This window comes from Methyloceanibacter methanicus, from assembly GCF_001723285.1.
In the GTDB taxonomy this organism is placed as follows: domain Bacteria; phylum Pseudomonadota; class Alphaproteobacteria; order Rhizobiales; family Methyloligellaceae; genus Methyloceanibacter; species Methyloceanibacter methanicus.
In genome coordinates this window covers 113402-171072 of sequence record NZ_LPWG01000003.1, presented here as the reverse complement: position 1 = coordinate 171072, position 57671 = coordinate 113402, and the positions used below count along the sequence as shown (strand labels likewise).

Annotated in this window: 47 protein-coding genes and 5 pseudogenes (1 of these 52 cut by a window edge); 18 read left to right on the top strand and 34 right to left on the bottom strand. The window is 63.7% G+C overall.

What is annotated here, in order from left to right; genetic code table 11:
- Positions 1-93 precede the first annotated feature (93 nt).
- The 4 genes from AUC68_RS02730 to AUC68_RS02715 form a co-directional block, all read right to left on the bottom strand.
- Positions 94-1713 carry a hypothetical protein gene (locus tag AUC68_RS02730; RefSeq protein WP_141701052.1) on the bottom strand — a complete coding sequence of 540 codons (1620 nt, stop codon included), beginning with the start codon at positions 1711-1713 and terminating at the stop codon, positions 94-96.
- A 125-nt stretch (positions 1714-1838) separates the two neighbouring features.
- Positions 1839-2987 carry a FecR family protein gene (locus tag AUC68_RS02725; RefSeq protein WP_158008210.1) on the bottom strand — a complete coding sequence of 383 codons (1149 nt, stop codon included), beginning with the start codon at positions 2985-2987 and terminating at the stop codon, positions 1839-1841.
- A 143-nt stretch (positions 2988-3130) separates the two neighbouring features.
- Entirely contained in the window at positions 3131-4888 is a 1758-nt protein-coding gene (locus tag AUC68_RS02720) for a FecR family protein (protein WP_069436238.1), read from the bottom strand.
- A 1-nt stretch (position 4889) separates the two neighbouring features.
- A complete protein-coding gene (locus tag AUC68_RS02715; protein WP_158008209.1) occupies positions 4890-6143 on the bottom strand; it encodes a tetratricopeptide repeat protein in 1254 nt (417 codons plus the stop codon).
- Between the two features lie 487 nt (positions 6144-6630).
- On the opposite strand from AUC68_RS02715, the gene AUC68_RS18055 reads away from it, so the two are divergent.
- The 5 genes from AUC68_RS18055 (at position 6631) to metG (ending at position 12634) form a co-directional block, all read left to right on the top strand.
- On the top strand, positions 6631-7776 hold the full coding sequence (locus tag AUC68_RS18055; protein WP_083240332.1) for a septal ring lytic transglycosylase RlpA family protein: 1146 nt from the start codon (positions 6631-6633) through the stop codon (positions 7774-7776).
- Positions 7777-7944: 168 nt separating this feature from the next.
- Positions 7945-9081: a D-alanyl-D-alanine carboxypeptidase family protein gene (locus AUC68_RS02705; RefSeq protein ID WP_244500349.1), complete on the top strand. Its 1137-nt coding sequence runs from the start codon at positions 7945-7947 to the stop codon at positions 9079-9081.
- Between the two features lie 25 nt (positions 9082-9106).
- Positions 9107-9751 carry a dTMP kinase gene (tmk, locus tag AUC68_RS02700; RefSeq protein WP_069436234.1) on the top strand — a complete coding sequence of 215 codons (645 nt, stop codon included), beginning with the start codon at positions 9107-9109 and terminating at the stop codon, positions 9749-9751.
- Between the two features lie 35 nt (positions 9752-9786).
- Positions 9787-10920 (top strand): DNA polymerase III subunit delta', encoded by a 1134-nt coding sequence (locus AUC68_RS02695; RefSeq protein ID WP_069436233.1) that lies wholly within the window; start codon positions 9787-9789, stop codon positions 10918-10920.
- Between the two features lie 154 nt (positions 10921-11074).
- The gene (metG, locus tag AUC68_RS02690; RefSeq protein WP_069436232.1) at positions 11075-12634 is read left to right on the top strand and encodes a methionine--tRNA ligase; all 1560 of its coding nucleotides are present in this window, start codon (positions 11075-11077) and stop codon (positions 12632-12634) included.
- Positions 12635-12718: 84 nt separating this feature from the next.
- On the opposite strand, the gene AUC68_RS02685 is transcribed toward metG, so the two are convergent.
- The 3 genes from AUC68_RS02685 to AUC68_RS02680 form a co-directional block, all read right to left on the bottom strand.
- Positions 12719-15160 (bottom strand): VWA domain-containing protein, encoded by a 2442-nt coding sequence (locus AUC68_RS02685; protein ID WP_158008208.1) that lies wholly within the window; start codon positions 15158-15160, stop codon positions 12719-12721.
- A gap of 320 nt (positions 15161-15480) precedes the next feature.
- Positions 15481-15603, bottom strand: a complete 123-nt coding sequence (locus AUC68_RS18050; protein WP_280138500.1) for a hypothetical protein — start codon at positions 15601-15603, stop codon at positions 15481-15483.
- A gap of 12 nt (positions 15604-15615) precedes the next feature.
- Positions 15616-15948, bottom strand: a complete 333-nt coding sequence (locus AUC68_RS02680; RefSeq protein ID WP_083240330.1) for a glutaredoxin family protein — start codon at positions 15946-15948, stop codon at positions 15616-15618.
- Positions 15949-16073: 125 nt separating this feature from the next.
- Between AUC68_RS02680 and AUC68_RS02675 the strand changes: the two genes are divergently transcribed.
- Both AUC68_RS02675 and AUC68_RS02670 read left to right on the top strand, forming a co-directional pair.
- Complete coding sequence (locus tag AUC68_RS02675) at positions 16074-16880, top strand: TatD family hydrolase (RefSeq protein ID WP_069436229.1); 807 nt, start codon at positions 16074-16076, stop codon at positions 16878-16880.
- Positions 16877-17674, top strand: coding sequence for an MBL fold metallo-hydrolase (locus AUC68_RS02670; RefSeq protein WP_069436228.1), 798 nt, complete (start codon positions 16877-16879; stop codon positions 17672-17674). The genes AUC68_RS02675 and AUC68_RS02670 overlap by 4 nt, the downstream gene beginning before the upstream one ends.
- 24 nt (positions 17675-17698) lie before the next feature.
- Here the strand turns inward: AUC68_RS02670 and AUC68_RS02665 are convergent.
- From AUC68_RS02665 to rpsF, 12 genes and pseudogenes are all read right to left on the bottom strand, one after another.
- A pseudogene (locus AUC68_RS02665) lies at positions 17699-18411 on the bottom strand (SDR family NAD(P)-dependent oxidoreductase).
- Positions 18412-18589: 178 nt separating this feature from the next.
- A complete protein-coding gene (gene purF / locus AUC68_RS02660) occupies positions 18590-20065 on the bottom strand; it encodes an amidophosphoribosyltransferase (RefSeq protein WP_244500348.1) in 1476 nt (491 codons plus the stop codon).
- A gap of 88 nt (positions 20066-20153) precedes the next feature.
- Positions 20154-20714, bottom strand: a complete 561-nt coding sequence (locus AUC68_RS02655) for a CvpA family protein (RefSeq protein WP_069436226.1) — start codon at positions 20712-20714, stop codon at positions 20154-20156.
- A 120-nt stretch (positions 20715-20834) separates the two neighbouring features.
- Positions 20835-22217, bottom strand: a complete 1383-nt coding sequence (gene radA / locus AUC68_RS02650) for a DNA repair protein RadA (protein ID WP_069436225.1) — start codon at positions 22215-22217, stop codon at positions 20835-20837.
- A gap of 27 nt (positions 22218-22244) precedes the next feature.
- Positions 22245-23393, bottom strand: a complete 1149-nt coding sequence (alr, locus tag AUC68_RS02645; RefSeq protein ID WP_244500347.1) for an alanine racemase — start codon at positions 23391-23393, stop codon at positions 22245-22247.
- The gene (locus AUC68_RS02640; protein WP_069436224.1) at positions 23390-24880 is read right to left on the bottom strand and encodes a replicative DNA helicase; all 1491 of its coding nucleotides are present in this window, start codon (positions 24878-24880) and stop codon (positions 23390-23392) included. The genes alr and AUC68_RS02640 overlap by 4 nt, the downstream gene beginning before the upstream one ends.
- Positions 24881-24976: 96 nt before the next feature.
- Complete coding sequence (locus tag AUC68_RS02635; protein WP_069436223.1) at positions 24977-26233, bottom strand: cyclopropane fatty acid synthase; 1257 nt, start codon at positions 26231-26233, stop codon at positions 24977-24979.
- 266 nt (positions 26234-26499) lie between these two features.
- Positions 26500-27008 (bottom strand): annotated as a pseudogene (gene rplI, locus AUC68_RS17365) (50S ribosomal protein L9); the annotation flags it as partial.
- A gap of 32 nt (positions 27009-27040) precedes the next feature.
- Positions 27041-27580 (bottom strand): DUF2232 domain-containing protein, encoded by a 540-nt coding sequence (locus tag AUC68_RS02625; protein ID WP_069436221.1) that lies wholly within the window; start codon positions 27578-27580, stop codon positions 27041-27043.
- Positions 27568-27861: a hypothetical protein gene (locus AUC68_RS02620; protein WP_069436220.1), complete on the bottom strand. Its 294-nt coding sequence runs from the start codon at positions 27859-27861 to the stop codon at positions 27568-27570. The genes AUC68_RS02625 and AUC68_RS02620 overlap by 13 nt, the downstream gene beginning before the upstream one ends.
- A 281-nt stretch (positions 27862-28142) precedes the next feature.
- The gene (gene rpsR / locus AUC68_RS02615) at positions 28143-28388 is read right to left on the bottom strand and encodes a 30S ribosomal protein S18 (protein ID WP_069436219.1); all 246 of its coding nucleotides are present in this window, start codon (positions 28386-28388) and stop codon (positions 28143-28145) included.
- A pseudogene (gene rpsF / locus AUC68_RS02610) lies at positions 28388-28842 on the bottom strand (30S ribosomal protein S6). The gene rpsR and the pseudogene rpsF overlap by 1 nt, the downstream one beginning before the upstream one ends.
- Positions 28843-29186: 344 nt before the next feature.
- On the opposite strand from rpsF, the gene fabD reads away from it, so the two are divergent.
- The 7 genes and pseudogenes from fabD to gmk all read left to right on the top strand — a co-directional run bounded on the left by fabD (position 29187) and on the right by gmk (position 35974).
- Positions 29187-30128, top strand: a complete 942-nt coding sequence (gene fabD, locus AUC68_RS02605; protein ID WP_069436218.1) for an ACP S-malonyltransferase — start codon at positions 29187-29189, stop codon at positions 30126-30128.
- Between the two features lie 31 nt (positions 30129-30159).
- Positions 30160-30897 carry a 3-oxoacyl-[acyl-carrier-protein] reductase gene (fabG, locus tag AUC68_RS02600; protein ID WP_069436217.1) on the top strand — a complete coding sequence of 246 codons (738 nt, stop codon included), beginning with the start codon at positions 30160-30162 and terminating at the stop codon, positions 30895-30897.
- Between the two features lie 255 nt (positions 30898-31152).
- Positions 31153-31389, top strand: coding sequence for an acyl carrier protein (locus AUC68_RS02595; protein ID WP_069436216.1), 237 nt, complete (start codon positions 31153-31155; stop codon positions 31387-31389).
- A gap of 111 nt (positions 31390-31500) precedes the next feature.
- The gene (gene fabF, locus AUC68_RS02590) at positions 31501-32766 is read left to right on the top strand and encodes a beta-ketoacyl-ACP synthase II (RefSeq protein ID WP_069436215.1); all 1266 of its coding nucleotides are present in this window, start codon (positions 31501-31503) and stop codon (positions 32764-32766) included.
- A gap of 446 nt (positions 32767-33212) precedes the next feature.
- Complete coding sequence (mltG, locus tag AUC68_RS02585; protein ID WP_069436214.1) at positions 33213-34295, top strand: endolytic transglycosylase MltG; 1083 nt, start codon at positions 33213-33215, stop codon at positions 34293-34295.
- A 138-nt stretch (positions 34296-34433) separates the two neighbouring features.
- Positions 34434-35321, top strand: coding sequence for a YicC/YloC family endoribonuclease (locus tag AUC68_RS02580; RefSeq protein WP_069436213.1), 888 nt, complete (start codon positions 34434-34436; stop codon positions 35319-35321).
- Between the two features lie 9 nt (positions 35322-35330).
- Positions 35331-35974, top strand: a pseudogene (gmk, locus tag AUC68_RS02575) (guanylate kinase).
- Positions 35975-35995: 21 nt separating this feature from the next.
- Here gmk and rsmA read toward each other — a convergent pair.
- The 7 genes from rsmA to lptF all read right to left on the bottom strand — a co-directional run bounded on the left by rsmA (position 35996) and on the right by lptF (position 43553).
- Entirely contained in the window at positions 35996-36841 is an 846-nt protein-coding gene (gene rsmA, locus AUC68_RS02570; protein ID WP_069436212.1) for a 16S rRNA (adenine(1518)-N(6)/adenine(1519)-N(6))-dimethyltransferase RsmA, read from the bottom strand.
- Complete coding sequence (gene pdxA, locus AUC68_RS02565; protein ID WP_069436254.1) at positions 36838-37866, bottom strand: 4-hydroxythreonine-4-phosphate dehydrogenase PdxA; 1029 nt, start codon at positions 37864-37866, stop codon at positions 36838-36840. Before pdxA ends, rsmA begins: the two co-directional genes overlap by 4 nt.
- 42 nt (positions 37867-37908) lie before the next feature.
- A complete protein-coding gene (locus tag AUC68_RS02560) occupies positions 37909-38388 on the bottom strand; it encodes a hypothetical protein (protein WP_141701050.1) in 480 nt (159 codons plus the stop codon).
- Between the two features lie 29 nt (positions 38389-38417).
- Positions 38418-38846, bottom strand: a complete 429-nt coding sequence (locus AUC68_RS02555) for a SurA N-terminal domain-containing protein (protein WP_083240328.1) — start codon at positions 38844-38846, stop codon at positions 38418-38420.
- Positions 38843-41131, bottom strand: coding sequence for an LPS-assembly protein LptD (locus AUC68_RS02550; protein ID WP_158008207.1), 2289 nt, complete (start codon positions 41129-41131; stop codon positions 38843-38845). The genes AUC68_RS02555 and AUC68_RS02550 overlap by 4 nt, the downstream gene beginning before the upstream one ends.
- A gap of 122 nt (positions 41132-41253) precedes the next feature.
- Positions 41254-42363, bottom strand: coding sequence for an LPS export ABC transporter permease LptG (gene lptG, locus AUC68_RS02545; protein ID WP_069436253.1), 1110 nt, complete (start codon positions 42361-42363; stop codon positions 41254-41256).
- Between the two features lie 8 nt (positions 42364-42371).
- Positions 42372-43553, bottom strand: a complete 1182-nt coding sequence (gene lptF, locus AUC68_RS02540; protein ID WP_069436208.1) for an LPS export ABC transporter permease LptF — start codon at positions 43551-43553, stop codon at positions 42372-42374.
- A gap of 290 nt (positions 43554-43843) precedes the next feature.
- Between lptF and AUC68_RS02535 the strand changes: the two are divergent.
- Together AUC68_RS02535 and mazG are read left to right on the top strand one after the other, a co-directional pair.
- A pseudogene (locus AUC68_RS02535) lies at positions 43844-45353 on the top strand (leucyl aminopeptidase).
- A 180-nt stretch (positions 45354-45533) separates the two neighbouring features.
- The gene (mazG, locus tag AUC68_RS02530) at positions 45534-46397 is read left to right on the top strand and encodes a nucleoside triphosphate pyrophosphohydrolase (protein WP_069436252.1); all 864 of its coding nucleotides are present in this window, start codon (positions 45534-45536) and stop codon (positions 46395-46397) included.
- A 10-nt stretch (positions 46398-46407) separates the two neighbouring features.
- On the opposite strand, the gene hflX is transcribed toward mazG, so the two are convergent.
- The 6 genes from hflX to AUC68_RS02500 all read right to left on the bottom strand — a co-directional run bounded on the left by hflX (position 46408) and on the right by AUC68_RS02500 (position 54826).
- The gene (gene hflX, locus AUC68_RS02525) at positions 46408-47820 is read right to left on the bottom strand and encodes a GTPase HflX (protein ID WP_069436207.1); all 1413 of its coding nucleotides are present in this window, start codon (positions 47818-47820) and stop codon (positions 46408-46410) included.
- The gene (hfq, locus tag AUC68_RS02520) at positions 47821-48075 is read right to left on the bottom strand and encodes an RNA chaperone Hfq (RefSeq protein WP_069436206.1); all 255 of its coding nucleotides are present in this window, start codon (positions 48073-48075) and stop codon (positions 47821-47823) included.
- A gap of 170 nt (positions 48076-48245) precedes the next feature.
- Positions 48246-49643 carry a nitrogen assimilation response regulator NtrX gene (ntrX, locus tag AUC68_RS02515; protein WP_069436205.1) on the bottom strand — a complete coding sequence of 466 codons (1398 nt, stop codon included), beginning with the start codon at positions 49641-49643 and terminating at the stop codon, positions 48246-48248.
- A complete protein-coding gene (locus tag AUC68_RS02510; protein WP_069436204.1) occupies positions 49633-51927 on the bottom strand; it encodes a sensor histidine kinase NtrY-like in 2295 nt (764 codons plus the stop codon). The genes ntrX and AUC68_RS02510 overlap by 11 nt, the downstream gene beginning before the upstream one ends.
- A gap of 271 nt (positions 51928-52198) precedes the next feature.
- Positions 52199-53644: a nitrogen regulation protein NR(I) gene (gene ntrC / locus AUC68_RS02505; RefSeq protein WP_069436203.1), complete on the bottom strand. Its 1446-nt coding sequence runs from the start codon at positions 53642-53644 to the stop codon at positions 52199-52201.
- 15 nt (positions 53645-53659) lie between these two features.
- Complete coding sequence (locus AUC68_RS02500) at positions 53660-54826, bottom strand: two-component system sensor histidine kinase NtrB (RefSeq protein WP_083240326.1); 1167 nt, start codon at positions 54824-54826, stop codon at positions 53660-53662.
- A 207-nt stretch (positions 54827-55033) separates the two neighbouring features.
- On the opposite strand from AUC68_RS02500, the gene AUC68_RS02495 reads away from it, so the two are divergent.
- Together AUC68_RS02495 and AUC68_RS02490 are read left to right on the top strand one after the other, a co-directional pair.
- Positions 55034-56212, top strand: coding sequence for a bifunctional 2-C-methyl-D-erythritol 4-phosphate cytidylyltransferase/2-C-methyl-D-erythritol 2,4-cyclodiphosphate synthase (locus AUC68_RS02495; RefSeq protein ID WP_083240325.1), 1179 nt, complete (start codon positions 55034-55036; stop codon positions 56210-56212).
- Entirely contained in the window at positions 56209-56712 is a 504-nt protein-coding gene (locus tag AUC68_RS02490; protein ID WP_069436201.1) for a CinA family protein, read from the top strand. The genes AUC68_RS02495 and AUC68_RS02490 overlap by 4 nt, the downstream gene beginning before the upstream one ends.
- An 18-nt stretch (positions 56713-56730) precedes the next feature.
- Here the strand turns inward: AUC68_RS02490 and AUC68_RS02485 are convergent, their stop codons facing one another.
- Both AUC68_RS02485 and lipA read right to left on the bottom strand, forming a co-directional pair.
- Positions 56731-57201 carry a type II toxin-antitoxin system RatA family toxin gene (locus tag AUC68_RS02485; protein ID WP_069436200.1) on the bottom strand — a complete coding sequence of 157 codons (471 nt, stop codon included), beginning with the start codon at positions 57199-57201 and terminating at the stop codon, positions 56731-56733.
- 9 nt (positions 57202-57210) lie between these two features.
- Positions 57211-57671, bottom strand: the 3' portion of a protein-coding gene (lipA, locus tag AUC68_RS02480) for a lipoyl synthase (protein WP_069436199.1). 508 nt of this gene lie beyond the right edge of the window; the window shows 461 of its 969 coding nt (coding positions 509-969); the start codon falls outside the window, past its right edge; its stop codon occupies positions 57211-57213.

The following is a 57671-nucleotide window of genomic DNA, read 5'->3' as shown; positions in this document are numbered from 1 at the left end:
AAGCGCGGTACGCGCTTTGAGGCGTGTCAAGCCGGGGGTTGGCGATGCGGCCCTGTACGGCGCAAAACGGATTGGATCGCAGGGGAGGCGGGGCTAGCGCTGGGTGCCGCCGAAGATGCCGTTGGCTTTCCAAGTCGCATTCGTGTCGAGGACGCTATTACGTGCATTGAAATTGCCGACCACGCCACGGGGCGTCTGGCCTTTCCCAGGCGAGCCGACGAAAGAGCCAGCGGCTGAGCCCTGGATGCCGCCATTGCCGGTAAGCGCTCCGGCAAAGCTGGCTTTGCCTGGTGCAAACATGCGTCCGGAGAACGTTTTTCCATCAAAGTTGCTGATTGTAAGCTTGTCCTTTGGACTGAGCCCGCGCGTCGCAAAGTTCCAGTCCATGTTCATGGTGCCCGTCGCAACGGACTGGTTCCAGGTCTGGCCGTTGAACTTTGCGACGGTTCCGACAACATCACCCGCATAATGCGCCGTACCGCGCGTCGGCATGTCCGAGGCGGACACGACATTGCCGGTAATCCACCAGCCGAGATGCGTGTCCTCGGTAACCTGCTCGCCATTGTGGTTCGTGTAGTTGGACCGCATGCCCCAGGCGCCCCATTTGATGTAATCGCAATCTTGGCAGAAGGCCTGTTTCTGAACCAAGCCGTTCGGGGTCTGAACCGTCTGGCCCGCGAACAGGACCTTGTTGGCGCCCATGGCATCGGCACTGATGAGGTACCCCGTCGTATCGGGTGTTGTCGAATGGTCATACTTGCGAAACACAGGGCTGTCGTATGCTACTTTGACCAATTTCCAATTCTGAAGTTTCCAGCGGTACTTCGTTTCGTACCCTGCGAATTCGTAGCCAGTTTCGCGCACATTCGAAGACCCCGATGTCTCGAACGCGCCAAAGATATTGCCGTCAATCATCGACGACTTGCCACTGCCACCAAACTCATACTGGGTCGTTTTTGTCGAAAGGAGGTTCTGGTCAGAGTCGACCAGCCAGGACCGCGAAAATCTCATCGAGGCGGTCAGATTGTTGGTATTCCCGCTGAGCCGCAGGACCACTTCGCTCGCTGAACCGTTTACGAGCGACTGGACGTTGCTCGCGTCGCCCGCCTGCTGCGAGAAACCGGCCGCATAGCCATGGAACGTGCCGGACGTCGTCCCGACATCGTCAAAGGTCTGGGTTCCCACCGCGATGTGGTGGGTCGAACCGATCTGGTTCTGGTAGCTCGTGTCCCCGTTGAGGGGATTGTCGCGGCCGGGATTCGTCGTACCGGAGGTGCCAAGGCCGAGGACGGCGTTGGGTTGACCGTTGCTGGCGCCGAGGAAGTGCCCGCCATCGGGGCCTGCGACGCTTCTGACGTCGCCGCTGAAGCTGTAATTGTCACTCGCCGTGTCGGAGCTGCCCCGCCGTGAGCCGGTCAGGCCATTGTCGGACGACCACTCGCCCAGTGCGACATTGACGAAGGACTGGCCCGAGGACTCGCCGGTGCCCAAGGCAAAGCTGGCTTGCAGCCAAACCGGCCGGCTTCCGTCCTCCGCATCGCCCGTGTTCTGCTCCTTAGCGAACAGCGGCGAGGCAAAGCCATTTCCCTCGTTCGGCATCGAGTTGGCGGAAGCGAATGGGATGCCGCTTTGCTGCACCACGTCGCTGGTCAGCGCGAAGACATAGACCTTGCCGCTCGTCTCCCCGAAATTGTACTTCTTGCCGCCGAACACGAGCACGGGATTCCGAAGGACGGTCTGTTCGTCCTCGCCGAGTCCTTCCTCGGCCACGTGATAGGCGAAGAAGTCCTTTTTCAGAACCGCGTGGCCCGAGAAGTTCAAGGTTTCCCCATTGACGGTCACTTTGGCGCCGTTGACGGCGCAGAGGCCAAGCCCGTCGCACAGGTCACCTTTGCCGGGAAATCGAACTCAAGAGTCTGTGTGTTGCTCGAAACCGTCGTGATCTGGATACAGTCCGAGCTCTCGCAGCCTTCGTCGGTGTTTACCGCAGGTACGTCCGCAACGAGGCGGTTGTTCTTGATCTCGAACGTCCATTCGAAGTCGTCCGTGACTAAGCCTTGCGGTCCGACTCGGATGACGCGCGCATCGACCTTCGGCGTCGTCGGCGGGTTGTCGTTCGGGGTCGTCGTCGGCGGCGTGGTCGACGAGTCCTCCTGCTTCTTCAACTCTTCGTCGATCTGCGTTGCCGTCGCGTCCGCGATGAGGTTCTGCAGGCTGACCGTCTGCGTCATTTGGCTTGTGCCGCTGTCGGCCTGTTGTTGGCCCCCTTGTGATCCGCCGGACCCGTCGCCGTCGCCATTGCCATTGCCGGAGGAGCTCGAACCGCCGCTGTTGGACAGCGCCTTGGAGAAGACCGCCGTATCTTCCGCCGTGGTTGGACGGACCGTTCCGCCGCCCTGTGACAGATCGAGCGTGTAGCCGGGCTGGTAGACGACATGGGTCTTGCCGTTCCGGCCCTGGAGCGTCATCGAGTGGCCGTACAGGAACGAATAGATCTTCTTCTGCGTGTTGCCTTGGAACATGCCGCCGCGAATGGCCAGCGCGCCGGACGGCGTGTTCACCTTCACGCCCCCGGCGTTCTTCGACAGCTTGCCGCCGATGAAGCGCATCGAACCTTTCGAGAACGTGGCGACCACTTCGCCCGTCTTCTTCTTCGGGTCGTAGACGAACTTGTCGATGACGAGGTTCGAGTTGGGGCCGACCGTGAAGGTCGAGCCGTCGACCAGAAGCACTTGGACAAGGCCGCTTGTGGTGGTCTCGATGCGCTCGTTGTAGAAGATGGATTTGCCGATATTGAGCTGCTTGTTCGGAACGCCCGAGAGCGACGAAAACGCGTCCGGATTGACGGCGGCCGCGACACCGACTTTGCCGGCATAGGCCGGAGGGGAAACGGCGGGAACGGACACGGCAAAAGCCAGCCCCGCGCCAATCAGCAGCGCGATCGCCCAGGCGCCGCGGCGCGGCGTCGTGTGACCGTTTTGAGCCATCCCTCCAAGCCTCTTCTGCGAGTCGGTTGAGAAGAGCAAATCCAGGTTGCCAAAATATAGCATACCCCAGCCGATTTGCATTGGCGGAATGCGCCAGTGCCACCGTCGCATCGGCATATGGCGATGAGGTTAAGCCAAGTTAACTAGGGCTTTGAAACGCCCCCGAAAATGCCCGTGGCGCGGTAGCCGTTCGCACCCGAGACGCCCCAATTGCCGATCACGCCGGCGGCAGGACGTCTTCCGTCGGTCACGAAGGAGCCGTGGGCGCCGCCCGAAACTGCTGTCTGCCCGGCCGCGCCGTTGATGGCTCCGGAGAACTGGTTGACGTTGCCCGGCATGGTCATCGTGCCTCCGACATTCAGGTCGGGGAGGCCATGGGCCGAGTTCGCATTGAAGTTGGTGACGGCGAACGCACCCGAGCGCTGGGCGAAATTCCAGGTCATACCCAGATTGCCCGTGCCCACAACTGGGCCGTCCAACTGATAATTGGTGATGCTGCCGATGGCCGTGCCCGCATAGCTTGCCGTTCCGGTGACGGGCAGGTCCTGGAAGGCCGTCACTTGACCGCCGACCCACCAGCCAAGGTCGACCCCCTCGGTGACGGGATACTCAGACACACTGTATTGGTTGTACGTGAACTCGGTCCCGAACGTGCCCCATTTGATGAACTCGCAGTTGCTGCAGAGGGAGCCCGTCTGCTGCTCGATGAAGCCTGAAGAACTCGTCGTCGGGATGGCATCCCCGCTGTTGTTATAAAGACTGAGCGCCGAAAGGCTCCAATTGTAGGCGCTTGTCGGGGTGAACGTCAGCATCGCGCGCTGAACGTAGCTGCCGCCCTCAATGTCGTGCAGCGTCAATGTGATGACCCGCGTGTCTTCATTGTAGGAAAAATCGCTCGGCGAGATGCTGGTTGCAAAGCCGTAGTCGTTGAGGTTCGTGGATTGGATGAGCCCGCTGCCATAGGCGCCGATCGTGTACTTGATGTCTGTCACGTCGGTCGTCGACGGGGCCGTCGTGGGGGTCGTCGTCGTGCTTGTCGTCGACGGGCTTGTCGTCGACGGGGTCGTGGTCGAAGGAGGGGTGGTCGTATTCGTGATCGTCTCGTCGGTCACGACCGTCACGACGGGGATGCGCCGTGCGAGCACCTGCCTCAAGATCTCGTCGGTGATTTGTGTTGACGTCGCATCGGAGACGAGTTGCTGCAGGTTGAGGAGCGTGAAAACGTATTGCGGCGCCGGCGGCTGCCCCTCCGTGTTCGCGCTTGTGGGGTTGACGGCGCTGTTGGTCAGGCTCGTCATGATGGTCTGGATGTCGGCCGGCGTCGTCGGCCTGATCGCCGGCGTACCGTTGCCCAGAACGAGCGAATAGCCCGGTTGATAGACCGAATAAACCTTGCCGCTCAGTCCCCGGAACGTCATCTCCCTGCCATAGAGGAAGGAAAAGATCGAACCTCCCGGCAGGAGCGTTCCCTGGAACATCCCGCCGCGAATCGCGAGACTGCCCTCAGGCGTGTTCACGGTCACGCCGCCGGGGTTCTTGGAGATCTTGCCGCCGATAAAGCGCATCGAGCCCTTCGAGAACGTGGCGACCACTTCGCCGGTCTTCTTGTTCGGGTCGTAGACGAAACGATCAATCACGACGTCGGAGTTCCGTCCCACCGTGAAGGTCGAGCCGTCGACGAGCAGAACTTGCACCACGCCGTTGGCGTCGGTGCTGATGCGCTCGTTGTAGAAGATGGACTTGCCGATCCGGAGTTCTTTTCGCGCGCCGCCTGCGCCGAAAAACGCATCCGGATTGACGGCGGCGGCAACGCCAACCTTGTTGGCCGCGCCGTCCTGCGGCGCCGACACGATGGCTGCGCACACTACGAGGAACGCACCGATTGCGCGTGCGACGCCCACCTTAGAACCTCTTCTGGATGCCGAGGATCGCGGTCAAATTGTCGAATGTCCGCAGATCGTAGTTGGACTGCTGATCCCGGTACTCGACTTGGGGGACGAGCGCCCAGGTCTCGGCGACCGGCACCACGACCGCCGTGCGGGCCCACCACGTGTCGTCCCGCTCCGGCGCGACGGGGTTGATCGTCGGGTCCGGATCGTCATAGTCCCGGCGGATGATGCCGCCGCCGAGCTGCCAGGTCAGAGGAAATTGTGCGGCCCAGAAGGGGTTCGTGAAGGTCCAGGCAAGACCCGCCGAAAGAGCAACCTCGGTGTTGGAATAGAAGCTGGCGTCGGCGGCCTCACGCTGAGCATAGCCGGCCGTGGTGAGCACCACGCCGGGCGTAAAATAATAGGTGTAGTTGAGGCCCAGCCGGGTCTGGAAACCGGTGCGCAACGAGTTTGTCGGGAGATCGCTGTTATCCTGGAAGTCGCGGTAACGGGTCTCGAGACGGACATCGAGCACGCTTTGGGTCGCCGAGAAGCTCAAGAGCCTCATGCCGGCGCCGGGCGCGTAGAAGTACGAATCGTACCCGAGATAGGACAGGTCGCCGATGGCGTAGACGAACAGGCGCGTCTGGTCCCAGTCGAAGCGCTTCATGTTGAAGCTCGGACCCAAGGTAAACTCGAAAAAGTCGAGATCGATGTCCGACAGCTGGCTGTCGAAATAGACCGTCGAATAGGCCAGAAAGTCGAACTCGAGGCGATCGCCCTGCTTCTCCAGATCGTAGGAGTAGTGCAGCGTTCCGATGTTCAGCCAGCTCCAGCCGTCGCGGCCGACGGACTGACTGCCGAGGGTGAAGTCGAGGCCGTTCAGCGTGACGGTGTTGGTGCTCGGGCCGAAATTCGCATTGCTCTCCCAGCGGATGGCGCTGAAGATCGAGGCGGAGAAGGGCGGGGGATCCGCGGCAATGGCAAGCTGTTGAATGTACAGCCGGACCTGATCGGCGACCTCATTCGGTACGCTGGGATTGAGAAGGACCTGCTCGAAATAGCTCCGGGCGACTTCATACGCGCCGAGCTTGTAGTACAGAACGCCGAGCTCGAACTGGATGCGGGGCGTGTTGGGCGCGTAGATGAGCATGCGTTCGAGGGCCGAGATGGCGCCCTCGTAATCGCCTGCGTCGGCGGAGGCTTGGGCGTATTCGAAGGCGAGATCGAGATCGCTCGGATTGGCGATCATCCGTTGCAGCATCGCCTCGCGCTGGGGTTCGGACACCTCAGCCGCAGACGTGGCCTTGGGGGAACCCAAGGCCAGACAGACCGCCACCGCGATCGCCGCCAACTTCGCCAACGAACCCATCAACACGTCCGTCCGGTTAGTGTCTTTGGTGAGATGTCAGACCAAGCCGACAGCAGCACCCGCCCATCACCCGGGACGTTAGCCAGTTAACCTTTGGCCGACAAGGCTTGGCGCGGGTTTTGCGAGTGTTTTCAAAGACTCTGTGGCCGTTTGGGCACGGCGTTCTCGTGCTATGGTTAACAATTGCCAGCGATGACGACGGCGCAAGCTTTACCGGGCTGATTCTGTGGCATATTTCGAGTGTCGAAGAGATTCGGTCTTGTGACCTGCGGGGTTTCGGGCCGCATTTAGTCTTTGCTAACCGAGTTGGGTTCAAATCGACTCTGCGCCGGAAGAGCCGACTTGGTTCTGCGTTCGCGGCTCTTTCGGCGCAACTTGCTTGAGCCCTTTGGGGGGCGGCACTTTGGACGGGCTGACATCAGAGGGACCCGGGCCCGGCTCCGGTTACGTTAAGTCGCTGAGCGGGCTTGTTATTGACGCGCGCCTTTGGTTCGTCCTTCTTCTCCTGACAGTGGCAGGTCTTTGGCTTTGGCCGGGCGCCATCCCGGAGGACCCGGAATCGGCCGGTCTTGGGAAGCGCCTGGTTCCGGTCGGCCAGCCGGCGCCCAAAGGCGGCGGCCATTTCAAGATCGGCCAGCCTTACGAGATCAATGGCGAGCGCTACACTCCCCGAGAAGACCCCGGCTATGTCCGCGAAGGCGTCGCCTCGTGGTATGGCGCCCTGTTCCATGGCCGCAAGACCTCGAACGGCGAGGTGTTCGACATGGAGCGCCTGTCGGCGGCCCATCCCACGCTCCCGCTGCCGGCCTATGCGGAGGTGACGAATCTGGGCAATGGCCGCAGCGCCGTGGTGCGGGTCAACGACCGGGGTCCCTTTCGAAAAGGGCGCCTGATCGACTTGTCCGAGCGTACGGCAGAGGTCCTCGGTTTCAAGCGGTCCGGCACCGCCAAGGTGAAGGTCCGTTACCTGCGCAAGGCCTCGCTCGATGGCGACGACACGTTCGAGCGGGATTACCTTTCGACCCGGGGCTATTCGCAATACGCGGGAACCACCGACCCCGACGGGTGGCCGGAAGTTGCGATCGCGGTCGGGCCGGCAGGTCCGCCGCCGCCGCCGCCGCTTCCGGATCGTCCCGACAGAGAGGCCCTCACAGTGTCTTTGCCCACGCCAAAGCCCGTGATCGTTCGCGGGCCCGGGCCGCGCGATGAGGCCGATGCGGCGGTGGCGGGTCTGCAGGACGCCTCGGGCGAGGACGACTCGGGCGAGGGCGAGACGACCGGCTCGATCGGGCCTGCCGCACCCGCGGCGCCGGCCTCCGGCGGGCCGATGATTCAGGCCGGCTTTTTCAAGGACCAGGCGAATGCGCAGCGGGCGTGGAGCGCGCTTTCCGGTGTCGGGCCGGTGGAAATCGCCCCGATCGTCGATCATGGCGAGACCTATTACCGGGTCCGCGTGGGGCCGTTCGCGGACGGGATATCGGCCGCGGCGGCGCTGTCGGACGTCGCCGATGCGGGCTACCGGGGCGCTAAAATCGTCTTGCAAAACTAAGCGTTGGTCCGTGCCCGGTTGATTTTTTGCCTTAACAGTTCGATAGTGACGCCGCTTGGGCCGCAGCCTTTGGCGGCGTTTCGATCCACCATTCCTCTAGTAGAACGACGTGACCGCGTGCGCGCTTTGCGTAGATTGACGAAAATTGCCGTTGCCTGCGGGCTTAGCGTGGCCTTCGCTGCGGGACCGGTCTGTGCGGCGTCGAAGAAGACGAGCGAATTCGAGACCAAGGCCCAGAACGCCATCCTGATGGATTCCGGCGCCGATCTCGTCCTTTACGAAAAGGGTGCCGATATCCGCATTCCCCCGGCCAGCATGAGCAAGCTCATGACGCTGGCGGTGGTGTTTCGTGAGCTCAAGTCCGGCCGCATCAAACTCGACGATACCTTCACGGTCAGCGAGCACGCCTGGCGCACGGGCGGCGCTCCGTCCGGCACCGCCGCCATGTTCGCGCCGCTCGGCAGCCCCATCACCGTGAGCGATCTGATCCAGGGCGTGACGGTGCAGTCTGCCAACGACGGAGCCTCATCCTCGCCGAGGGGATCGGCGGGACCGAAGAGGGCTTCGGTCAAAATGATGAACGACTACGCGAGGCAGATCGGTCTTACGGGCTCGAACTTCGTCAATCCGACCGGCCTGCCGGCGGAAGGTCACTTGATGACCGCGCGGGATCTCGCAACGCTGTCCAAGCATCTCATCGAGACCTATCCGGAGTACTATCCCTATTTCGCGCAGAAGGAGTTCCGCTATCGGGACAAGTTCACCTTCCGGAACCGCAATCCGCTGGTTTGGTCCGACATCGGCGTCGACGGTTTGAAGACCGGCTACACCAATGAGTCGGGTTACGGCCTCGTGTCGAGCGCCAAGCGCGGCGATCAGCGCCTGGTCCTTGTCGTGACGGGGCTCGAGAACAAGAACGACCGGGAAACGGAATCCCGCAGGATGCTGGAATGGGGCTTCAAGAGCTTCCGGCCGTTCCGGTTGTTCGACGACGGGCAGCAAGTGAGCGAAGCGCTCGTTTGGGGCGGGGAGAAGCACTACGTGCCGCTGGTCGGCGACGGCGCGATCGATCTTCTCCTGCCGGCCAGCGCGACTGGCGCGGTCTCCGGCGAGATCGTCTATGAGGGACCGATCAAGGCGCCCATCAAGAAGGGCGATCAGATCGCCACGCTGAAAGTCCAGTCGGCCGATTTGGCGGCGGTCAACGAGATCCCGCTCTATGCCGGCGAGGACATCAACAGCAGCGGCTTCGCCAAGCGGGGAATCGATTCCCTGCTCGTACTGGCATTTGGCTGGCTTCTCTAGCGCCGGGAAGGCGAGCCTTTCGACCATGCAGCAAGCCATCGAAATCGGACGGTTCATCACGCTCGAGGGCGGCGAAGGGTCGGGCAAATCGACCCAAGCCAACATTCTCGCGGAGCGGCTCGCCCGGTCGGGACGTCCGGTCTTTGCCACGCGCGAACCCGGTGGATCGCCTCGCGCCGAGGAGATCCGCGAGGTCCTTCTGTCCGGACAGGCGGCCTCGTTCGGACCCCTGGCGGAGGCCGTTCTCTTCTCCGTGGCCGGCGACCATATCGACAACGCCATTCAGGGCGCGTTGCAGCAGGGCCAATGGGTCGTGTGCGACCGGTTCGTCGATTCCACGCGCGCCTATCAGGGCGCGACGGCCGGCGTGCCACGCCCGCTCATCAACGCGTTGGAGAAACTGACCGTGGGCGCGCTCATGCCCGACATTACGTTTATCCTCGACATTCCCGCCGAGGAGGGGCTCGCGCGGGTGGAGACACGGGCGGAAGGGACCGAACTCGACCGTTTCGAGAGCCAGGAGCTGATGACCCATGAGCGCATTCGCCGTGCATTTCTGGACATCGCCGAGGAAGAGCCGGGCCGCTGCGTCGTGGTCGATGCAAGCCAGCCCGAAGCCATGGTCGCCGAGGACGTTTGGGAAACGGTCTTGCAGCGCCTCAATCCATGAACCGGCCGCCTGCGGTGTAGGGTCGTGAGCAGAACATGATGAGCGCCGCCGCCAGCAGATCCGCCCCCGCTGCCGCCGAGCCCGATCGGTTGGAGCCGTTCTCCAGCCCGCGGGATGTGGACCGCGTGTTCGGGCACGACGAAGCGGCTCAAGAATTCGAAGAGGCGCTTCGGAGCGGACGGCTGCACCATGCCTGGCTGCTGGTCGGCCCCGAGGGCATCGGCAAGGCGACGCTGGCCTATCGTTTGGCCCGAACGATCCTTGCCCATGCGGAAGCAGGCGACCTTCTTCCGGGCGCGGCTGCGGACGTTTCGATCGACCACCCCATCTTCCGCAAGGTCGCGGGGCTCGCCCATCCCAACCTGCTCCTCATTCGCCGGTCCTGGATGGAAAAGACCAAGCGCTATTCGCAAGTGATCGGCGTCGACGAAGTCCGCCGCTTGCGCGCGTTCCTCGGCAGCACGGCGGGCGACGGCAGCTGGCGCGTGGTCATCGTGGATCGCGCCGACCAGCTCAATCAGAACGCGGCGAATGCGTTGCTGAAAGCGCTCGAGGAGCCGCCGCCGAACACGCTGTTTCTCCTGGTCTCCAACGCGGAGGGCCTTCTGCCGGTCACGATCCGGTCGCGCACAAGGGTGCTGCGCCTCGCGCCGCTCGAGGATGCGCCGCTCGCCGAGGCCGTCACGGCCGCGCTCGCACGCGACGAGATCGAGGCCGACGAGAAGACCTTGGGTCTTGCCATGGCCCTGTCGCAAGGGAGCGTGCGGCGGGCCTTGGAACTCGTGACCGGAGAGGGCATCGCGCTGTACGACCAGATCGTCGCGACGTTCGAGGCGCTGCCTGAACTCGACGGCGCGAAAGTGCAGCGCCAGGCCGAGACGCTGGCAAGCACCGCCGAGACCGAGCAGTTCGAACTCTATCTCGCGCTGCTGCTCGGCCTGATCGAGCGGCTGGTCCGCTACGGGGCCACGGGAGAGGGGCTCGTGGGAACGGAAGAAAAGCTCGCGAAGGGCTTGGTGTCGTTGGACAATTTGCCCGGCTGGGCGGATGCCTGGGAGGGGATTTCCGCCGCGCGCGCCGAAACCTTCGCCCTCAACCTGGACCGGAGCCTTCTGGTCCTGAACAGCTGGTTCGACCTTCAGAAGCTCGCCGCAAGCCGAATGTCCTGACGCGTTCGCTGTGTATGCTTGGCAGGGAGGGGAGGCAAGGCTATGTCTCCACCAGACTCATGCGTTGCTAGTGGTTCTCTCGACTTGGGCATTTGCTCGGGCAGGTGCAGCTAAGGGCGGGCAATTGCCCGAGTCGAACCACTAGGGAGACATTATGGCCGACAGACAAACCTACTACATCACGACCGCGATCTCGTATCCGAACGACGCGCCGCATATTGGCCATGCCTACGAGGCAGTGGCGACCGACGCCCTTGCGCGCTTCCGGCGGCTGCAAGGGAAGGACGTGTTCTTCCTCACCGGCACCGACGAGCACGGCATCAAAATGCTGCAGACCGCGCGCAAGCAGGGCATCACCGCCACCGAACTCGCCGACCGCAACACGCCGAAATTCCGCGAGATGGTCGAGGTGCTGGATTGCTCCAACGACGACTTCATCTCGACGCGCGAAGAGCGGCACAAGCGGGCGAGCCAAGAGCTGTGGCGGCGCATGCAGGCGGCCGGCGACATCTATCTCGACAAATATGCGGGCTGGTACTCGGTGCGCGACGAGGCCTATTACGACGAGAGCGAGCTGACGGACGGCCCCGACGGCGCCAAACTCTCGCCGCAAGGCACGCCCGTGGAATGGGTCGAGGAGGAAAGCTATTTCTTCCGCCTATCCGCGTTCCAGGACCGGCTGCTCGCCCATTACGAAGCCAATCCCGGTTTCATCGGCCCCGAGACGCGCGCCAACGAGGTGAAGAGCTTCGTGCGCGGCGGTCTGCGGGACCTGTCGGTCTCGCGCACCACGTTCGATTGGGGCGTGCCGGTTCCGGACGATCCGAAGCACGTCATGTATGTCTGGGTGGATGCGCTCACGAATTACATCACCGGCGTCGGCTTTCCGGACGAGGAGTCCGAGAGCTTCAAGAAATACTGGCCGGCGGACGCCCATATCATCGGCAAGGACATCATCCGGTTTCACGCGATCTATTGGCCGGCCTTTCTGATGTCGGCGGGCGTGGCGCTGCCGCGCCAGGTGTTCGGTCACGGCTTCCTCTACAACCGGGGGGAGAAGATGTCGAAGTCGGTCGGCAACGTGGTCGATCCGATAGCGCTCGTCCGCGAATACGGCGTCGACCAGATCCGCTATTTCCTCCTGCGCGAAGTGCCGTTCGGCCAGGACGGCAATTACAGCCATGACGGCATCGTTCAGCGCATCAATGCGGACCTCGCCAACGATCTGGGCAATCTGGCGCAGCGCTCGCTGTCCATGATCGCCAAGAACTGCGGCGGTGTTCTTCCCGAACCCGGTGCGCTGACGGAGGCCGACGAGGCGATCCTGGCCGCCGCCGACGGACTTCTACCGCGCGTGGAGGCCGAGATCGACGCCTTCGCCATCCATCGGGCCCTGGAGCTCGTCTGGGGACTGATCGCCGACGCCAACCGCTATTTCGCGGGCGAGGAGCCTTGGGCGCACAAGAAGACCAACCCCGAGCGCATGGGTACGATCCTCTACGTCACGGCCGAGGTGGTGCGTCAGGCGGCCGTTCTGGCGCAAGCGGCGATGCCGCAAAGCGGCGGCAAGCTGCTGGATCTCCTAAGCGTGCCGGACGATGCGCGGGGGTTCGAGCAACTCGGCGCGGCAGGACGTCTCAAGCCCAGCACCGAACTGCCTAAACCCGAAGCCGTCTTCCCGCGCTACGTGGAGCCGGAACGCGAGGCGAGCTGACGCGCGCGACGTCAAACCGGCGATGAAGAGTCAGCGGTGTCATGAGCTCAAGCAATCGAAACCGCCGCAGCCGGAGCCCCGTCGCTAGTTCTGCTTCCGCGGCTCGACCGGCTTCAGCTTGAGCTTGCGAGGCTTCACGGGGAACGGAACCTTTCCGCTGGCCTTCTGATCCTTGTCGACCGGTTTTCTGCGCACGCCTGCATCGAAAAAGAGCGGGATGCGCCGCGTGAAGACCGGGGCCGCGGAAGAGATGTCGATGACCTGGGGTTTGTCCTTATCCGGCGCGGGTCCGTGCATTGCGCGATGGATGCCGCCTGCGAGAATGGCGCGGCCGCGATTGGCAATGGTGATCTCGACCGCGTGCCGCCCCGGCATCGTGGGCACGAATGTTCCCAAGTAAGAGCCGCTATTGGGCTCGATATACTGCTCGTCGGACAAGGACACCATATGAATGCCGCCCTGAGGGTCGACAATGCGCGCGGTGACATCGAGATCAGACAAAAGGTCCTGCCAATTGCCGGAGGCGCGGATCGTCGCCGTACCGCCAATCGGAACCAACGGGTCGACATCGCCGCGCACGGCGATGCGCTCGTTGTCGATCTCCACCGCGTAAAACAGTGAGAAGGGCTCTCCCGGCGTTTTCCGCGCAAGAACTGCTTTCCAAAGGCCCGGCTTGGGTTCCTTGACGATGGCAACCTTCAAAGGCGACTGGGGCGATTGGCTGAGGATGTTCTGGACACCATCGTACTCCACGGCGTTCCCGTCCGGATCGACAAGCGTCACCTCAACATCCTGCTTTTCACGATAGAGGATCGTGAACGCCGTGTAGTTGGCACCTTCTTCGACGAGGAATCGCACCGTCGCCGCGCCTGGCACCGTTCGCCGGCCCAAGAGTGCGCTTGTCTCGCGTAGGCCCAGCATCTCGGCAAGAGATTTGAGCTTCTCGCCTTGCGCGCCCTCCTTGGACATTGCCGCGGCCACGCTGTCCTCGGACCCGATTTGCAATTCGCCGAAGAGAGCGGCCCCGTCGCGCAACAGGGCATGGGCCAGCGCAATCAGCACGCCGACAGATCCCCGCACGGAAAAGTCGTCGGACGCATCGTAGTTCACCGCCGCGAACGCTGCCTGTAGCGCACCGCCGGTTTCCCGGCTGAGCGTTTCGAGCGTTTCCATGTCCACGTCGTTCTGGTCGCCCACGGCAATCGCCAGAATTGGAATCTGGTCCGCTTGGAACGTTGGAATGACCTCAAGCGCCGAGGTGTCGATTGGCCGATTGTGGATTCCGTCCGTCAGCAGCACGACTCCTTGGAGCGCCGCCTGGCCCTCGCGGGAGGTAATCTGCTGATGCGCCTCGTACAGCGCGTCGCGAATGTTCGTGAATCCCTGAGGCACGACATTGTTGGCCTCGGCAACGAGGCCTTGCAGGTTGGCCGTGTCGGCGATCACTTCGAGACCGAGGGCCACGTCCACATTTTCGTTGTACCAAACCACGGACAGGAAATCCCCGACCTCCGCCATGTATGTGAGCCAGAGTTCCACGCCGTATTTCGCGCCGACGATCTTGCCCGCATCGGCCATGGAACCGGAGCGGTCCATGACAAGGACAAACCGGCCTTCGCTCAAGAGATCGTGGCGCAGCGGGTCCTCGTGTTCGTAACCGCCGAACGCGCCGGGCTGCGCTTCCGGAGAGGGTACGATGAGCGGGAAGTCCCAACGCTCCAGCATCTTGTCGCGCATGACCTCCCAACACGACAGGCCGCCATATTCGTCCGTGTGGCGATTGGCATACTCCGCATTCTCAAGTCCCGAAAGATCGTGATTTGCGGCCGTACAGAACTCGGTGACAGCCAAGTCGTTGGACTGATCCATGATTGAGTAGATTGCGCCAGCGGCATCGGCACAGCCAATGCCGTCGGTCTTGTGATAGAAGACCCGGCCGCCGCCTTGAGTCATCGGATCGGCGCCGAAGCTGTTGAACGTGGTCAAGAGCTCCGGCGTGTGGGCTTCCACGAATTGCTCGATGAGCTGATTGCCAAATCGAATAAGTGCCCGGTTCCCTTGCAGATCTTGAGGAGGCAGCTCCGATGTGATCAGGGGGACTTGGTCGTAGAAGGGCGGATCGAGCGCGTAGCCGTCAGGTGGCGTGGCGTCCCGATCGATCGAATCGACGCCAAGCACCTTCAGATATTCGTCGTGAAGCGCGAATGCGTGGTGGGCAAACTCGTGCACGATCGTATTCGGAGTCGAATTCGAGAACAGGTGGAACCGGTGACCAGGCTGACCGAACCCGCCAATTGTCGCGAAAGCCCGCCCGTTTATATCGTGCAAGACGGCCTCGGCCGCGCCGAGACCAAAGCTGTTGTCGCCGATATAGATGTTGCCGAACGATATTTGCCCTTCCGTCGCATCGAACAGCCGCCGCGACGCCTCGACGAACTTGTCCATCCACTGCTGTCTTGCGGTCTCACCCAACACGTGATCGGCAACGACGATGAAGTCGAATTTTCCGTCTGAGAACCGCCCCATGCCCATGATGTCAGCCCTTCCAACCGGTTTACTTGCGTATGCCTCTGCCGAAAGGGTGACGGTTCTCCAGTCGCGGAGAAGCCACCTCCGTCCGACTCGATGTACGCCGTAACGTGAAACTTGGCGATCCGTTCCCCACTCGAAAGGCTAAGTCCCGATTATTGCAATCGTTCGACTTTGAGTTTTCTTTGGGGGGACGGTTGGGGCGATCGGCAAGACCATGCGCGCACGGACGGCGTGCGAACGCGATGTCAGTCCGTCCACGGACAGGCGCGCGCTCTTGCGAACGTCGCTGTGCCGCTGATTGAGAGTCAGCGTTTCTAGGAGCCGAGGCTGTCGCAGAAGCCCGCCACCAGAAAGGCGGCGACCAGCGTGCCGGCAAATGCGAGTGCGATCATCATAAGCGGCAAACGCGCATCGACGAATTCGGTTCCATTCTTCATGGGAAATTCCTTTTAGCGGCAGAACTGCTGGATCTTCGCCGTGTCGAGGCCGCGGACGACGTGCCGCCCGATCAGCATATGCGGCACGGCCACGCTGCGGAACCGCGCCCGCATATCCGCTCTGACGCGGGGGTCGTCCGCGTCCAACAGGGCGTAGCGGATGCCGCTTTGATCGAGATAGGCCCGCAAGCGGCGGCAGGTCCCGCACCACGAGGCGCTGTAGACATAGACGCTCTTGCTGCACCCGGCCGCCGCCGTGGCCGGGGACAGCATCGACGGAGCCGCGGCGGCGATCGCGGCGGCCAGGGCAACGGCCAATCGTGTCTTGGTTGAGCGTGCTGCCATTGTGGTGCGCTGCCGGGCGTTGTCCTATTGTTTCGTCCGCGAAACTGCTGCACAAAGGCGCGAATCGCGTCCCTGTACGTGTGAGCCTAGCAGACTGAACCTTAAAGACATTTCATCTTTGCGTGATGCTGATCGATAGCCACTGCCATCTCGATTTCCCCGAACTCAAGTCGGACCTGCCGGCGCTGCTCGCGCGCGCCGGGGAGGCCGGCGTCGGGCTCATGGTCACGATCTCGACCCGCGTTGGGAACTTCGACGAGTTGAAGGATCTCGTCGCGCCCCACGACAATGTGTTCTGCTCCATCGGCACCCATCCGAACAATGCGGCCGAGGAGCCGGACGTGACCGCCGAAGAGCTGATCGCGATCGCGCGCCATCCCAAGGTCGTCGCCATCGGCGAGGCGGGGCTCGACTACCATTACGACTACGCGCCGCCGGACGTGCAGGCGAAAAGCTTCCGTGCCCACATCGCCGCCGCGCGGCAGACCGGCTTGCCGCTTGTCATTCATGCGCGCGAAGCCGACGAGGACATGGCCGCCATCCTGGAAGAGGAGAGCGCGAAAGGCGCCTTTCCCTTCATCCTGCATTGCTTCACGAGCGGTGCTGAGCTTGCCCGGCGCGGCCTTGCGCTCGGCGGGTACATCTCCTTTTCGGGCGTGGTGACCTTCAAGAAGGCGCAGGAGCTGCGCGAGATCGCGGCCTCGGTTCCGGCGGACCGGCTGCTCGTGGAGACCGATGCGCCATATCTCGCGCCCGAGCCGTTTCGCGGCAAGACCAACGAGCCGGCCTATGTGGCCAAGACGGCCGCGCGGATCGCCGACGTTCGCGGCGTGAGCGCGGACGCGCTGGCTGCCCTCACGACGGATAATTTCTTCAGGCTCTTCAAGAAGGTGCCGCGCGCCGCTCTGAAAGAGCGTTCAGACGCCGCATGAGCCTCAAAGCCACCATTCTTGGCTGCGGCACGTCGGGCGGCGTGCCCCGGATCGGCAATGAGTGGGGCGCCTGCGATCCGGGCAACCCCAAGAACCGCCGCCGGCGCTGCGCGCTGCTGGTCGAGCGGGAAGGGGAGACGGGCACGACGCGCGTGCTGGTCGATACGCCGCCGGATCTGCGCGAGCAGTTGAACGACGCCGATGTGGGCCTGCTGGACGGGGTGTTCTACACCCACGACCATGCCGATCATGTCCATGGCATCGATGACCTGCGCATGGTGGCCTATAACGGGCACCGGCGGGTGGACGTGTACCATCTGAAAGAGGTTGGCGACGTCTTGCGCCAGCGGTTCGACTATTGCTTCCAGTCACCGAAAGGGAGCGAATATCCGCCGGTGCTGAATGGACACGACATCCGGCCCGGGGAACGCGTCTCCATCGATGGCCCGGGCGGTCCGATCGAGGTCGTCCCGTATCTCCAGACGCACGGTTCCATCGACTCCCTCGGCTACCGCTTCGACGGCCTCGCCTATTCGCCGGACGTGAGCGACTTTCCGGAAGAGTCCTGGCCGATCCTCGAAGGGCTCGACGTCTGGATCCTCGATGCGCTGCGTTATACGGGTCATCCCAGCCATATGACCGTGGACCAGGCGCTGAGCTGGGTTAGCCGCATGGAGCCCAAGCGGGCGATCTTGACCCATATGCATGTGGATCTGGACTACGAGACCTTGAAGGCCCAGCTCCCGGAGGGGGTCGAGCCCGCCTATGACGGCATGGTCATCAGCACCGGTTAGAGTTTGTTCCGGGTGTGTTTTCCGTCAGCCGGCCTCGACGATCCGCCCGGTTTCCGCGACGCTTGGCAGACACAGCGCGACGACGGTCTCCGCGATCTGTTCGGGGGTCTTGATCGTGGCCGGATCCTCGCCCGGGTAGGCCTCGGCCCGCATGGCCGTCGCGGTCGCGCGCGGGTCGACCAAGTTCACCTTGATCGCGCTGGCCCCCGTCTCGTTGGCATAGGTCTTCGCCAGCGTCTCCAGCGCCGCCTTCGAAACCGAGTAGGGTGCCCAATAGGCGCGCCCGGTCTTTGCCACACGCGATGAGGTGACGAACACCACGCGGCCGGCATCGGAGAGGCGCAGCAGCGGATCGAGGGTGCGGATCAGACGCCAATTCGCAGTGAGATTGACGGCCAGCACCTTGTCCCAGATGTCCGAGGGAATATGGGTGAGGGGCCGCAAGCCGCCCAAGATGCCGGCGTTGCCGACGAAAATGTCGAGCTTCCCGAAACGCTCATAGAGCGAGGGGCCGAGCGGGTCGATCGCGGCGCCGTCTTGCAGGTCCAGGGGGATGAGCGTGGCCTTGCCGCCCGCCGCCTTGATCTCGTCGTCGACGCTCTCGAGCGTCTTCTGATGGCGGCCGAGCAGGAGCACATGGCTCCCTCGGCCGCGAGCAGCTTGGCCGTGGCGCGCCCGATGCCCCGGGAGGCGCCGGTGATCAAGGCGATCCGGTCTTTGAGGCGTTGTTGCGTCACGTCAGCATTTCACTCGTCATGGCCGGGCCTGTCCCGGCCATCCACGTCTTGCCTGTAGCACACCCAAGTTTGTTGATGCCCGGCGCGTGGGCTGGGCGTGACAGGAAGATGGTAGCGGAGGAGGGACTCGAACCCCCGGCGACGGGAATTGGTTGCGGGGGCTGGATTTGAACCTGCGTCAACCGACCTCGGCGAGGAAGGACAGCTGCTTCTGCTGGGGCGGCCCTTCGCGGTCGCGCAGACGGGTCGGATATTCGCCGGTGAAGCAGTGATCCGTAAACTGAGGATTGTCATCGTCGCGGCCCTCGAAGCCCATGGCGCGATAGATGCCGTCGACGGAGATGAAGGCCAGGGAGTCCGCGCCCATGAACGCGCGCATTTCTTCAAGCGTGCGGTTCGCGGCAAGCAGCTTGTCCTGGTTCGGCGTGTCGATGCCGTAAAAGTCCGGATGGGTGATGGGCGGGCTGGAAATGCGCATATGGACTTCCTTGGCCCCGGCATCGCGCATCATCTGCACGATCTTGAGCGACGTAGTGCCGCGCACCACGCTGTCGTCGATCAGCACGATGCGTTTGCCCTTGACCTGCAGCTCGTTGGCGCTGTGCTTCAACTTGACGCCGAGCTGCCGGATCTGCTGCTCCGGCTCGATGAAGGTCCGGCCCACATAGTGATTGCGGATAATGCCGTATTCGAACGGGAGCCCGGATTCCTGTGCGTAGCCGATGGCCGCGGGCACGCCGCTATCGGGAATTGGCACCACCATGTCCGCGTCCGCGGGCGCCTCCAGCGCGAGCTGCCGGCCCATGGCCTTGCGGACGTCGTAGACGGAGCGGCCGTCGATGATGGAATCGGGGCGCGCGAAGTAGATGTACTCGAAGATGCACAGCCGGGCCGGATTCTTGGGCATGAAGCGGTGACTTTCGAGGCCGTCCTTGGTGGCGATGATCACTTCGCCGTTCTCGACCTCGCGGACGAACTCGGCGCCGATAATGTCGAGCGCGCAGGATTCGGAGGCCAGCACCCACGCATCGCCGAGGCGGCCGAGCACGAGCGGGCGAATGCCGAACGGATCGCGCGCGCCGATCAGCTTCTTGTTGGTCATGCCCACGAAGGCGTAGGCACCTTCGACCTGCAGGAGCGCCTCGATGAAGCGCTCCACGAAGTTCCGTTTCTCGCTACGGGCGACGAGGTGAAGAATGACTTCGGTGTCGGTGGTCGACTGGCAAATGGCGCCCTTGCTGATCAGCGCCTCGCGCAAGGTCAGCGCATTGGTCAGGTTGCCGTTGTGGCAAAGCGTGAAGCCGCCGGATTCGAGGTCGACGAAAAGAGGCTGGACGTTGCGCATGACCGCATCGCCCGTGGTGGAATAGCGCACATGGCCCACGGCCATGTCGCCCTTCAAGCGATCGATGACCGGACGCGAGGTGAAGTGATCGCCGACAAGGCCCATGCGGCGTTCGGTGTGGAAGTGTTCGCCGTCGAAGCTGACGATGCCCGCCGCTTCCTGGCCGCGATGTTGCAGCGCGTGCAGACCCAGCGCCGTCAGCGCGGCGGCGTCGGGATGGTTAAAGATTCCGAAAACCCCACATTCCTCGTGGAGCCGGTCCTCTTCGAGCCAGCGGAGTTGCGTGGTCTGATCGTGTCGGTCTGTCACGGGCACGGGCCTTTCCCTAGCAATTAAATAGTCGCCCCGTCCGGGGCTTCAATGCCACGCAACTGGATACATTGACGCAAGCGCGGGCCTAAAGCGGCGCGCCCTGTTGCTGCGCCGGCGCGCCCTCGGTTTCCGAAGCGCCGCCTTCCTCTTCCTTCTGGGGGATGTACTCCTCGGGATTGGTGGGCAGCAGCGACTCAATGGCGACCTGGGTCCGCTGCAGAACGGGGTAGGAGCGCGCATTGCGGACCCATTCTGGCTGGTCTCTGGCAAGCGCGGTGAAGAGGATGAAGACGATGGCCACCAGGAGGAAGCCACGGGCGAGGCCGAAGACGAATCCGAGCGACCGGTCGAGGGCGCCCACACGGCTGTCCAGCACCTTGTCGGAGATGCGGAAGGTGATGAGGCTTACGACGATCAGCGTGACGATGAACACGGCCGCCGCGAAGGCGATCTGGGCGACGCTCGGATTGTCGATATAGGGCGAAAGCACTTCGTAATAGCGCGGGGTGAAGTACAGCGCGGCGACCGCCGCCATGGCCCAGGAGAAGATCGACAGGACCTCCCGGGTGAATCCGCGCACCATCGCGAGGAAGCCCGAGATGAGCATGATGACGATCAAAATGATATCGAGCCAGGAGATTGGCATGCCGCGGCGCTCCCTCGGACGAGTGTTATCAGACTATCACGATTCTCGCGGATGAAGCACGAATGGGCCCCTCCGCGCAATGACTTGGGGGTCACACTCGGTCGTAATCGACGGGGAGGCTTAACTCTCGGGCAGGGCGAACCAGGCCACGAGTTCGTCCAGTTGAGAAACGGGGTTGAGGGCGATGCCGGCGGCTTCGCGTTCGCCCGGACCTTTGCTTGCCGGGGCCACCGCCTGCACGAATCCGAGCTTGGCCGCTTCCTTCAGCCGCTGGTCCGTGTGGCCCACCGCGCGGACCGCGCCGGTCAGGCTGACCTCGCCGAAATACACGGTGTCTTCGGGCGCGGCGCGGCCCGTGAAGGACGAGAGCAGGGCCGCGGCCGCGGCGAGGTCGGCAGCAGGTTCGGTCAGCCTTAGGCCACCGGCGACGTTGAGATAGACGTCGTGGCCGCCGAGCCGCACGCCGCAGCGCGCCTCGAGCACCGCAAGCAGCATCGAGAGGCGGTTCTGGTCCCAGCCGACCACCGCGCGCCGGGGCGTGCCCAGCACGCTTTGGGCCACGAGGCCCTGAATCTCGACGAGAATCGGCCGCGTGCCCTCCATCCCGGCGAACACGGCGGTCCCGGGCGAGCCCCGGTCCGCATCGTTGAGGAAGAGCGCCGAGGGATTGTCCACCTGGGCCAAGCCCTCGAGGCGCATCTCGAAGACGCCGATCTCGTCGGTGGGGCCGAAGCGGTTCTTGACCGACCGCAGGACCCGGAACTGGTGGCCGCTGAGGCCTTCGAAATACAGGACCGTATCGACCATGTGCTCGATCACCTTCGGGCCCGCGATCTGACCGTCCTTGGTCACATGGCCCACGAGGATCACGGTGGTGCCGCTGGCCTTGGCATAGCTGATCAGGGCGGCCGAACAGCCCCGGAGCTGCGAGATCGTCCCAGGCGCGGACTCGATGCCTTCGGACCAGAGCGTCTGCACGGAATCGATGATGACGAGAGCCGGGGGCGGGCCGCTGCTCAACGTCGCGATGATGTTGGCCACGTTGGTTTCGGTCCCGAGTGCCACGGGCGCCTCGGCGATGCCGAGCCGCGCCGCCCGCATCCGCACCTGGGCCGTGGCCTCTTCGCCGGACAGGTAGATGACCGGGGCCCCGTCTTGCGCGAGCTCGGCCGCGGTCTGCAGCAGGAGCGTGGACTTGCCGACGCCCGGATCGCCGCCGACGAGGACGGCCGCGCCCGGGACCAGACCACCCCCCAGCACGCGGTCCAGCTCGGCGATGCCGGTCTTGAGCCTGGGGGCGTCCTCGGTCTTGGCGTTCAAGGTCTCGAAGCGGGTCTGGCGGCCCTTGCCCCCCTTGATGGCCACGAGGGCGGGGCTCTGCGTGGGGGTGGCCGCTTCCTCGATCAGCGAGTTCCACTCACCGCAGGCGGCGCATTTGCCGGACCAGCGCGCGGCGACGGCGCCGCAGGACTGGCAGACATAGGCCTTTGATGGTTTTGCCATTCTTATCAGTGTGTTTCGCGTTTCTACTCAGCCACCGATATAGCGGCGCGTTGCGCGGGTTCCGAGGCTTGTCAGCACTTCGTAGTCGATGGTCCCGGCCTGGGCGGCCATCGTGTGGGCGCTGACATTGGGACCGAGGAGTTCGACCCAGGCGCCGCGCTGGCAAAACGCCTCCGGAACTTCGGTGACGTCCACGCTGATGAGGTCCATGGAGACCCGCCCGAGGATGGGCGCTGCGTATGGGCCCAGATAGGCCGTCAGCCCGGTCTCGCCGTCGCCGGCAGACAGCGCGCGGAACAGGCCGTCCGCATAGCCGGCGGAGACCACGGCGATGCGGGTCGGCCGCTGCAGGGTCCGGGTGGCGCCATAGCCGACGGTCTCGCCTTGGGTGGCATGACGGATTTGCAGAATGCGGCCCATCAGATGCACCACCGCGCGGAACGGGTTCTCGCCCTGGCGCTGGGGATGGCCGCCGTAGAGGGCCACGCCCGGCCGCACCAGGTCGTAGTGATAATCGGGGCCCAGCAGGATCCCGGCGGAGTTGGCAAGGCTCGTGAGCGTTTCGGGAAGCAGCGCCCTGAGGGCCTCGAAGCGCGCGCGCTGCTGCGCGTTCTTGGCATGGGCGCGGTCGTCCGCGCAGGCGAGATGGCTCATGACCAAGGAGAGCGCGAGCGCCTCCCAGAGCTCGTCCGCGTCGCGGATTTCGTCGACGTCCAGCGCCGACAGGCCGAGCCGGTTCATGCCGGTGTCGAGGTGGACGGCACAAGGAAGGGCCTTGCGGTTACGGGCGCAATAGCCGGCCCAGTCACGGACTTCGGCCGCGCTGTTGAGCACCGGACGGAGGCCGTGCTCTTGGAACGTCATCGCCGTCCCCGCCATGAGACCGTTCAGGACGTAGATTACGGCGTCCGGCAGCAACGTCCGCAGGTCGATGCCCTCGGCGATCGTGGCCACGAAGAATGTCCGGCAGCCGGCGCGCCACAAAGCGGACGCGGCTTGCGCCATGCCAAGGCCGTAGGCGTCGGCCTTGACCACGGCTGCGCATTCCGCAGGCCGGGCGCGGGCGCACAAGTCCCGGTAATTGTCGGCGAGGGCGGCCAGGTCGATCGTCAGAATCGCCGTCTCGTGCGTGTCGCTCGTGTCGGAGCTGTCCGGGCGCGGGGCCGGAGCCCTCACTCCATGCGCTCCGGCAGTCGCTCCGAGGCCGCGAGGTTGGAGAAGCGGGTGTACTCCGGCGTGAACTGGAGCGTCACCGTTCCCGTCGGGCCGTGGCGCTGCTTGCCCACGATGACCTCGGCCTTGCCCACGACCGCTTCCATGTCCTGTTGCCACTGTCTGTGCTCTTCGGTGTTCTCGCGAGGCTGGCTGCGCTCAAGGTAATATTCCTCGCGGAACACGAACATTACCACATCGGCATCTTGTTCGATCGACCCCGATTCACGCAAATCGGCCAGCTGCGGCCGCTTGTCATCCCTTTGCTCCACCTGACGCGAGAGCTGGGACAGCGCCAGAATGGGTACGTGAAGCTCTTTGGCGAGCGCCTTCAGGCCGGTGGTGATTTCCGAGACCTCCTGGACGCGGCCCTCATGGGCCCGGCGCGACGATCCCGTTAAGAGCTGGAGATAATCCACGATGATAAACCCAAGTCCCCGTTGCCGTTTCAGGCGCCGGGCGCGGGCGGCAAGCTGGGCCACGGAGATGCCGCCGGTCTGGTCGATGAAGAGGGGCAGGTTCTGGAGTTCCTGGGAGGCTTCGACGATGCGGTCGAAATCTCTGGAATCGATGCGGCCGCGGCGGATCTTCTCCGAGGAGATCTGGGACTGCTCGGAGATGATACGTGTCGCGAGCTGCTCGGCCGACATTTCCAGGGAGAAGAAGCCGACCACGGCGCCGTCCGTCGCGTCGCCCGAATGAGGATCGGCCGAGTAGGCCTTGGCCACGTGGTAGGCGATGTTCGTCGCGAGCGCCGTCTTGCCCATGGAGGGACGCCCGGCAAGGATGATGAGGTCGGAGGCCTGCAGTCCGCCCATGCGTTGGTCCAGATCGGCGAAACCGGTTGCCAGACCGGACAGCCCGCCGTCGCGCTGATAGGCGTTCGCGGCCATGTCGATCGCGTCGGTGAGGGCGGAGGAAAACGGCTCGAAGCCGGCGCCGTATTTGCCCGTCTCGGCAAGCTCGTAGAGCCTCTGCTCGGCCTCCTCGATCTGCGCCGCCGGCTCCGCGTCGATCGGGGAGTCGTAGGCCGTGTTGACCATGGTCTCGCCGATCTCGATCAGGTTCCGCCGCAGCGCCAGGTCGTAGACCGTGCGGCCATAGTCTTCGGCGTTGATGATGGTCGTGGCGTTGGCGGCGAGGCGTCCCAGATATTGCGGGACCGCGAGATCGCCCACGGGCGGGTCCGACTGGAAGAAGGTCTTGAGCGTGATGGGCGTCGCGCGCTTGCCGCCCATGATGAGTTTCGCCGCAGCTTCGAAGATGCGCGCATGGAGCGGGTCGAAGAAGTGGTCCGGCTTCAGGAAGCTGGAGACCCGGTCGAGCGCCTCGTTGTTCACGAGGATGGCCCCGAGCAGGTCCTGCTCGGCCTCCAGATTGTTGGGGGCTTCCCGAAAATCCGGGGTCTCGGGGTGGGGCTCTTGGGTCGTCTGGCGAATCAGTGCGGTCATGTCCAAGAGTAGCCAATTGCCAGGGCCCGGCCAGACGTCAGTCCTGTGAACAGCGGGGAGATCGTTCCCAAACTCACAACCTGGCCAGCTCGGGGATCAGGTCGATCCTTGCGAGCGCGTGGGCCGCGTCCGGTGCGCGCGGGCCCGCAAGTCCCGCTCGCGGTCCGTGATGTAGTCGCGGGTCACGGGCAGGGCGTCGATATCCTTGGCGAGCTGGAGCTGAAAGACCATGAGCTTTTGATAACGGAAGGCCGCTTCCGAGGAGGCCAAGTACATCTCCCACATCCGGCAGAATCGCTCGCCGAACCTCTCCGATGCCGTGTGCCAGGCGGCACGGAAGCGCTGCCGCCAGTGGCGCAAGGTCATCGCATAGTGCAACCGCAAGATCTCCAGATCCGTGGTGAGCAGCCCTTCGCGCTCGAGCGCAGGCAGGACCTCGCTCAAGGCCGGAACGTAACCGCCCGGGAAGATGTATTTGGCGATAAACGGATTGGTCGGGGTCGGGGCATCGAATTGGCCGATCGAATGCAGGAGTGCCACGCCCCGGTCGGCCAATAGCCGGTCCAATTGCCGGAAGAAGTGCCGGTAATGAGCCGTGCCGACATGTTCGAACATGCCCACCGAGACGATGCGGTCGAACTGGCCCTCGAGGTTGCGATAGTCGCACAGTTCGAACCGGACCGCCTTGGAAAGCCCCTCGGCCGCCGCGCGGTCGCGGGCGGTCTTGAGTTGCGCTTCGCTCAGCGTGATCCCCGTCACGTCCACGTGGGCGGTCTTGGCGAGATGGAGCGCAAGGCCGCCCCAGCCCGAACCGATATCGAGCACCCGCATTCCGTCGGACAGGTTGAGCTTGGCGGCGATGTGGCGCTTCTTGGCTTCCTGCGCCTCTTCGAGCGTCTGGCCGTCCTCCTCAAAATAGGCGCAGGAGTACTGACGGTCCGAGTCGAGGAACAGATCGTAGAGCGAGCCGTCGATATCGTAGTGGTGAGCGACGTTCCGGCGCGATCGGCCGGTGAGGTTGTAGTGCTGCAATCGTAGGGCGACGCTGCGAATGTCATCGAGCGCCTGGATCCAGCCGGGCCGTCGTTGCCACGACGTGTTGATCAGCAAGACTTCGAGGAGGTCGTAGATCGTGCCTTGCTCGAGGACGAGGCGCCGATCCATGTAGGCTTCGCCGATCGCGAGGGACGCATTGAAGAACAGCCGCCGCTCGGTGCGTTTGTCTTGGATGCGGGCGAGGACCGGGCTGCCGGTGCCATCGCCGAAAACGTGCGTCTGACCCTCGGCATCAACCAGCCGCAGGTGTCCGGTCTTTATCGTCCGCCCAAGAATGAATTTGAGCGGGCCAAACATGTCAGGTCACGCGAGCAGCCATGTCGTCGGCACCGTTGTCGCCGAAGTTGCGCCTCGCAATATCCTAGGCAGAGGAGACAGGAGAGACAACAACCTGTCTCCTCGATTGCCTGGTGTTCCGTGTCGCCTATTGTCGCGCTATGCGGACTCTCCGCTGTCTTCCTTCGTCTCGTCCTCGGGCGCTTCTTCAGTGGCCTCTTCGGACACGGCCTCAGTCTCGGCGCCCTCCTCGAAGAGGCTTCGCCGGCCGCCAGCGCTTCGGCGGCTTCCTCTTCCTCCTCGGTGAGTTCTTGAGTCACGTCCTCGCCGCGCGCCTGACGCTCGGCTTCGTCCACGGTGCGGGCGACGTTGACGATCACCGTCGGGACCACTTCGCCGTGCAGGGCAACGCGCACCTCGTGCAGTCCGAGGGTCTTAATGGGCTTATCGAGCAGCACCTGACGGCGCTCGATGGAGAAGCCGCCGTCGGTCACCGCGGCGGCGATGTCGCGGGTCGAAACCGAACCGTAAAGCTGACCGGTGTCACCGGCCTGACGGATGACGACGAAGCTCTCGCCCGCCAGTTTCCCGGATACGGCCTCGGCCTCGGTCTTGCGCTCCAGGTCGCGCGCCTCGAGCTGGGCACGCTCGTTTTCGAAACGGGCGCGATTGGCTTCGGTGGCGCGGAGCGCCTTGCTCGCGGCAGCAGAAAGTTTCGGGCGTAGCCGTCCTTGACGGTGACCACATCGCCGATTTGTCCGAGGCGTCCAATGCGCTCCAGCAGAATGATGTCCATGATTCAGTACTCCTAAGTTCAGGTCGTCAGTGTCAGTCGTGTTTGTCGTTGTCGGGAATGTCTTGGCTTGGGGGTGCGTTGCCGCGCGCCCGCAAGCCAAACACGGGTTCGCCCAGGCCGAGAATGGCGACGATGATCGCCACCCAGCCCAGAAACAGCACGGCGAAATAGAGGACAGCCAGCATCGCCGTGCGGAACGGCATGCCAAGCGTGTAGAAGTGGATGACCGCGAGGCCCTGGAGCAGATAGGCGATCAGGAATGCGCCCGCGAAGCCCGTGGCGACCAGGCCGACGATGCCCGGGAGGAAGGACAGCGCCAGCGAGAGCGCAAAGGCGATCACCATCACGTTGGGGATTTCGAGCGTGTGAAAGTCCGGCCAGGGGCGTAGAGCGTGGCCCGATCCTTTGGCGATCGTTCCGGCCAGCCACATGTTGAACAGGGCGATCGTGATCCAGACGATGGCGATGACGGCCGGAAGGGCGCGCGTCAGAAGCATCCTCAGGTTTTCGGTTGCCTCCTCCGTCCACACACCTTCGTTCGCGCCGAGCGTGTCGTGGATCAGCGGCAGCATCTTGTCGATGGAGGCTGGTAGCCCGCCATGTCGGGGCCGAGAGACAACACCATCAACCCGGCGATCAGACCCGCCATGACGGCCGCGGCCGCCACGAGCCGGCCGATGGGATACCAGGCAACGATCTGTTTGGCCTTGTTGGCCGGATCGGGGACCGTTCGCGATTGCAGGATCAAATGGACGAGCACCGCGGCCGGGATCGCAACCACGACCGCGTAGACGAGCCCTTGACCGGCGCCGAGCGCGATGAGTGCGAGGACGGTGCCCACGAAGCCGGCCACGGCGATGGCCCGGCGCCCCCAGACAAGCCCCGCAAGGCAGAGCGGCAGCGGACAGACATAGAGGATCAGGCCGGCAAGCGCGCCGATACGACGGCGGACGCGAACAGGGCCGCTGAAACCAGGCCTGCGCCTGCGCCTATGACGTAGTGGACCGGCATTGATGTCGCTGTCCCGCCTCTCTGTTGGTGCGGTTAGGGGTGGATTTCACACCCACCCCAACTTTCGTTCGATCTGTGGTTGGGCCCGAAGGCCCGATTTCCAAGTTCTGTAAGCGTGCGGGCCTACTGGATCAGATAGGGCAGCAGACCGAGGAAGCGCGCCCGCTTGATCGCGCGCGCAAGCTCGCGCTGCTTCTTGGCGGATACGGCCGTGATGCGGCTCGGCACCATCTTGCCGCGTTCGGAGACGTAACGCTGCAGCAGCTTCACGTCCTTGTAGTCGATCTTCGGCGCTTTATCGCCGGAAAAGGGGCAGGTCTTGCGCCGGCGGTAGAACGGGCGGCGCGCTTGCATCGTGGTCGAGCTCATTAGGAATCATCCTCGTCGTCGGATCTGGCGCTGTGGGGGGTGTCGGAACCGCCGTCGCGGCCGCCGTCACGGGGGCCGCGGTCATGGTCGCGATCGCGGCGCGGGCCGCGGCGCCGTCGCGCTCGTCGCGGTCGGAACGGCGCATCATCGCGGACGGACCGTCCTCGTGCTCGTCGACCCGAATGGTCAGGAAGCGGATCACGTCCGTGGACAGACCCATCTGGCGCTCCATCTCGGCCACGGCCTCATGGGGCGCGTCGATGTTCATGAGCGTATAGTGCGCCTTCCGGTTCTTCTTCACCCGGTAGGCGAGGGGCCTCAAACCCCAATATTCGGTCTTGCCGACCGATCCGCCATTCTCCTCGATGAGGCTGCGGAAGGTCTGCTGCAGGCCCTCGACCTGCTGCGTCGAAACGTCCTGGCGTGCCAGGAACACGTGCTCGTAGAGAGGCATGATGTGCCTTTCCTTCTTCTTCGTTGCTCCGGCGCGAAGCCTCGTCGTGGGCGCTATGAAGGAAAGGCCCAAGAAGTGCTCTTTAGAGCGCAAGCCCAGAAGAGCGGAGACACGGGAGGGCGGATTACTCCTGCCGCCTGGCCCAAGTTAAAGGGGCCAAATGCGGTCCTCCGTTCAGCCTCCGACCGGAGCGGTTACTGGAAGCTGGGCTTTATAGTGGTTTGTCGCGGGTTGCAAGGCAAATGGGCGGGACGGCGGGCCGGATTTCATGCCTCCTTGACAGGCAAGATTGAAACAGTGTCTTTGGCGACCTTCCGATAAACAACGCGCCGTTCCTTCACGACATGAGCATAGCCTTCGTTTTTCCCGGCCAGGGGAGCCAAGCCGTCGGTATGGGCGCCGGACTGGCCGAGGCCTTTCCGGCCGCGAAAGCGGTTTTCGACGAGGTGGACGAGGCCTTGGGCCAGAAGCTGTCCACGTTGATGTGGGACGGCCCGGAGGCCGATCTGACCCTGACGGAAAACGCGCAGCCCGCCCTGATGGCCGTCTCGCTCGCGGCCATGCGGGCTCTTGAGAGCACGGGCTTCTCGCTGCCCGAGAAGGTCGCCTACGTGGCGGGACATTCGCTCGGCGAATACTCCGCGCTGGCGGCGGCCGGCGCCCTGACCCTCGGCGACACCGCGCGCCTCCTGAAGACGCGCGGGCGTGCGATGCAGGATGCGGTTCCCGTGGGCGAAGGAGCCATGGCGGCTCTGCTCGGTGCGGATTTGGCCCAGGCCCAGGAGCTTGCGGAAGCTGCGAGCGATGGCGAATGCTGCCAGGCCGCGAACGACAACGCGCCGGGCCAGGTGGTGATCTCCGGCACAAAGACGGCGATCGAGCGGGCCGTTGAACTCGCGCCGAAATATGGTGCGCGCCGCGCGGTTCTGCTGCCCGTGAGCGCACCGTTCCATTGCGCGCTGATGCAGCCGGCCGCCGATGCGATGGCCGAGGCCCTGTCCGGCGTGACCATTTCGGCGCCAGCCGTACCGGTTGTCGCCAACGTGCTCGCCGAACCCATCACCGACCCGGAGGCCATTCGCAGCCGCCTCGTCGAGCAGGTCACCGGCATGGTGCGTTGGCGCGAGACGATGGAGTTCCTCGCCGGGAACGGTGTGGACACGGTTTACGAGGTCGGCGCCGGCCGCGTGCTGACAGGGATGGCCCGGCGCCTCGACGGGGTCGAGGCGCGCAGCGTGGGGACGCCGGAAGAATTGGAGAGCGCCGCAGCCGCACTGAACGGCTAGGCGGGCGCCGAACGTAGGGAGAGATTCGAAGATGTTCGACCTCAGTGGGAAGAGCGCTCTGGTCACCGGCGCGACAGGCGGGATCGGCGGCGCCATCGCCAAGGCCCTGCACCATCAGGGTGCGACCGTGGCGATCTCCGGCACCAATGCGGCGAAGCTCGAGAAGCTCGCCGGCGAGCTCGGCGATCGGGTCTTCGTGCTGCCTTGCGATCTCCGGGACCGGCCCGCCGTTGCGGCGCTTGCCGAGGATGCCGAAAAGGCGCTCGGCCAAATCGATATCCTGGTGAACAACGCCGGCATCACCAAGGACAATCTCTTTATGCGCATGAAGGACGAAGAGTGGGACGACGTGTTGTCGGTCAACCTCACATCGGTCTTCACGCTCACGCGCGGCGTGCTGCGCGGCATGATGCGCCGCCGGGGCGGGCGTATCGTCAACATCGCCTCGATTTCGGGCGTCCTCGGCAATCCGGGCCAAGGCAATTACGCGGCCTCCAAGGCCGGTCTCGTGGGGATGACCAAGTCGCTCGCCCGCGAGGTCGCAGCCCGCGGCATTACGGCCAACTGCATCGCGCCGGGCTTTATCGCAACGCCCATGACGGATGCCTTGACCGAGAAGCAAACGGAGGCTATTGCCGCCGCCATTCCGGCGCAGTGCTTCGGCAAGCCGGAAGATGTGGCAGCCGCAGTGGTCTTTTTCGCAAGCGACGAAGCATCTTACATCACCGGCGAAACGATGCACGTGAACGGCGGTATGATCATGGTCTAGGGGGTCGAGGCGGTGGCGTCCCGCGCGGGCGCGATCGGGAATTTCTGTAAACCAGACTACGGGTTAGGGGCTTCTGGCAAAGTTATATAGAGTATGCTACGCAATCGGCCGTTTGCGGGGGCTTGACAAAGAACAATCCCGCCGCGATCAACCCTCCTGACTAGCCATTAGAGGGTGTCTTGGGCCGGGGGCTTTCTGCTCTGGGGTACGCGAGGCCATAAGGATTTTGAGAGTTGAAGGGACGGTGAGGAGGACATGAGCGATATCTCTGAGCGCGTAAAAAAGATCGTTGTCGAGCATCTCGGTGTTGAGGCCGATAAGGTGAGCGACAATGCGAGCTTCATCGACGACCTGGGGGCGGACAGCCTGGATACGGTCGAACTGGTGATGGCATTCGAAGAAGAGTTCGGCTGCGAGATTCCGGACGATGCCGCCGAGACCATTCTCACGGTCGGCGACGCCATCAAGTTTCTTGAAAAGAACTCCGCCTAACACACCCTTCGGGTCGGCCTGATCGGCTGCCCGTGAGGTTCAGAACAAGAGCGATCGGCCCGCCAGGGCTCGATCCTCAGTCTCTTAAGCAAAGGATCTGGCAAAGTCGCGATGCGTCGTGTCGTCATCACAGGTCTCGGTCTCGTTTCCCCCCTCGGCTCTGGCTATGAGACGGGGTGGAAGCGGCTGACTTCGGGCGAGAACGCCGCAAAGCGCATCGACAATTTCGACGTGTCCGATTTGTCGTGCCAGGTCGCCTGCCAAGTGCCCCGGGCGACGGCAGCGGACGGCTCGTTCAATCCGAACGACTGGATGGAGCACAAAGAGCAGCGCAAGGTCGACGACTTTATTATCTACGCCATGGGTGCTGCGACCCAGGCTCTTCAGGACGCGGGCTGGAAGCCCACCTCGTACGAGGATCAAACCCGGACCGGCGTTCTGATCGGATCGGGGATTGGCGGCCTGCAGGGCATCGAGAAGACTTCGCTCCTGTTCAACGACAAGGGGCCGCGCCGGGTGAGTCCGTTCTTTATTCCCGGACGCTTGATCAACCTGGCCTCTGGTTACGTCTCCATCGAGCACGGGCTCAAGGGTCCGAATCATTCGGTGGTGACGGCCTGTTCCACGGGTGCGCATGCGATCGGGGATGCATCGCGCCTGGTGGCCTTCGGCGATGCGGACGTCATGCTCGCCGGCGGCACGGAATCGCCCGTCTGCCGACTGTCCCTTGCCGGGTTCGCCGCCTGCCGGGCGCTTTCGACGAACTTCAACGACGCGCCGCAAAAAGCCTCGCGTCCCTACGACCGGGACCGCGACGGTTTCGTCATGGGCGAGGGGGCCGGTGTCGTGGTGGTCGAGGAGCTCGAGCATGCCAAGGCACGGGGCGCGAAGATCTACGCGGAGATCATTGGCTACGGCCTTTCGGGCGATGCCTTCCACATCACGGCGCCGGCCGAGGACGGCGACGGGGCCTTCCGTTGCATGACCGCCGCCGTGAAGCGCGCCGGGATCGATGCGGCGGATATCGACTACATCAACCCCACGGGACTTTCGACGCCGATGGGCGACGAGATCGAACTCGGCGCCGTGGAGCGTCTCTTCGGCAACGCGGCCGGCAAGGTTTCGATGTCGTCGACGAAATCCGCGACGGGCCATCTGCTTGGGGCCGCGGGCGCCGTCGAGGCGATCTTCTCGGTCCTCGCGATCCGGGACAATATCGCCCCGCCGACGCTCAACCTGGACAATCCATCGGTCGCGACCGCGATCGACCTCGTGCCGCACAAAGCGCGACGCCGGACGATCGATACCGTCCTGTCGAATTCCTTTGGATTCGGTGGTACCAACGCCTCGCTCGTGATGCGCCGCTACGCGGCGTGATAGTGCTTTTGGCTGGCCAGGCGAAACACCCTTTCGCCATATTTGCTCGGAAAGTGGCGTCGTTGTCCTCAAGGTTCGCGCTCATCTAGCATGACATCGTCGCGAAACAGTCCTCCATCTCCGCCGCCGCCCCCGCAAGGCGCGCGGCGCCGTATTTTCGTCGATCGGAAGACTGGACGGAAATACATCGAGGACCCGGCCACGGGCCGCAAGATTCCGTATCAGCCGGCCGGTCAAGAGCCTGGTCAACAGTCTCAAGGGGCGCCTCGTCCCCAGCAGCCTCATCCCACGCCTCCGGTCGCACCCCGTGCCACCGCGAACGTGGCGGCAAATAGTCCCGCCGAAGCCTTGGTTCCCCAGCGGCCGCCGGAGCTGCCGCCGCAGGACGATGACGACGAGAATTCCCATCCGTTCCTGCGGATGTTCGACGGTCTTCTGACTTCGTTGTGATCCTGCTCGTGGCGGTCGCCGCGTTCTTCTATCTCCTGCGCGTCGAGTTCGACCGTCCGGGCCCGCTGCAGGTCTCGGCGATCTTTGCCGTCCCCAAGGGCGCGAGCACAACGGCGATCGCGGACCGGCTCACCGCAGAAGGGATCATCACCGACCGCCGCATCTTCATGGCGGCCATCTTCTATTTCATGAAGCTCAAAGGCGAGGGGACCCTGAAGGCCGGGGAGTATCAGTTCGACAAGCAAGCCACCATGCGCGAGGTCCTCAATACCCTGGTCGACGGGAAGACCGTCCAATACAGGATCACGTTTCCGGAAGGGTGGACCAGCCAGCAGATCGTGGAACGGATAGCAGCGAATGCGGAGCTGGATGGCGACGTCACCGCGGTACCGCCGGAAGGCTCGCTGCTGCCGGATACGTACAGTTTTGGCACGAAGGATTCGAAGGACGACATTCTTCAGCGCATGCAGGCTGCGCACAAAAAGTTCTTGGCCCAAGTTTGGGAAGAACGCGATCCGGACATCATGGTGAAGACGCCCGAGGAGGCCGTGATCCTGGCCTCCATCGTGGAGAAGGAGACGGGGATCGCCGAGGAGCGGCCCCGGATCGCCAGCGTGTTCCACAACCGGCTTCGCAAGGGCATGCGGCTTCAATCGGATCCGACCATCATCTACGGCATTTTCGGCGGATCCGGCAACCGCGATCATCCTATTACTAGGGATGAGCTGCAGCAGAAAAACCCTTATAATACCTATCAAATTGACGGTCTTCCGCCGACACCGATCGGCAATCCGGGTCGGGCGGCGATCGAAGCGGTGCTGAAGCCGGCCAAGACCGGCGACGTTTACTTCGTGGCCGACGGGACCGGCGGTCATGTCTTTTCTTCCACCCTTGCCGAGCACAATAAGAATGTCGCCCAGTGGCGGAAGATCGAGCGGGAGATTCGCGCGCGGCAGAAGGCTGAAGCCGAGGCCGCCCAGGCGGCGGCGGAGCGCGGGTTGCTGCTGCCTGAGGGGGAAGATGGCCTGACCCCCGTCGGCGGGCCGGTCGAGTGGCCGCAACGCAATCCGGTCCGCTAGCGGTCCCGCGCGCGGCCTCACGTCTCGCTCACGTTGCGGACTTCCTGTCCGAATCTATGCCCGACTCGGGTATAAGTCCCGCCAATAAGGATTTGTGACAGCGGGACGCACGCTGACCGGCGAGGGTGGGCACGACCAATGACGTTGAAGAGCATGACCGGCTTCGCCCGTACCGATGGGACTCACGAACAGACCCGCTGGTTCTGGGAAATTCGCAGCGTGAACGGCAAGTCCTTGGATCTGCGCCTGCGCCTGCCGGTGGGGCTGGAGCGGCTCGAGCCTCGCGTTCGCGCGCGCTGTCAGGAACAGCTGGTGCGGGGCAACTGTACCCTGTCGCTCGCGGTGAAGCGCGACGTCGGCCAGATGGAAATCCGGCTGAACGAGGCGGCACTGAGCGAGGCGCTGGCCGTGGCGGAACAAGCGCAAAAACAGACCCTGCTCGAGCCCGCCAAGCTCGACACGTTGCTCGGCATGCGGGGCGTGGTCGAGGTCGCCGAGCCCGAGGAAAGCGAGGAGCAGCGGGAGGCCCTTGCCGAGGCTCTTTTGGCCGGACTGTCTGAGGCCCTGGATCAGCTCGTCGCCGCGCGGATCGCCGAGGGGAAACGGCTCGAAGACGTCATCGGGGCGCAGCTCTCGGCCATCGACGGGCTGGTCTCGCAGGCAAGCGCGGCCATGACGCGGCAGCCGGAGCTGATGGCCGCGCGGCTTCGCGAGCAGATCGCGAAGCTGGACGAGGCCGGTGCATCCCTGGACCCCGAGCGCTTGCACCAGGAGGCGCTTCTCTTAGCCGCGAAGGCCGATATCCAGGAAGAGCTGGACAGGTTGACCGCCCATGTGGCCGCGGCGCGAGATCTGATTGCGGAAGGTCAGCCTGCCGGACGCAAGCTCGAGTTTCTTGCGCAGGAGTTCAATCGTGAAGCCAACACCACCTGTTCCAAAGCCGCCGAGATCGAGATCAGCCGGATCGGGCTCGAGCTCAAATCGGTTATCGATCAGCTGCGGGAGCAGGTTCAGAACATCGAGTGAGCCGAACCGATGAGCGCGCCCATGGAGACGATCGACCGTCGCGGTCTCATGCTGGTGCTGTCTTCACCCTCGGGCGCGGGCAAGACGACGATCGCGCGCCGCGTCTGACGGAAGATGCCGGCATCGCCGCCTCGATTTCGCACACGACACGCCAACGGCGCCCGGGCGAAGTGGACGGCAAGGACTACCATTTCGTGGACAAGAAGACCTTCACGCAGATGCGCGACGAGAAGGCCTTCCTCGAATGGGCTCTCGTGTTCGACAATTTCTACGGCACCACGCGCGCGCCGGTGGACGAGGCTTTGGCGGAGGGCCGCGACGTCTTGTTCGACGTAGACTGGCAGGGCGCCGAGTCGTTGCGGAAGGAAGCCGCAACCGACGTCGTCTCCGTCTTCGTTCTTCCGCCGACTGCGCGGGCGCTCGAGGAGCGGCTGAAAACGCGTGCTCAGGATTCCGACGATGTCGTCGCGCGCCGCATGGCGGGCGCGAGCAACGAAATCCAACACTGGAAAGACTACGACTACGTGCTCGTCAATTTCGACCTGGATCAGTCCGTCGCGGCGGTCCATGCGGTGCTCGCGGCGGAGCGCTTGAAGCGCACGCGGCTGACTGGGCTCGACGGCTTCGTGCAAGGTCTGTTGACCGAGCTCTGACCGTCCTGCGGCGGCTGTTTCTCAGCGTTTTCTGAGCGCGTTTGCGATGCGGCAGAAGTCCGAAATCTGCAATGTCTCGGCACGGGCCCGAGGGTCGAGCCCGAGCTTTGTGAGCAGCGCTTCCGGGTCGGGCATCACCTGTTTGAGGCTTGCACGGAGCATCTTGCGCCGCTGACCGAACGCGGCAGCGGTGACCCTTTCGAGCATGCCGATGTCGCATGACGGTTCGGGGTGTTCGCGCGGCACGAGCTTGACCACGGCCGATGCCACCTTGGGCTTCGGGGTGAAGGCGTCGGGTGGCAGCGAGAACAGAATGCGCGGGTCGGTACGCCATTGGGACAGGACGGCGAGGCGTCCATAGTCCTTTCCGCCGGGCGCCGCGACGATGCGGTCGGCAACCTCGCGCTGAAACATGAGCACGAGACTGTCGAACCAGGGCGGCCACGGATCGCTCTTGAGCCAGCCGATCAGGAGCGGCGTGCCGACGCTGTAGGGGAGATTGGCCACGAGACGGGCCGGCGCGCCGACCGGCAACGCCTCATAGTCCACGTCCCTCGCGTCGGCGCTCACGATCTCGAGCCGGCCTGGATAGGCCGCGGCGATGTCCTCAAGCGGCCCCAGACAGCGCTCGTCGCGTTCGATCGCCACGACCTTGCCCGCGCCTTCCATAAGCAGGGCGCGCGTGAGGCCGCCGGGACCCGGGCCGACCTCGACGACACTGACGCCTTCGAGGCGGCCCCGCGCGCGCGCGATCCGCCGTGTCAGGTTCAGATCCAGCAGAAAGTTTTGTCCGAGGCTCTTCTTTGCCGAGAGCCCCGCCGCGCGGATCACCTCGCGTAACGGAGGCAGACCGTCCGGCCCGGTCATCCGGTGTCCCCGGCCACGGCGGCGCTCATCGTGTCGGCGAGGCGCAGCGCCTCGATGAGGCTGCGCGGGTTGGCCTTGCCGGTACCGGCGATGTCGAACGCCGTGCCATGGTCGGGTGAGGTGCGCACGAAGGGCAGTCCGAGCGTGACGTTGACGCCCACTTCGAAGGCGAGCGTCTTGAAGGGGATCAAAGCCTGATCGTGATACATGCAGATCGCCACGTCGTAGCGCTCGCGCGCGGCCGTATGAAAGAGCGTATCGGCGGGGTAGGGGCCGCTGACATCGATGCCAGCTTCCTGCGCGGCGACGATGGCGCCCCGGATCGTTTCGACCTCCTCGCGGCCGAGGGCGCCGTCCTCCCCGGCATGCGGATTGAGACCGCTCACCGCCAGTCTCGGACGGGCGAGTCCGAACCGCCGGCGCAGGTCGCGGTCGGTGATGGCGATGGTTTTCGCGAGCAGCTCCTGCGTCAAGGCACCCGGCACGTCCTTCAGCGGAATATGGATGGTCGTGGGAACGACCTTGAGGACGTCGGACGCGAGCATCATGACCGGATGCGGGGCTCGACCGTTCTGTGCGGCGAGGGCGGCGAGATATTCCGTATGGCCTGGGAATTCGAAGCCTGCCTGATACAGACACGACTTCGAGATCGGGTTGGTGACGACAGCGCGCGCCTCGCCCGACTGCACCATTTCGACCGCGGCTTCGATGGATGCCGTCACCGCGGGCATCGCGGCGGCCTCCGGGACGCCCGGCGTGACGGCGACAGGCACCGGGATCGGAAGAATGGGCAGGGCGTTGGCGAATACCTCGACGGCCTCCTGGGGCCGCGCCACGGTTGCGATCGGCACGGACAGGCCGAGCGCCTTGGCGCGCGCCTCCAACAGCTGCTTGTCGCCAAGGAACACGAATGGCTGGAGCCCTTCGCGACGGCGGGCGTCGAATGCGAGCAAGGTGATGTCCAGACCGATGCCGGCGGGATCGCCGAGGGTCAGGGCAAGGGGTTTGTCGGCCGGGTACGACATGCGCATTGGCCTAGCACGCCTGGCCGGTTCCGAACATCGCCGTCAGCGGTATTCGATGAACGCCTTCTCGCGCACTTCCTTCAGATATTCCTCGGCCTTGACGCGCAGCTCGTCATTCAGGATTTTCCGCTCAGCCTCGTCGCGGACATCCAAGTCGCCGGTTGCCGCCGCGGCTTGTGCGGCGCAGACGGCGTACAGTTCTATGCCGGCGTGCGTCACAGTCGGTGGCGTCATTTGTCCGACCTTCGCGTTTCGCACGAGGATGCGGGCAGGGGAGCCCAGCGTCGATGCGTCTTGGACCCTGAGGTTTCGAACCGTCGCGCCCTCGACGCCATTGGCCAAGCTCTGAAAGCTTCCACAGCCGCGAAAACGGGCGCGCAGATTCTCCGCTTCGGCGACCTTCGCCGCGACGATCTTCTGGTCGGCCCCGCTGGGCAGGGGAAGGCGCAGTTGCTTGATGCCACCCGAGGACGATCCGCCGTTCGAATTGGACAGGGCCTCGTCGATCTGCGCGTCGTTCACCTGAACTTCCCGACGGAATTTCTGTTGGATCACGCGTTGCCAGACCATCTGGGCGCCAATGCGGTTCTAAGGGTTTGGACGTTGACGCCGGCGCGCCCGAGCGCGGTGGAGAGGCCGGCCGCATCGAGATTGTTCCGCGCGGCCATGTCCTCCACGACGCGATCGACGTCCGCCTCACTCGCCGTGATGCCGAGCTTCCGGCCTTCCTGATATTGAAGACGCTCCGTGATCAGCATTTCGGTGGTCTTCTGATTCAGCGCCGGACCGGGCTCCTCCTTGGCGGTCAGCTGCAGAAATCGCGCGCGTTGGGCGATGTCGTAATCGGAGATCGGGTCGTCGTTCACCAACAGCTTGATTGCAACGTCCTGGGCCTGAGCCCCAAGCGTCAGGAACAGAAGGGCCAGCATGCCCAACGCCGCGATACTGTAACGGGTGATCGATGTGGGGCGTGTCATCATTGGTACAGACCTTCGTCGCCGCTTTCGGTGAACGCGCCAATATCAGTCTGAGCGGTGTACTCACCGAGGTGCTTAAGGGCGAAAGTGAAGACGAAGCGTTCATCCGGTTCGATGTCCTGGTCGCGAATAAAGGAGCGCTGGTAGGTCACATCGATCTTGAAGCAATCGTCCTTGTAGCGGAGGCCAAGGCCGTCCGTGATGGTCTGTTCGCCGGCAAGGTCGTAACGCAGATTGCCGAGCAGCCACCACTCGTCCGTGATCGCAAGCGCGCCGGCAAAGAGGATTTCCTCGTCGGCGTCGGCGTTGACGACGTTGGTCAGGTTCGGCGTGATGGCACTGGACTCGACGACACCGGGCACGCGGGCATAGTTCACGCGCGCCTGGACAGGTCCGTAGTTGAGCGTGGAGCCAAGATCGGTCCGGACTATATCGAAGCTCTCCTGGTCGAAGCGCGCTTGCCCGGTGAACGAGAACCCGCTGACGGTTTGGACATAGAGGCCCGTGACGTAGTCCGAGTTGCTCGTAGCCAAGCCGCTCTGCTGATAGAACGTGGTGTCGAACTCGTTGTCGCCAGCGATCTGGTAGCTCTGTCCGAAGACGGCGCGGGCGTAACCGCCGTCCATCAACTGCGCGGTATAGCCGAAGCCAACATTCGCCCTGGTGCCCGTTTCGATCCGGTCATAGCCCGAGAACTTGTCGATATCGAACAGGATCGTATCGTCGAACACCAGGCTCAGCGCATCCTCGTTGGGGATCTCCTGCTGATCGCCGATGGCGCTGGGCCGCGCGATGATCTGTCCGATCGGCTCGATCGTATGCGTGATTCGTCCGGTCGTGGCGACGAACGGATAGCGGTATTCGAGACCCGCAACGGCGTTGCCGCGCCAGATCGTGCCGTTATCGCGGTTGTCGGCGAGGGTGTTCGGGTTGGCGATGGTGACGTCTTCGGTGCCCCCGAGTTCCAGCACGCCCGGATTGTCGAGGCTATACACATCGCCGCGCAAACGGCCGAACGGCGTGAAGACCTGACCGATCCCGTCGGTCAGCTGCCGCCGCCAGCGCGCTTCCATGATGAACCGGTTGGAGTCCGTGCCGTCCGCGCTCGAGAACACCATCGTGTTGCTGTTGAAACTCAGCTCGCCACCGATAACCGGCGTGTCGACGATGTAGTCGTAGTCGATGATCGGATAGACGACGGCCTCGGAGAACTCCTCGTCGGTAAACAGCAGGCTCTGTGTGTTGTAGAATCGCGTCGAGAAGTAGTTCCGGCCGCGAAGTCCCTCGAGATAGACCTGCGACACGCGATCGGTCCTGAGCCGCGAGTCGAGGTTGTAGTAGCGCCGGAAGGTCTCATCCGTCTCGAGCATTACATCCCAACCCCAGGAGTAGTACGGATCGAGCGCGAAGCGGCCCTTGGATTTGATGCTGCCGCGAAAATCCTCTCCGTAAGCGGGGCTGGTGTCGTCGTTGACATTGTCGAAGACGCCCGCCAGCTCGACGTTGAAGCCGCCGGCGGCGGTTCGCTGCCGCCAGTCGCCGAGCAAGAGCGTGCCCGCCTTCTCCGTCCACATGGGCGCGAAGGTGAAATCGTAGTGGTCCGACAGGGCGAAGTAGTAGGGCACCTGAACGGTGCTGCCGAGCTCGTCGGAATGGCTGTACGACGGAATCAGGAAGCCCGACTTGCGCTTGACCGTGGGGTCCGCGGTCTCGAAGTAGGGGACCCAGAGAACCGGCACGCCGAAGAGGTCGAAGACCGCGTCGTTGAACGTGATCTTCGCTTGATCGCGCTTGTGGGTGATCTTGCCTGCCCGAATACGCCAGGTCGGCGCCTTCTCGGGATTTTCCCGGCAGATCTTACAGGGCGTGAACATGCCTTTCTGGAACACGGTGACATTGCCGGCCTCGCGCGATGCGGATTGAGCCGAAATGCGCGTGTCGTCCTGGGAGACGAATTTGAGGGCGTCGACAAAACCGTCGCGGAAGTCGTCGGTGAGGGTCAGCTCGTTCGCCGTGATGATGGCGCCGTCGGGATCCTTCATGCGGACGTTCCCTTCGGCCGCAAGCGTGTTGGCGTTGCGGTCGTAGACGATCCGATCGGCGAGGAGCGTGTAGTCCCCGTAATAGACTTCGACGTTGCCTTTGGCCGTAACGCGCGCGTTGTTGTTCTCGTAGATCAGTTCGTCGGCCTGCAGCAGCATGGGGTCCGACGACTTGACGTCCGGCGCCCGAACGATCTGCTCGAGGCCGGTTTGCGCTTGCGCATGGGCGCGTTCGTGAGAGGTCAACAACGCGCCAAGCGTGGCCGCAAGCACCAGGAGTGGAACCGCCGTACGCCCCCCGTTAGACGCGCTAAGGCCGGGCAGAGCCCGGCGCATTGCTTGGAGGATTATGAGTGCCGCGCGCATCGTCATCCGTCCTCTTTGTACAAGAGCACAGTGAGTGCGAGCGACATGGCGACGATCACCGGAATCCACGCGGCCGCGACCGCCGAGGTGAGCCCTGACATCGCGAAGTTTCGCGAGACCTCCGGCAAAGACGAGAACCCGAATCCGGCGGCCAATCCGAACACGGCGTTGATTTGCACGTTGCCGAAGCGGAAGCTTTGCAACGAGCAGGTCGCCGCGATCAGCACCATGGTCACCAACAGGAACGGTCGCGACAGAAGCAATTGGTATTGAACGCGGTACTGGGTGGCCGGCAAACCGGCCCGCTCGGCAATCTCGATGAAGTTGGGCAAATCCCAGAACGAAATCGAGTAGACGGTGCCGAGCGTGTCACGCACCTGGGTCGGGGTGAGGTAGGTGCTGAGCAGATAGCTCTCGTGCAGGACCGGTTCGCGCCCGGGTGCGCTGACCCAGGCCTGCTCCAAATCCCAGCGGCCGTTGTTCAACACAGCGCGCTTGGCTTCGATGCGCTCGGTCAGTTCGTGCTTGGCGTTGTACTGGAAGACGGAAACGCCGCGCAGTTCGAGTCCCTGGTTCAGGACACGCAAGGCATGCACCACGGAGGGGCCATCCGCGCCATCCTCGCGCAACCACGCACCAGACTTCCCGGCCGATTGCAGGAAGCTGTCGTCCTTGCCGAACGCGGCCGAATAGAGCCGCTCGGCCTCGCCGCGTGCGGACGCCGCAATCGGATTGTAGACGGTGACGAATCCGATCCCGAGCAGGAAGGCGACGACGAGGGCAGGAAGGGTGAACTGCCACACCGAGACGCCGGCGGCGCGCAAGACGACAAGTTCGGAGGTACGACTGAGCATCAGGAAGATCACGATCGTCCCGATGAGAACTGCGAAGGGTAGGGTGAGTTCCGAAAACGACGGCAAACGCAGAAGGGTGATCCACACCAGAAGAAAACCCGACGCTTCGTTCGAGTATTTTCCCGAGCGCCGTAGAATCTCGATGAAGTCTACGAAGAAGATCAGCACGCAGCAGATTAGGAACATCGCCACCATAGCGGCGAGGAAGCGCGCAGAGAAATAGCGCGCGAGCGTTCCACCTGCACTGATGCCTGGCATCTGCGCCTTCACCCCGTCTGTACCCCTCGTGCGGTCCACAACTTTATGTTTTTTGGCTGAAACTTGAGCTCGAAGTTCAGCTTGGACCGCAGTTCTGGCGACATTCTAACGTGCGCCGTCCACGCCGCAATCAGAATCGCCCCGATCGGAATAGCATATACGAGGATCACCGCCCACGCATTCAGCGTGACCAGATTCCCCGCCATGATGCCGGCCACTCTGAGGGCGATCGCAAGCCCGAAAACGGTGATAATCTGCCCCCATCGACTCTCGCGAGTCGTGCGTGCTTGGCCCATCAGAGCAATAGCGAGAAAGATGAACGCAAGTGGATAGAGCGGAGTCGACAAGCGTTCATGTAATTCGTAACGCAAGAGCCCATTGTCTGTCTCGGAAATATTTTCGTCTTCCGGGGGATTTATGAGGCTCGAAAATGACATTTGCTTGGGCTCAAGCTTACTCCCGGAGTCATTTTTTGGAGCGAATTTGGAAAGATCGACCATATTCTGATCAAAGGCGATGATCTGGACGGCCTTTTCTTCGTCCTTTGCATCGTATCGATGTACGTAACCATCGAACATGATCAGAAAACTGCCCTCGTCATTGGAGAGAATTCGTCCTCTATCGGCGAGGTAGCTCATCACCTGCTTGGGATCGCGTTCGTCGTGGAACAGGAGTCCGAGCAGTTCTCCGTCTTGGGCGCGGTCGCGAATGTGAAAGGTCAGGCCGCGCTCGGGGCTGGAAAATCGTCCTGGTTGAAGGACTTGGGAGATCAGGTCGGCGCGTACCTGCGTGATGAGGTCGCGGAAGGCGCGCATGCAGGCGGGGTTGACGAACACGTTCACCGCCAGGATCAGGACGCTCACGATCAGGGCCAGGGCGATGAGGGGGCGGCAGATCCGCCAGACGGTCGCGCCGGCGGCGGTCATGACGATGATCTCGCTATCGCCGTTCATCCGGTCGAGGGTGTAGAGGCTGGCCATGAGGACGGCGTTGGGGGCGATGAGCGTGATAAGGCTCGGCAGGCTGAGCGCGGTCATCTGGAAAAATATCGTCAGGCCCTGACCTTGCGATGTAATAAGGTCGAGCTGTTTCAACGCTGTAGCCAGCCAGATAATGGCCGTCAGCGTCAGCAGGATGAGGAGGAACGCACTCGTCACCTGCCGAAACATGTATCGGCTAAACAGCGTCATGAGCCTGTATGTTCGACGTCCCCAAAACGACCCGAAACCCGGCCCCCCGAAAATGCCCCCAAATTCGCGGCAACCGGCTGGTTTGTATTGCAAATCTGACCAGCCCAACGTGGCGGAATTTCGGCCATTTCGAATGGGTTGCTTTCACTTCGCGCAAGACTTACGAAGGTCGAACGATTTCCTGCCGCTGTTGCATTGTTGCACCACGGGCGCGCGGGCGCCCGTGACGGCTTTTTCCTGTTTTCCGTCGCCTCACGTCTTGGCGGCGCGGCCCACCGATGGAGTTTACCTTGACCAATCCGACGACGTTGTCCTTTGCCAGCCCGTCCGCCGCAGCCGCGGACGGCACTGCCGTAGTTTTTGCCGAGGAGGGCCCCAAGCTCTCGCCGACCGCGCAGGCTCTCGACAAGAAGACCAAGGGCCTTCTCAGGGCTGCTGCGAAAGTCTCGGCGTTCAAGGGCAAGAAGGGAACGAGCGTGGATGTGCTGGCGCGCAAGGGGTCAAGTTCGCGCGCATTGTTCTCGTCGGTCTCGGCAAGCCGAAGGACTTCGCCAATGACGACTGGGTCAATCTCGGTGGGACCGTTCGCGGCAAGCTGACCGGCCAGGAAGGGGACACGGCGCATGTCTACCTGGAAGCGGCGAGGGGCGAGCTGCCCGTCGAGGACATTGCCAGCTTCGCGCTCGGCGCTCAGCTCCGCAACTACAGCTTCGACAAGTACAAGTCCAACAAGCCCGCGGCGGACGCGGACGCAATGACGCTGAAGAAGTTCGTTATCCATTGCGCTGACCCGCGCGCGGCCGGCCGCGCCTACGCGCCGGAGCGCGCCATCGTCGACGGCGTCTTCGCGCGCGATCTCGTCAACGAGCCGGCCAACGTTCTGACCCCGGCGGAGTTCGCGGCACGCGCAAAAACGCTCACCAAAGCCGGCGTCCAGGTCACGGTTCTGAGCGAGGCGCAGATGAAGCGGCTCGGGATGGGCGCGCTTCTGGCCGTGGGGCGGGGGAGCGAGAACACGAGTCATGTCGCGGTGATGCAGTGGAAAGGGGCGGGCGTGCGCGGCGGCGATCCCATCGCGATCGTCGGCAAGGGCGTGACGTTCGATACCGGCGGCATCTCTCTGAAGCCCGCCGCCGGCATGGAGGACATGAAGGGCGACATGGCGGGTGCCGCGTGCGTGGTGGGCCTGATGCTGGCGCTCGCCGAACGCAAGGCCAAGGTCAATGCGGTCGCGTGATCGGTCTCGTCGAGAACATGCCGAGCGGAATGGCGACGCGCCCGGGCGACGTCGTCGAGGCCATGTCGGGGACAACCATCGAAGTGCTGAACACCGACGCGGAAGGGCGCATGGTTCTGGCCGACTGTCTTTGGTACGCCCAGGAGAAGTTCAAGCCGACGGCCGTCATCAATCTCGCCACGCTGACCGGCGCTATCATGGTGGCCCTCGGAAAGGTGCATGCAGGGCTCTTCTCCAACAACGACGACCTGTCCGACAAGCTGATCGCGGCCGGTTTGGAGACCGGCGAGAAATTGTGGCGGCTGCCGCTCGGTCCCAAATACGACAAGCTGATCGACTCCAAGGTCGCGGACATCAAGAACACCGGCGGGCGCTGGGGCGGCTCGATTTCCGCCGCGCAGTTTCTGCAGCGCTTCGTCAAGCCGGACACGCCCTGGGCGCATCTGGACATCGCCGGTACGGGCATGGCCGCGGAGAACAGCGACATCAATCGAAGCTGGGGTTCGGGCTTCGGCGTGCGGCTGCTCGACCGTTTGATCCGGGACAATTACGAGCGCCGCTGAGGGTTCGGGCTCGAGGGCGGCGGTGCTGCCGGCCCTTGCAGCCCCATCATCTATATTTTCCATAATATACCTTATGCGAATTCCGGACCGAGGCGTGACAGGATTGAGGGTATTCCTGTAAGGCACTGATATGTCGACAAGTTTCTGGATCTTTGGGGCCCGCTCTGCGGGATGGCTGCCATGACTGATACGCGCTCGCCCGGCGGCGAGAAGACCTACGCGTTGGCGGATCTGCTGACCGTGATGGCGCGTCTGCGCGACCCCGAAACGGGATGTCCGTGGGACGTGAAGCAAAGCTTCGAGACCATCGCGCCCTACACGATCGAGGAAGCCTACGAAGTGGCGGACGCTATCCAGCGTGGCGACACGGATGCCCTGAAGGAGGAGCTCGGTGATCTGCTCCTACAGGTCGTCTACCACGCACAGCTCGCGAACGAGATGGGATCGTTCTCGTTCGACGACGTGGCCGATGTCATTACCCGGAAGATGATCCGGCGGCATCCGCACGTGTTCGAGGACCCTACCCGCCGCGATGCGTTTCTCGGTTCCGGCCTATGGGAACAGATCAAGGCGGAAGAAAAAGCCGAGCGCGGCGAAGCCACCAATCCGGCCAGCATCCTCAGCGACGTGCCGGTGGGCATGCCGGGGCTGACTCGCGCCGCCAAACTTCAAAAGCGTGCCGCGGATGTGGGGTTTGATTGGTCCGATGTCGGACTGATCATCAGCAAGGTCGAGGAAGAGCTTGCCGAGCTGAAGGACGCCATCGCCAAGGGCGAAGCGCAGGAGCGCATAGCCGACGAGTTCGGCGATGTCGCCTTCGTTTTGGCGAATGTGGCGCGGCATCTTCACGTGGATCCGGAAGCGGCCTTGCGCGGCACGTGCGCCAAGTTCATACGCCGGTTTCAGTACATCGAGGCGGCGCTGGCGGCCCAGGGCCGGAAGCCCCAGGACGCCGATCTCGAGGAGATGGACCGGCTCTGGGACGCGGCGAAGCGCGATGAGAAGGCCGCTAAACAGGACGCCACAGGCGGGAATGACGCGTAGGGCGCGCGCCCTACTCGGCCGCGGTTTGCAGCCGCGATGCGCCCGCGACCCGCGCAAGCTTGTCGCGTTTTTCCGGGGCCACGCGAATGCGCAAGGAGGTGGCGCCATCGCCAAGATCGGCGCGGGCGATCACCTCGCAATTCTCGTAGATCCAGTTCGACAGTGCGCCTTCTTGAGGCTGCAGCACGATATCGAGGGTTTGCCGGCGCGTGTTGAGGCGGGTTTCGATCTCGGTGAGCAAGGTGTCGAGGCCCTGTCCGCTCACGGCGGACACGAGGATGGCACCGTGGCGCACCGCCTCGTTCTTCGCGTGTTCGAATTCGGCCGGGTCGAGCAGGTCGGCCTTGTTCCAGACCTCGAGCACCCTGTCCGGTTCCTCCTCGGCGTGGATGCCCAGATCGGCGAGCACGGCGTTCACGTCGGCGCGCTGGCTGGCGGTCGCACTATCGGAAATGTCGCGGATATGGAGAATGAGGTCGGCTTCCTGGACCTCCTCGAGCGTCGCGCGGAACGCGGCCACGAGCGTGGTGGGCAGGTCGGAAATGAAGCCCACCGTATCGGACAGGACCGCCTTCGATCCATTGGGTAGGCAAAGCGCGCGGATGGTCGGATCGAGCGTGGCGAACAGAATGTCCTGAGCGAGAACCTCGGCGCCCGTCAACGTATTGAAAAGCGTTGACTTTCCGGCATTGGTGTAACCGACCAGGGCGACGGCCGGATAGGGCACCCGTTGTCGCGACTTTCGGTGCAGCGCGCGCGTTTGACGGACGTGCTCCAGCTCTTTCTGGATCTTGGTGATGCGCTCGGACAGGAGACGGCGGTCGGTTTCGATCTGGGTCTCGCCGGGGCCGCCGAGAAAGCCGAAGCCGCCACGTTGCCGTTCCAGATGCGTCCAGGAGCGAACCAGCCGGCTCTTCTGGTAGACGAGGTGCGCCAGTTCAACCTGCAGGCGCCCTTCCCGCGTCCGGGCGCGTTCGCCGAAGATCTCCAGGATGAGTCCGGTCCGGTCGAGCACCTTGGCCTGCCATGCGGTCTCCAGATTGCGCTGCTGGACCGGCGAGAGCGGATGATCGACGATGACCAGCTCCACCTCTTCCATGCGGACCACGCCCGCCAGTTCTTCCACTTTGCCCGAACCGAACAGGGTCGCGGGCTTGGGCTGAGGGACCGGAACGACCCCGCTCGCGCGAATGTCGAGATTGATGGCCGCGGCGAGACCGACCGCTTCTTCAAGTCTCGCCTGTGGGGTTCGGTCGGGAACGCCCGCAGCGTGGCCCCGCGCGCCTTCCCGCGCACCCCGGCCGGGCCGGACGTCGAGGATCGGCACGAAGACGACGGCGCGCACGGGATGCTCCGCATGCGCCTCGCCGCGTTCTGTTCGTTCCTTGTTGCTTGCGAGCTGTTTCGGGTCAGTCGGACGCAATTACTCTGCGGCACCTTCCGCATCGGCGATGTCGGCAAGCTGTATCGGCTGGCCTGGCATGATGGTCGAGATGGCGTGCTTGTAGACGAGCTGGGAATGGCCATCGCGACGCAGCAGAACGCAAAAATTATCGAACCAGGTCACGACGCCTTGCAGCTTGACGCCGTTCACCAAGAAGATCGTGAGCGGAATCTTGCTTTTGCGGACATGGTTGAGAAATGTGTCCTGCAAGCTTTGCGTGCGCTCTGTCGGCATGGGCTTGTTTGTCCCTTTGGTTCACGCTTGGTCTCAAAATATGATCCGGATTGAGACGAACCGGCACTGAACAGTCTTCATACGCAACCACAATGTGCGTCTATAAGCTATTCGACTTAGGACGAATTTAGCAGCTAAGCCTCGCCCTAAAGGCGAGTCCCTGAACTATGCTAACGCATTGCGGCGTTTCTTTCATTCGAATTGACACCCAGAGCGCGAAGTTTCCGGTGGAGTGCCGAGCGCTCCATGCCGACGAACTCGGCCGTGCGGGAAATGTTGCCGCCGAAACGGTTGACCTGGGCCAGCAGATATTCGCGCTCGAAGATCTCGCGGGCGTCTCGCAGCGGCAAGGACATCAAATGCTCGCCCCCCGCCCCGTTCGGCGTCAGCGGCACCGGCGAGACGATTTCGTCGGGGAGCATGTCGGCCGTGACGATCGTATCGGCATCGCCGCCGACAAGGATCATCAGCCGCTCCACGTTGTTGCGCAGTTGGCGAACATTGCCCGGCCATTCGTGGGATTGCAGCACGGCCATCGCGTCTTCGCCGATGCGGCGCGGCGGGGAGCCTGAGGCCACCGAGATGGTCTGCACGAAGTAGCGCACCAGATCGGGGACGTCTTCGCGGCGCTCGGAGAGCCCCGGTATGCGGATCGGGACCACGTTCAGGCGGTGGTAGAGGTCTTCGCGCAGGCGCCCGGCGGAAATCTCCTTCTGCAGGTCGTGACTGGTCGAGGAGACCACCCGGACATCCACGTGCACCTTCGGTCCGCCGCCGAGGCGCTGGAACCGCTGCTCGACCAGCACGCGCAGGATCTTCGCCTGGGTTTCCAGCGGCATGTCGGCGACTTCGTCGATATAGAGCGTGCCCCCATGGGCTTCTTCGAGTGCGCCGACCTTGCGGGGGCCCGAGCCGGTCCCCTCCTCCGTTCCGAAGAGTTCGAGCTCCATCCGGTCCGGCACCATCGCCGCCGCGTTGAGGACCACGAACGGACCGTCGGCGCGCTGGGACTTCGCGTGCATCACCCGCGCGGCCAGTTCCTTGCCGCAGCCGGAGGGGCCGCTGATCAGGACGCGGCTGTTTGTGGGGGCGACCTTGTCGATGGCCGATTGCAGCTGCGTGATGGCGCTCGACTTGCCGATCATTTCGAAGGAATAGGTGCTGCGTTCGCGCAGTTCCCGGTTCTCGCGCTTGAGCTTCGAGGCTTCGAGCGCTCGCGCGGTGATCAGCACGAGCCGGTCGGCCTTGAACGGCTTCTCGATATAGTCGTATGCGCCGCGCTGAATGGCCGACACGGCCGTCTCGATATTGCCGTGGCCGCTGATGATGATCACGGGAAGGTCCGGATGGGCCTTCTTGATTTCTTCCAGCAGATCGAGGCCGTCGAGCCGCGAGCCTTGGAGCCAGATATCGAGAATGACCATTGAGGGGCGGCGCTCCTCGATGGCCTTCAGCGTTTCGTCGCTGTCCTTGGCGAGCCGTGTACCATGTCCCTCGTCCTCCAGGATGCCGGAAATGAGCTCCCTGATATCGGCCTCGTCGTCGACGATCAGGATGTCAGACGCCATGGGTTACTTCCTCTTCTTCGGCAGACGCTTCACTCGTTTCGGGCTTGGATGCGGACTCAGGCGCAATGACCTTATCCGGTTCCTCGCGCGTCACGATCGGCAGATCGATCCGCACGGACGCCCCCTCCACCTTGCCGTTGCGCTTTGGTGCGTCGGCCAGAACCAACTTGCCGCCGTGCTGCTCGGTAATGCGTTGCACGATGGCCAGGCCCAGTCCCGTGCCTTTGACCCGGGTGGTCATATACGGCTCGATCAGGCGATCGCGGTCCTCCTTCGGCAAGCCGCAGCCATTGTCGATGATGGTGACATAGACCCGGTCTCCCTTGGTCGTGACCTTCGCCGTGATTTCACCGGTCCCGGCGCGATCCGGATCGTTCTCCACGGCCGTGTCGATCCCCTCGCTGGCGTTCTTGACCAGGTTGGTGACGGCCTGGGTGAGGAGCCGTTGGTCCGACATGGTCGTGACCGGCTTGTCCGGCAGATCGAGCGTGAAGTCGATATCCGGGCGGCTGACCTGGAAGAGAAACACGGCCTCGCGCACGATCTCACGCACGTCGTGCATTTCCATGACGGGCTTGGGCATGCGCGCGAAGGCGGAGAACTCGTCCACCATGCGGCCGATATCGGAGACCTGCCGTACGATCGTGTCGGTGCACTGTTCGAAGATTTCGCGATCCTCGGTGATGACCTTGCCGTATTTGCGGCGAATGCGTTCCGCGGATAGCTGGATCGGCGTGAGCGGGTTCTGGATCTCGTGGGCGATGCGGCGGGCGACGTCGGCCCAGGCGGTGGAGCGCTGCGCGACAACCAGCTCGGTGATGTCGTCGAAGGTGACCACGTAGCCCTGCCCGTCGCCTTGGCTGGTGACACGGACGGCGAAATTGCGCTCCGAGCCGCGCCGCCGCAGCGAGACCTGATCGGTCCCGGGACGCCGGCCCTGCTTGCGGGCACGCTTGAGGTGGGGGGCGAATTCGGGCACCGCGTCGGCGAGCTTCGTTCCGACAAGGTCCGTGCCTTTCAGACCGAGTAGCTCTTCCGCGGAGCGGTTGACCAGATTGACCGTCCCGCTCGCATCCACACCGACCGCGCCCGCGGTCACGCCCGAGAGCACGGCCGACATGAAGCGGTTGTGCTCGTCGAGGGTCACGTTGGCGCCGACCAGCTCGTCGCGCTGGGTCTTGAGCTCGGCCGTCATCGTATTGAACGTCGAGCCAAGCACGGCCAGGTCGCCATCGGCCGGGTTGACGTCCACCTTCACCCCGAGATTGCCGTGGCTGATTTCCTCGGCGGCGCCCATCAGCTGGCCGATCGGCGCGACCAGGCGGTTGGCGAACCACATGCCGATCCAGATCGCCGACAACAACAGCGTCAGCGCGATGGCCACATACATGAGGCCGAACGCGACCTGGACGCCGGCGCGCCGCTGCTCGAGCAATTGATATTCGGCAACGTTCGCGCGCGTTGCCCGCAACTGCTGCAACACGCGCGCGTTCACCGGGCGGATCACGTAGAGAAAGGTGTCGTCGAAATTGTCGAGACTCTTGATGGCGCCGACCATGCTGGTCTTGCCGGGCGCGATGACGATCACCTGCCCTTTCTCGGCAAGGTCCATGGCTTCCGTGGGCGGCGCCCGGTACGGCATTTCCGGGATCGAGGCCGCCGTCGCGAGCACCTTGCCTTTGCGATCGATCAGATAGGCACCCGGGATGGCGCGGATCGCGGCCTGGGCGTTTAAGAAGTTCCCGAACCCTTGCGGGCGGGCCCGAACCAGTTCGACCGCTTCGTCGATGTCCTTGGCCATGCCGACCGTGTCGGCGCGGATGACCTGCCCGTGCTCCTGGAGATAGGCCGTGGCCACGTCGATCGAATTCTGGATGATGGATTTCGTGCGGCTGGAGAACCAGTGATCGAGACCGCGGTCGAGCGAGATGCTGGCGAAGATCGCCAGCGCGATCGCCGGCACCACGGCGATGACGCTGAACAGGCTCACGATGCGCACATGCAGTTGCGCGCCCGCTTCATGGCGCCGTCTGGCGAGCCACAGCCCCGTCACCTGCCAGGCGATCAGCCCGATCATGGCGGCCACGAGCACCGCGTTTATGAGCAAGGTGGTCACCACCACCTGCTGCGTGGGCACGATCGGCGTGAGCCCCGTCAGAACGAGATAGGTTGCCAGTCCCGCGCACAGGGACAGCACCATGATGATGAGGCCGAGAGTAAATTGGAGCCGCCGACGTTTCGCCCGCACGGTGGTCTGCCCGTCCGGCTCATGCTCTTGGATCACTTTCGGTGGTGCGGATAAACCGCTGCCGTCCTTAGCGATTTTCTTATCTGGCTTGGGGTCGCGCAAAGCGTGCTGCTCTCCCTCTCAAGTCGGACGTCAGCTTCGAGCCGACTCTCATCGATGCGGCATATTGACCACAAATATGATGCAATAAGATCACATTGTGGCGCTTTGGCGACAGGCGACGTGGCGGTTACGGTGTGGCGCGGCCCCCACCCCGGAGCGCGCGCATGGGGCCAATATGGGGGCGGTGCCTGGGTCTGACCAGGGCCTAAGCGGCCGGGGTGCGGATGACCTTGATGCCGAGATCGCGGATCTTCTTGCGCAGCGTGTTGCGGTTCACCCCGAGGAGATCGGCGGCGCGGATCTGGTTGCCCCGGGTCGCGGCCAAGGCGGCCGTGATGAGCGGGGATTCCACCTTACGCAGGATTCGCGTGTAGAGGCCCGCCGGCGGAAGCTCCTGTCCGAAACTCATGAAGTAGTCGCTGAGATAGCGCTCCACTGCTTCGGACAGGTCCGCCGTGGCTTCGCGCGCATCGCTGAATGACGTCGGGCGTGCGCTCGGCGCGAATTCGCTCTCCACCATGTCGACGGTCACGATGTCCTGTGTGTAGATCGCCGAGAGGCGGCGCACCAGGTTTTCAAGCTCGCGCACATTGCCCGGCCAGTTGTGGCGCTTGAGCCGTTCGATCGCGCCGGTCTCGAAGCTCTTGGGCGGAAGCCCCTCTTTCTCGGCGATGGCCAGGAAGTGGCGCACCAGATCGGGAATATCCTCGAGCCGTTCGCGCAAGGGCGGCAGGCGCAACGGCACGACGTTGAGCCGGTAGTACAAATCCTCGCGGAAGAGACCCTGATCGATCTGCTGCTGCAGATCGCGATTTGTGGCGGCGATGATGCGCACATTGGTGCGAATGGGCGTCCGTCCGCCTACGGTCGTATATTCGCCTTCCTGCAGCACGCGCAGGAGGCGTGTCTGCGCCTCCATCGGCATGTCGCCGATCTCGTCGAGAAAGAGCGTGCCGCCTTCGGCCTGTTCGAAGCGGCCCACATGGCGGGTCTGCGCGCCGGTGAAGGCGCCCTTCTCGTGGCCGAACAATTCCGACTCGATCAGTTCCCTCGGGATCGCGGCCATGTTGATCGCGACGAAGGGGCCGTTCCGGCGCTTGCCGTATTCGTGCAGCGCGCGGGAGACGAGTTCCTTGCCCGTGCCGGACTCGCCGGTGATCATGACGGTGAGATCGGTTTGGGTCAGCCGTGCGAGGATGCGGTAAATGTCCTGCATCGCCGGGCATCGCCCGATCAAAGGCATGCCGTCGCTGGACTCTGCCGGGAGCGGTTGCACCTTCTTGCGCGGTTCGGCGAGCGCGCGGCTGACAACCGAAATGAGTTCGTTCAGGTCGAACGGCTTGGGCAGGTATTCGTAGGCCCCGCGTTCGGCCGCGGTGACGGCGGTCATGAACGTGTTCTGCGCACTCATCACGACGATCGGCAAGTCCGGCCGCAGCTTCTTGATGCGCGGGATCAGGTCGAACGCGCTTTCGTCGGGCATCACCACGTCGGTGATGATGAGATCGCCGTCTCCTTGACTGACCCAGCGCCACAGCGTCGCTGCGTTTCCGGTCGCGCGCGGCGCGTAACCGGCGCGGGCAAGGGCTTGGTTCAGGACCGTTCGGATTGCCGCATCGTCGTCGGCGATCAGGATATTGCCTTTTCCCATACTTCGGTCTGTCTCTTAGGTCTCTGCTTCGTTGGGTTTTGCCGTCTTGGCCGTCTTGGTCGTGCCGTCACCGCTCGCCATCGGCATCAGCGCGCGGAACACCGTGTAGCGCGGCCGGGAATCGCATTCGATGATGCCGCCATGGTCGCCGATGATCTTGGCGACCAAGGCAAGGCCAAGACCGGTCCCCGACGGTTTCGTGGACACAAACGGATCGAACAGGTGCTGGATCAGATCGGCGGGCACCCCGCTGCCATTGTCCTCGACGGCGATCTCGAGTGGCAGGCTCACGCGGGCCTGGCTACCGGGAACCGAAAGCCTGACGCCGGGCCGGAACGCCGTCGACAGGGTGATCTGGCCGTCGTTTCGCTGGTCTCCGATCGCCTCGGCCGCGTTCTTGACGAGGTTCAAGAACACCTGGACGAGCTTGTCGCGGCTCCCCGGGACCGGCGGGAGCGAGGGATCGTAGTTCTCGACGATCTTGATGTTGCTGGCGAAGCCCGTCGAAGCCACCTGCTTCACATGGTCGAGAACGTCGTGAATATTCACCGGCTCGCGTTGGAGCGGCCGCTCGTCCCCGAAGATTTCCATGCGGTCGACGAGCTTGCAGATCCGGTCCGACTCCGAGCAGATCAATTGCGTCAGTGTACGGTCGGATTCGTTGCACTCGCCTTCGAGAAGCTGCGCCGCGCCGCGTATGCCCGACAGCGGGTTCTTGATTTCATGCGCCAGAACCGCGGCAAGGCCGGAGACGGACCGCGCCGCGCCGCGATGGGTGAGTTGGCGCTCGATCATTTGGGCCATGCTGCGCTGTTGGATCATGACCATCACACCGCTATTCGGGACCGGCACCGGACCGCCGTAAAGATCCACGAGCTTTGTCGACTCGAAGCGGAACGAACTCAGCTCCACGCCGTATTCGTTGACGGTGGTGCCGTTGCGCTGAACCTGTTCGACGAGTGCGACGAGCGGACAGCCGAAGGCGACGACGTCCGGCAGGCTGTGCCGGCACAGCACGCCGGCGCTCATCTGAAAGAAGTCCTCAGCGGCGGTGTTCACATACTCGATCGCGAGGCCTTTGCCGATCACCAGCAGCGGATGCGGGAGGGCGTCGACGAGCGCGTCGCATGGAATACCTTTTGCCCCTAGACTCGCCCCTGATGTTTTGGTCGAGAGCGCCAATACCTATATCCTCGCGGCCTCTTTCCGGTGGCCAAACGGTACGTGCATAAAATATAAGCACGAACGAGTCATGAACTATTATTGGGCAACATACGTGGCTTTTGAGTTGGGGGCAATATTCGATATGCCGCAGTGCAACACGTATAAGACTCAGGGGCTTAGCCCTGGGAATGGGCAGGCTTGTTGCAGCGATCGGGGGCAATTTCCGTGAGTGTTGCAGCCCTGATCGTGGCCGCCGGGCGCGGGGCTCGTGCCGCGACCGAGGCCTCGCAGCCCAAACAGTATTGCGAGGTCGGCGGCGTACCCATGCTGAGCCGCACGCTTTCGGCCTTTGCCTCCCATCCCGGCGTGAGCGACATTCTGGTCGTCATCCATCCGGACGATATGGCGCTCTACGGCGCGGCCAGCGCGCCGTTCGCGGCAGACCTCCTGCCCGCGGTGATGGGTGCGCGCCGGCGTCAGGACAGCGTTCGCCTGGGGCTGGAGGCGCTGGCCGGCGACGCTCCCGCCCGGGTTCTGATCCACGACGCGGCGCGCCCCTTTGCCGATTCGGCGCTGATTACCCGGGTGATCGACGCCCTTGCCACAAGTCCCGGTGCCCTGCCCTGTGTGCCGGTGACGGACACGCTGAAGCGCGAGACCAATGGGCGCGTGGCGGGAACGGTCGCGCGCGCGGGCCTGTTCCGGGCCCAAACGCCGCAAGGTTTCGACTTCCAGTCGATCCTGACGGCACATCGGGCGGCGGCGCGCGATTCGACACTCGAGTTCACGGACGATACGTCGGTGGCCGAGTGGTTTGGACTGAACGTGGCGATCGTCGAAGGGTCCGAAGACAATCGCAAGTTGACCACGGCGGAGGACTTGATGATCGCCGATCGATTGATGCAGCAAGGCGGTGCGCCTGCGGGAACCGTGCGCGTGGGATCCGGCTATGACGTTCACCGGCTCGGGCCGGGCGATGCGGTCACGCTTTGCGGCGTGCGCATTCCCCATACACGAACGCTGCTCGGACACAGCGATGCGGATGTGGGCCTGCACGCGCTGACGGATGCTCTGCTCGGCACGATCGCCGACGGCGATATCGGAGCGCATTTCCCCCCGTCCGATGCCCGTTGGCGGGGCGCCAGTTCCGACGTGTTCCTGAGAGACGCGGGCGAACGGATCGTGGCGCTGGGCGGCACGATTATGCATGCTGATGTGACGCTGATCTGCGAGACGCCGAAGATTGGTCCCCACCGGGATGCCATGCGCGGGACGATCGCGGACATTCTGGGTCTGAACCTGTCCCAGGTCAGCGTGAAGGCCACCACGAACGAGCAGCTTGGTTTCGTCGGCCGCGAGGAAGGCATCGCGGCCATGGCCACGGCGACGGTCACGCTGCCATGAGCGGCGGCGGCCAAACGTCCGATCCGCTGTCGGTCTTGGCGGCGGGGGTGCTCGCCGCCGCGCGGGCGCACAGCGATCTGATCGCCACGGCCGAGTCCTGCACGGGCGGGCTGGTTTCGGCCGCGCTGACGTCGGTTCCGGGATCCTCGGATGTGTTCGATCGCGGCTTCGTCACCTACACCAACACGGCAAAGTCCGAAATGCTCGGTGTCCCCTTCTGGATGATCGAGAAGCACGGCGCGGTGAGCGAGGAGGTTGCTCGCTCCATGGCCGGCGGCGCGTTGACTCACAGCAATGCCACGCTGGCCGTGGCCGTCACCGGCATCGCGGGGCCAGGCGGCGGCAGTGTGGACAAGCCGGTCGGCCTCGTTCACTTCGCGGCCGGACGCCGCGACCTGCCGATGCGGCATCAATGCATGGCGTTTGGCGATCTCGGCCGTGAGGAGGTGCGCCGGCGCAGCGTGGAATGCGCGCTTTTGATGTTGCGCGCCCTCGCCTAACGTCCGCTCTGTGTCTTCTCAGGTGGTGAGCGCCGCGCGCTTCGCGCCATAGACTTGATCGGCGCGCGCTTCGAATGCGTCCGTGTACTTCCGAACCGCCTTGTCGAAGAGTCCGCCGACCAGGCGCTCGAACATGCGCGAGCGGAACTCGTAGGCGATGAAGAAGTCGATCTCCGAGCCGCCGGTGCCGCGCGGTTCGAAGCACCAGCGATTTTCCAGATGCTTGAACGGCCCGTCGACATATTCGACGAGGATCGACCGCGCCGCCGGATCGAGCGTCACCCGGCTGGTGAATCGCTCCCGGATCAGCTTGTAGCCGACCTCCATGTTTGCGGTCAGAATCTCTTTGCTGTCGATGGTCTCGCGGCGAACGACGGTGAGCGCCTCGCAAAGCGGCAGGAACTTCGGATAGTCCTCCACATTGGCGACGAGCGCATACATGTCGTCGGCCGCGTGGGCGACGGGATGCCGGGTTTCGAAAGTCTGCATCGTGGCGGTTTAGACCTTAAGCGCGGAGCTCGCGAGCCGCGCCGCTTTCAGGCGTTCGAAGTCTTCCCCCGCATGATAGGACGAGCGGGTCAGCGGCGTGGACGCAACGAGCAGAAAGCCCTTGGCTTCGCCGACGCGCTTGTACTCCGCAAAGCGTTCCGGCGTGACGAAGCGCGTGATCGCGGCGTGTTTGCGGGTCGGCTGCAAATATTGCCCAATGGTGAGGAAGTCGACATCGGCCGCGCGCAGATCATCCATCAGGCTTTCGACCTCATCGTCCGTCTCGCCGAGACCGATCATGATCCCCGACTTCGTGAAGACCGCCGGATCGAGACGCTTCGCGTCCCTCAACAACGTGACGGAGTGCGCAAAGTTCGCCCCGGGCCGAATGCGCCGGTAGAGCGAGGGCACCGTCTCGACATTGTGGTTGAACACGTCCGGGCCTGCCTCCAGCACCACCTCAAGCGCCC

Coding starts and splice junctions, on each gene's coding strand:
- AUC68_RS02675 (WP_069436229.1), top strand. CDS start 16,074: ATGCTGATCGATAGCCACTGCCATCTCGATTTCCCCGAACTCAAGTCG.
- AUC68_RS02655 (WP_069436226.1), bottom strand. CDS start 20,714: ATGCCAATCTCCTGGCTCGATATCATTTTGATCGTCATCATGCTCATC.
- AUC68_RS02685 (WP_158008208.1), bottom strand. CDS start 15,160: ATGGGGCGGTTCTCAGACGGAAAATTCGACTTCATCGTCGTTGCCGAT.
- AUC68_RS02595 (WP_069436216.1), top strand. CDS start 31,153: ATGAGCGATATCTCTGAGCGCGTAAAAAAGATCGTTGTCGAGCATCTC.
- radA (WP_069436225.1), bottom strand. CDS start 22,217: ATGGCAAAACCATCAAAGGCCTATGTCTGCCAGTCCTGCGGCGCCGTC.
- AUC68_RS02725 (WP_158008210.1), bottom strand. CDS start 2,987: ATGGCTCAAAACGGTCACACGACGCCGCGCCGCGGCGCCTGGGCGATC.
- fabD (WP_069436218.1), top strand. CDS start 29,187: ATGAGCATAGCCTTCGTTTTTCCCGGCCAGGGGAGCCAAGCCGTCGGT.
- rpsR (WP_069436219.1), bottom strand. CDS start 28,388: ATGAGCTCGACCACGATGCAAGCGCGCCGCCCGTTCTACCGCCGGCGC.
- AUC68_RS02680 (WP_083240330.1), bottom strand. CDS start 15,948: ATGGCAGCACGCTCAACCAAGACACGATTGGCCGTTGCCCTGGCCGCC.
- AUC68_RS02635 (WP_069436223.1), bottom strand. CDS start 26,233: ATGTTTGGCCCGCTCAAATTCATTCTTGGGCGGACGATAAAGACCGGA.
- mazG (WP_069436252.1), top strand. CDS start 45,534: ATGACTGATACGCGCTCGCCCGGCGGCGAGAAGACCTACGCGTTGGCG.
- AUC68_RS02580 (WP_069436213.1), top strand. CDS start 34,434: ATGACGTTGAAGAGCATGACCGGCTTCGCCCGTACCGATGGGACTCAC.
- fabG (WP_069436217.1), top strand. CDS start 30,160: ATGTTCGACCTCAGTGGGAAGAGCGCTCTGGTCACCGGCGCGACAGGC.
- AUC68_RS02670 (WP_069436228.1), top strand. CDS start 16,877: ATGAGCCTCAAAGCCACCATTCTTGGCTGCGGCACGTCGGGCGGCGTG.
- fabF (WP_069436215.1), top strand. CDS start 31,501: ATGCGTCGTGTCGTCATCACAGGTCTCGGTCTCGTTTCCCCCCTCGGC.
- pdxA (WP_069436254.1), bottom strand. CDS start 37,866: ATGTCGTACCCGGCCGACAAACCCCTTGCCCTGACCCTCGGCGATCCC.
- AUC68_RS02485 (WP_069436200.1), bottom strand. CDS start 57,201: ATGCAGACTTTCGAAACCCGGCATCCCGTCGCCCACGCGGCCGACGAC.
- AUC68_RS02625 (WP_069436221.1), bottom strand. CDS start 27,580: ATGCTGCCGCTGATCCACGACACGCTCGGCGCGAACGAAGGTGTGTGG.
- rsmA (WP_069436212.1), bottom strand. CDS start 36,841: ATGACCGGGCCGGACGGTCTGCCTCCGTTACGCGAGGTGATCCGCGCG.
- AUC68_RS02490 (WP_069436201.1), top strand. CDS start 56,209: ATGAGCGGCGGCGGCCAAACGTCCGATCCGCTGTCGGTCTTGGCGGCG.
- lptF (WP_069436208.1), bottom strand. CDS start 43,553: ATGACGCTGTTTAGCCGATACATGTTTCGGCAGGTGACGAGTGCGTTC.
- AUC68_RS02640 (WP_069436224.1), bottom strand. CDS start 24,880: ATGACCGCACTGATTCGCCAGACGACCCAAGAGCCCCACCCCGAGACC.
- hfq (WP_069436206.1), bottom strand. CDS start 48,075: ATGCCGACAGAGCGCACGCAAAGCTTGCAGGACACATTTCTCAACCAT.
- tmk (WP_069436234.1), top strand. CDS start 9,107: ATGCAGCAAGCCATCGAAATCGGACGGTTCATCACGCTCGAGGGCGGC.
- AUC68_RS18050 (WP_280138500.1), bottom strand. CDS start 15,603: ATGAAGAATGGAACCGAATTCGTCGATGCGCGTTTGCCGCTTATGATG.
- AUC68_RS02555 (WP_083240328.1), bottom strand. CDS start 38,846: ATGATGACACGCCCCACATCGATCACCCGTTACAGTATCGCGGCGTTG.
- ntrC (WP_069436203.1), bottom strand. CDS start 53,644: ATGGGAAAAGGCAATATCCTGATCGCCGACGACGATGCGGCAATCCGA.
- lptG (WP_069436253.1), bottom strand. CDS start 42,363: ATGCCAGGCATCAGTGCAGGTGGAACGCTCGCGCGCTATTTCTCTGCG.
- ntrX (WP_069436205.1), bottom strand. CDS start 49,643: ATGGCGTCTGACATCCTGATCGTCGACGACGAGGCCGATATCAGGGAG.
- metG (WP_069436232.1), top strand. CDS start 11,075: ATGGCCGACAGACAAACCTACTACATCACGACCGCGATCTCGTATCCG.
- AUC68_RS02695 (WP_069436233.1), top strand. CDS start 9,787: ATGATGAGCGCCGCCGCCAGCAGATCCGCCCCCGCTGCCGCCGAGCCC.